This window comes from Devosia sp., assembly GCF_041917035.1.
Taxonomy (GTDB): domain Bacteria; phylum Pseudomonadota; class Alphaproteobacteria; order Rhizobiales; family Devosiaceae; genus Devosia_A.
Genome location: NZ_JAYRYM010000001.1, coordinates 1 through 57,671, shown reverse-complemented (window position 1 = coordinate 57,671; position 57,671 = coordinate 1). Strand labels below are relative to the sequence as shown.

Annotated in this window: 46 protein-coding genes (1 of these 46 running past the window's edge); 33 read left to right on the top strand and 13 right to left on the bottom strand. The window is 64.4% G+C overall.

Features of this window, described 5'->3' with window-relative positions; translation table 11 throughout:
• On the top strand, nucleotides 1-169 hold the 3' portion of the coding sequence (locus ACE3TU_RS00230; RefSeq protein WP_374618655.1) for a ThiF family adenylyltransferase. Its footprint begins 1,181 nt before the window's first position; the window shows 169 of its 1,350 coding nt (coding positions 1,182-1,350); the start codon falls outside the window, past its left edge; the stop codon is at nucleotides 167-169.
• A gap of 266 nt (nucleotides 170-435) precedes the next feature.
• Entirely contained in the window at nucleotides 436-1,437 is a 1,002-nt protein-coding gene (locus ACE3TU_RS00225) for a PIN domain-containing protein (protein ID WP_374618653.1), read from the top strand.
• Between the two features lie 29 nt (nucleotides 1,438-1,466).
• Here ACE3TU_RS00225 and ACE3TU_RS00220 read toward each other — a convergent pair whose 3' ends face one another.
• The 8 genes from ACE3TU_RS00220 to ACE3TU_RS00185 all read right to left on the bottom strand — a co-directional run bounded on the left by ACE3TU_RS00220 (nucleotide 1,467) and on the right by ACE3TU_RS00185 (nucleotide 16,524).
• Nucleotides 1,467-2,027 (bottom strand): phospholipase D-like domain-containing protein, encoded by a 561-nt coding sequence (locus ACE3TU_RS00220; protein WP_374618650.1) that lies wholly within the window; start codon nucleotides 2,025-2,027, stop codon nucleotides 1,467-1,469.
• On the bottom strand, nucleotides 2,024-4,252 hold the full coding sequence (locus tag ACE3TU_RS00215; RefSeq protein WP_374618647.1) for a hypothetical protein: 2,229 nt from the start codon (nucleotides 4,250-4,252) through the stop codon (nucleotides 2,024-2,026). Before ACE3TU_RS00215 ends, ACE3TU_RS00220 begins: the two co-directional genes overlap by 4 nt.
• Nucleotides 4,239-8,579, bottom strand: a complete 4,341-nt coding sequence (locus ACE3TU_RS00210) for a DEAD/DEAH box helicase family protein (RefSeq protein ID WP_374618644.1) — start codon at nucleotides 8,577-8,579, stop codon at nucleotides 4,239-4,241. Before ACE3TU_RS00210 ends, ACE3TU_RS00215 begins: the two co-directional genes overlap by 14 nt.
• Nucleotides 8,576-11,134 carry a hypothetical protein gene (locus ACE3TU_RS00205; protein WP_374618641.1) on the bottom strand — a complete coding sequence of 853 codons (2,559 nt, stop codon included), beginning with the start codon at nucleotides 11,132-11,134 and terminating at the stop codon, nucleotides 8,576-8,578. The genes ACE3TU_RS00210 and ACE3TU_RS00205 overlap by 4 nt, the downstream gene beginning before the upstream one ends.
• A 191-nt stretch (nucleotides 11,135-11,325) precedes the next feature.
• Nucleotides 11,326-12,930 (bottom strand): N-6 DNA methylase, encoded by a 1,605-nt coding sequence (locus ACE3TU_RS00200; RefSeq protein ID WP_374618638.1) that lies wholly within the window; start codon nucleotides 12,928-12,930, stop codon nucleotides 11,326-11,328.
• 186 nt (nucleotides 12,931-13,116) lie between these two features.
• Entirely contained in the window at nucleotides 13,117-14,559 is a 1,443-nt protein-coding gene (locus ACE3TU_RS00195; protein WP_374618636.1) for a helix-turn-helix domain-containing protein, read from the bottom strand.
• Nucleotides 14,560-14,563: 4 nt separating this feature from the next.
• Entirely contained in the window at nucleotides 14,564-15,433 is an 870-nt protein-coding gene (locus ACE3TU_RS00190) for a nucleotidyl transferase AbiEii/AbiGii toxin family protein (protein WP_374618633.1), read from the bottom strand.
• Nucleotides 15,421-16,524 (bottom strand): type IV toxin-antitoxin system AbiEi family antitoxin, encoded by a 1,104-nt coding sequence (locus tag ACE3TU_RS00185; protein ID WP_374618630.1) that lies wholly within the window; start codon nucleotides 16,522-16,524, stop codon nucleotides 15,421-15,423. Before ACE3TU_RS00185 ends, ACE3TU_RS00190 begins: the two co-directional genes overlap by 13 nt.
• Before the next feature lie 158 nt (nucleotides 16,525-16,682).
• Here ACE3TU_RS00185 and ACE3TU_RS00180 point away from each other — a divergent pair, with 158 nt between their 5' ends.
• Nucleotides 16,683-17,249, top strand: a complete 567-nt coding sequence (locus tag ACE3TU_RS00180) for a T4SS efffector SepA family protein (RefSeq protein ID WP_374618627.1) — start codon at nucleotides 16,683-16,685, stop codon at nucleotides 17,247-17,249.
• Between the two features lie 107 nt (nucleotides 17,250-17,356).
• On the opposite strand, the gene ACE3TU_RS00175 is transcribed toward ACE3TU_RS00180, so the two are convergent.
• Entirely contained in the window at nucleotides 17,357-19,108 is a 1,752-nt protein-coding gene (locus ACE3TU_RS00175; RefSeq protein WP_374618624.1) for a phospholipase D-like domain-containing protein, read from the bottom strand.
• Nucleotides 19,109-19,297: 189 nt separating this feature from the next.
• Here ACE3TU_RS00175 and ACE3TU_RS00170 point away from each other — a divergent pair, with 189 nt between their 5' ends.
• Together ACE3TU_RS00170 and ACE3TU_RS00165 are read left to right on the top strand one after the other, a co-directional pair.
• A complete protein-coding gene (locus tag ACE3TU_RS00170; protein WP_374618622.1) occupies nucleotides 19,298-19,660 on the top strand; it encodes a hypothetical protein in 363 nt (120 codons plus the stop codon).
• Between the two features lies 1 nt (nucleotide 19,661).
• Nucleotides 19,662-20,228 (top strand): type II toxin-antitoxin system VapC family toxin, encoded by a 567-nt coding sequence (locus tag ACE3TU_RS00165; protein WP_374618619.1) that lies wholly within the window; start codon nucleotides 19,662-19,664, stop codon nucleotides 20,226-20,228.
• Between the two features lie 45 nt (nucleotides 20,229-20,273).
• On the opposite strand, the gene dinB is transcribed toward ACE3TU_RS00165, so the two are convergent.
• The gene (gene dinB, locus ACE3TU_RS00160) at nucleotides 20,274-21,395 is read right to left on the bottom strand and encodes a DNA polymerase IV (RefSeq protein WP_374618805.1); all 1,122 of its coding nucleotides are present in this window, start codon (nucleotides 21,393-21,395) and stop codon (nucleotides 20,274-20,276) included.
• 161 nt (nucleotides 21,396-21,556) lie between these two features.
• Here dinB and ACE3TU_RS00155 point away from each other — a divergent pair, with 161 nt between their 5' ends.
• The 7 genes from ACE3TU_RS00155 to ACE3TU_RS00125 all read left to right on the top strand — a co-directional run bounded on the left by ACE3TU_RS00155 (nucleotide 21,557) and on the right by ACE3TU_RS00125 (nucleotide 29,400).
• Entirely contained in the window at nucleotides 21,557-22,318 is a 762-nt protein-coding gene (locus ACE3TU_RS00155) for an ImuA family protein (RefSeq protein ID WP_374618617.1), read from the top strand.
• Nucleotides 22,233-23,753 (top strand): DNA polymerase Y family protein, encoded by a 1,521-nt coding sequence (locus ACE3TU_RS00150; protein WP_374618802.1) that lies wholly within the window; start codon nucleotides 22,233-22,235, stop codon nucleotides 23,751-23,753. The genes ACE3TU_RS00155 and ACE3TU_RS00150 overlap by 86 nt, the downstream gene beginning before the upstream one ends.
• On the top strand, nucleotides 23,750-27,016 hold the full coding sequence (locus tag ACE3TU_RS00145) for an error-prone DNA polymerase (RefSeq protein ID WP_374618614.1): 3,267 nt from the start codon (nucleotides 23,750-23,752) through the stop codon (nucleotides 27,014-27,016). Before ACE3TU_RS00150 ends, ACE3TU_RS00145 begins: the two co-directional genes overlap by 4 nt.
• A 61-nt stretch (nucleotides 27,017-27,077) precedes the next feature.
• The gene (locus ACE3TU_RS00140; protein WP_374618611.1) at nucleotides 27,078-27,419 is read left to right on the top strand and encodes a hypothetical protein; all 342 of its coding nucleotides are present in this window, start codon (nucleotides 27,078-27,080) and stop codon (nucleotides 27,417-27,419) included.
• A 2-nt stretch (nucleotides 27,420-27,421) separates the two neighbouring features.
• The gene (locus ACE3TU_RS00135) at nucleotides 27,422-27,922 is read left to right on the top strand and encodes a hypothetical protein (RefSeq protein ID WP_374618608.1); all 501 of its coding nucleotides are present in this window, start codon (nucleotides 27,422-27,424) and stop codon (nucleotides 27,920-27,922) included.
• A 21-nt stretch (nucleotides 27,923-27,943) separates the two neighbouring features.
• Complete coding sequence (locus tag ACE3TU_RS00130) at nucleotides 27,944-28,648, top strand: hypothetical protein (protein ID WP_374618605.1); 705 nt, start codon at nucleotides 27,944-27,946, stop codon at nucleotides 28,646-28,648.
• Nucleotides 28,645-29,400 (top strand): hypothetical protein, encoded by a 756-nt coding sequence (locus tag ACE3TU_RS00125; protein ID WP_374618602.1) that lies wholly within the window; start codon nucleotides 28,645-28,647, stop codon nucleotides 29,398-29,400. The genes ACE3TU_RS00130 and ACE3TU_RS00125 overlap by 4 nt, the downstream gene beginning before the upstream one ends.
• A 21-nt stretch (nucleotides 29,401-29,421) precedes the next feature.
• Here the strand turns inward: ACE3TU_RS00125 and ACE3TU_RS00120 are convergent, their stop codons facing one another.
• Both ACE3TU_RS00120 and ACE3TU_RS00115 read right to left on the bottom strand, forming a co-directional pair.
• Nucleotides 29,422-29,571, bottom strand: coding sequence for a hypothetical protein (locus ACE3TU_RS00120; protein WP_374618599.1), 150 nt, complete (start codon nucleotides 29,569-29,571; stop codon nucleotides 29,422-29,424).
• 114 nt (nucleotides 29,572-29,685) lie between these two features.
• On the bottom strand, nucleotides 29,686-30,117 hold the full coding sequence (locus tag ACE3TU_RS00115) for a DUF5990 family protein (RefSeq protein WP_374618596.1): 432 nt from the start codon (nucleotides 30,115-30,117) through the stop codon (nucleotides 29,686-29,688).
• 228 nt (nucleotides 30,118-30,345) lie between these two features.
• Between ACE3TU_RS00115 and ACE3TU_RS00110 the strand changes: the two genes are divergently transcribed.
• From ACE3TU_RS00110 to ACE3TU_RS00060, 11 genes are all read left to right on the top strand, one after another.
• On the top strand, nucleotides 30,346-30,618 hold the full coding sequence (locus tag ACE3TU_RS00110) for a hypothetical protein (protein ID WP_374618594.1): 273 nt from the start codon (nucleotides 30,346-30,348) through the stop codon (nucleotides 30,616-30,618).
• A 192-nt stretch (nucleotides 30,619-30,810) separates the two neighbouring features.
• Nucleotides 30,811-31,764, top strand: a complete 954-nt coding sequence (locus ACE3TU_RS00105) for a DUF3991 and toprim domain-containing protein (protein ID WP_374618799.1) — start codon at nucleotides 30,811-30,813, stop codon at nucleotides 31,762-31,764.
• 139 nt (nucleotides 31,765-31,903) lie between these two features.
• Nucleotides 31,904-32,503, top strand: a complete 600-nt coding sequence (locus ACE3TU_RS00100; protein WP_374618591.1) for a DUF1419 domain-containing protein — start codon at nucleotides 31,904-31,906, stop codon at nucleotides 32,501-32,503.
• Between the two features lie 11 nt (nucleotides 32,504-32,514).
• Nucleotides 32,515-32,913, top strand: coding sequence for a DUF3085 domain-containing protein (locus ACE3TU_RS00095; protein WP_374618588.1), 399 nt, complete (start codon nucleotides 32,515-32,517; stop codon nucleotides 32,911-32,913).
• Between the two features lie 84 nt (nucleotides 32,914-32,997).
• A complete protein-coding gene (locus tag ACE3TU_RS00090; protein WP_374618585.1) occupies nucleotides 32,998-38,106 on the top strand; it encodes an N-6 DNA methylase in 5,109 nt (1,702 codons plus the stop codon).
• Between the two features lie 301 nt (nucleotides 38,107-38,407).
• The gene (locus ACE3TU_RS00085; protein ID WP_374618583.1) at nucleotides 38,408-40,111 is read left to right on the top strand and encodes a ParB N-terminal domain-containing protein; all 1,704 of its coding nucleotides are present in this window, start codon (nucleotides 38,408-38,410) and stop codon (nucleotides 40,109-40,111) included.
• Nucleotides 40,112-40,196: 85 nt separating this feature from the next.
• Nucleotides 40,197-40,673: a hypothetical protein gene (locus ACE3TU_RS00080; RefSeq protein WP_374618580.1), complete on the top strand. Its 477-nt coding sequence runs from the start codon at nucleotides 40,197-40,199 to the stop codon at nucleotides 40,671-40,673.
• Nucleotides 40,670-41,545, top strand: a complete 876-nt coding sequence (locus ACE3TU_RS00075) for a hypothetical protein (protein ID WP_374618577.1) — start codon at nucleotides 40,670-40,672, stop codon at nucleotides 41,543-41,545. Before ACE3TU_RS00080 ends, ACE3TU_RS00075 begins: the two co-directional genes overlap by 4 nt.
• Nucleotides 41,542-41,877, top strand: coding sequence for a hypothetical protein (locus ACE3TU_RS00070; protein ID WP_374618574.1), 336 nt, complete (start codon nucleotides 41,542-41,544; stop codon nucleotides 41,875-41,877). Before ACE3TU_RS00075 ends, ACE3TU_RS00070 begins: the two co-directional genes overlap by 4 nt.
• Nucleotides 41,878-42,338: 461 nt before the next feature.
• Nucleotides 42,339-42,926, top strand: a complete 588-nt coding sequence (locus tag ACE3TU_RS00065; RefSeq protein ID WP_374618572.1) for a hypothetical protein — start codon at nucleotides 42,339-42,341, stop codon at nucleotides 42,924-42,926.
• Between the two features lie 74 nt (nucleotides 42,927-43,000).
• On the top strand, nucleotides 43,001-43,396 hold the full coding sequence (locus tag ACE3TU_RS00060) for a GFA family protein (RefSeq protein ID WP_374618569.1): 396 nt from the start codon (nucleotides 43,001-43,003) through the stop codon (nucleotides 43,394-43,396).
• Nucleotides 43,397-43,986: 590 nt separating this feature from the next.
• Here ACE3TU_RS00060 and ACE3TU_RS00055 read toward each other — a convergent pair.
• Nucleotides 43,987-44,514: a hypothetical protein gene (locus tag ACE3TU_RS00055; RefSeq protein WP_374618566.1), complete on the bottom strand. Its 528-nt coding sequence runs from the start codon at nucleotides 44,512-44,514 to the stop codon at nucleotides 43,987-43,989.
• 341 nt (nucleotides 44,515-44,855) lie between these two features.
• Here ACE3TU_RS00055 and ACE3TU_RS00050 point away from each other — a divergent pair, with 341 nt between their 5' ends.
• The 10 genes from ACE3TU_RS00050 to ACE3TU_RS00005 all read left to right on the top strand — a co-directional run bounded on the left by ACE3TU_RS00050 (nucleotide 44,856) and on the right by ACE3TU_RS00005 (nucleotide 57,361).
• A complete protein-coding gene (locus ACE3TU_RS00050) occupies nucleotides 44,856-45,791 on the top strand; it encodes an ArdC family protein (RefSeq protein WP_374618564.1) in 936 nt (311 codons plus the stop codon).
• Nucleotides 45,792-46,077: 286 nt separating this feature from the next.
• Nucleotides 46,078-48,129: a hydantoinase/oxoprolinase family protein gene (locus ACE3TU_RS00045; RefSeq protein WP_374618561.1), complete on the top strand. Its 2,052-nt coding sequence runs from the start codon at nucleotides 46,078-46,080 to the stop codon at nucleotides 48,127-48,129.
• On the top strand, nucleotides 48,126-49,781 hold the full coding sequence (locus tag ACE3TU_RS00040) for a hydantoinase B/oxoprolinase family protein (RefSeq protein ID WP_374618558.1): 1,656 nt from the start codon (nucleotides 48,126-48,128) through the stop codon (nucleotides 49,779-49,781). Before ACE3TU_RS00045 ends, ACE3TU_RS00040 begins: the two co-directional genes overlap by 4 nt.
• A gap of 2 nt (nucleotides 49,782-49,783) precedes the next feature.
• Nucleotides 49,784-50,614 carry a TIM barrel protein gene (locus tag ACE3TU_RS00035; protein WP_374618555.1) on the top strand — a complete coding sequence of 277 codons (831 nt, stop codon included), beginning with the start codon at nucleotides 49,784-49,786 and terminating at the stop codon, nucleotides 50,612-50,614.
• 14 nt (nucleotides 50,615-50,628) lie between these two features.
• A complete protein-coding gene (locus tag ACE3TU_RS00030; RefSeq protein ID WP_374618553.1) occupies nucleotides 50,629-52,188 on the top strand; it encodes an ABC transporter substrate-binding protein in 1,560 nt (519 codons plus the stop codon).
• Nucleotides 52,189-52,245: 57 nt separating this feature from the next.
• Entirely contained in the window at nucleotides 52,246-53,193 is a 948-nt protein-coding gene (locus ACE3TU_RS00025; protein WP_374618550.1) for an ABC transporter permease, read from the top strand.
• On the top strand, nucleotides 53,190-54,041 hold the full coding sequence (locus ACE3TU_RS00020; RefSeq protein ID WP_374618548.1) for an ABC transporter permease: 852 nt from the start codon (nucleotides 53,190-53,192) through the stop codon (nucleotides 54,039-54,041). The genes ACE3TU_RS00025 and ACE3TU_RS00020 overlap by 4 nt, the downstream gene beginning before the upstream one ends.
• Nucleotides 54,038-55,747, top strand: a complete 1,710-nt coding sequence (locus tag ACE3TU_RS00015; RefSeq protein ID WP_374618545.1) for an ABC transporter ATP-binding protein — start codon at nucleotides 54,038-54,040, stop codon at nucleotides 55,745-55,747. Before ACE3TU_RS00020 ends, ACE3TU_RS00015 begins: the two co-directional genes overlap by 4 nt.
• A gap of 81 nt (nucleotides 55,748-55,828) precedes the next feature.
• Entirely contained in the window at nucleotides 55,829-56,869 is a 1,041-nt protein-coding gene (locus ACE3TU_RS00010; RefSeq protein ID WP_374618542.1) for a LacI family DNA-binding transcriptional regulator, read from the top strand.
• A 69-nt stretch (nucleotides 56,870-56,938) separates the two neighbouring features.
• Nucleotides 56,939-57,361 carry a Rid family hydrolase gene (locus tag ACE3TU_RS00005; protein ID WP_374618539.1) on the top strand — a complete coding sequence of 141 codons (423 nt, stop codon included), beginning with the start codon at nucleotides 56,939-56,941 and terminating at the stop codon, nucleotides 57,359-57,361.
• Nucleotides 57,362-57,671: the final 310 nt, after the last annotated feature.

Below are 57,671 nucleotides of genomic sequence, written 5' to 3'. Positions count from 1 at the left end.
GCTCTTGAGGTCCAATCATCGCGCGGCGGTAACCAACTATTGGACGGTCGACCCCTGGCGAGCCCCCATTGGCCGCCTCCGGCGGCTGCGACCGCGGGTGCCGGACTGCGAATTCTGCGCAGATGATGACGCTCGCCGTCTGGTTCACTCGCTCTGGAGCGGTGCGTAACGACGCACACGTCGCCAGCTGCGCGGTCACGTTCGGTCTCGTGTCGTTTCGACCCATCGGTAATACAGACCGCATGGCTGGCGCAGTAGGGCGTCCAATCCCATAGACGACTTGGAGTTGCCCGAGGCGACAGGAAGAGGACGACGCCGTGCGTGAATGCACTGTAGGTTGCCGCTCCGGATATCTCTGTTCGCTAATCGGAGCATTGGTAGCTAGCGATGGCAAAACCCGTTAGAAATCCGACTGAGCCGTTGCGAACACGCCACGTGTTCCTCGACACAGAGGTCTATCGTCGGGCCGCGTTCAACATCTCGAACACTCCTTTCGCGCTGCTCGCCAAGCAGATCGAGGACGGGCGCGTCGTCCTGCATACAACCGACATCACACTGACCGAAATTCACCGACAGCTAAAGGAAACCGCAGTCGCCATGGCCGCGGAGGCCAAGCGGCTGGTCCGGGATTTTAACCGGATCGCGCAGCTCACTGGTGAGGACAACGTCACAGTCAGGGATGTCGACGGTTCAGCTCTCGGCGAGAAGGCCTGGGCAGGCTTCGTTGACGTGCTGGTCAAACGCTTCCGCAGCCATTCCGTGCTGGCGCTAGAGGTTCCAGCTCGGATCGTGTTCGATCGCTACTTCGACGGCCGCCCGCCATTTGATCATCGCGGCAGTAAGGAATTCCCGGACGCCTTCATCGTCGAGGCGCTCGCCCGCTACTGCAATAGCAATGAGATATCGATGTACGTGGTGAGCGGCGATGCAGCTCTTCGCAAGGCTGCAGGAGAGCACGATACGCTTCTCCCCCTGGAGACACTAGAGGATGTCCTGGCCGCCGCGACCGCAGAAGGCGGAGGGGATCTCGAAGCGATAGCCGACGAGATCTTCGCAGCGCCCGGTTTCGATGAACAACTGATTGAAGCTATCGAGAGCGACTTGGATTTGGTGGAATTCGTCTACTACGGCTCCTTGTCCGACGTCTCCGTACTGGGGGCCAAGCTCGATGAAATTGTCAGCGTAGACGGGTACGACGTCGCGGCCATCGATGACACCAAGATCGGACTCATCCTCCACGCAAACTCGATCCTCGCCGCGCGGCTGCGTTATGTCGACGAGGCCGAACTGCGAGATAAGGACGACGACATTACTCCGACCGAACTCGAAACCTGGGTCCACACGCATGCCCGGCTGAAGATCTATGTGTCGATTGACCTACGCACGCTGCGTTTCATGGAGACTGAACTCCTGACTCGCGACGTCATCGTTGAATAGCATCGTCCTTCCGAGCGCGCGCCGCGGTCTCATGGCACGGCAGAGACTGGTCCCGCCATATTGGAGACGGCGTCGACTAGAACCTTGACCGCGTGCACGGCGGGTCCCTCGACCAACATGCCGCATTCGAGATTGGCGGCTTTGGAGCGTCTCAGCAGGTTTGCCGATCCGACATATGCCGCCACCCCATCTGCGAGCACAATCTTGGCGTGAAAGGTTTCCTGCGACAGGTCGCCACCGCCATAGTCGATGATGCGAGTTACCGCCCTCTTCAGGCGGCGCCCCGCCTCGGCGCAACTGACAAGCTGCGATGCGTCCCGTACGACCAAAACTCGTTCAATGGCTTTCGTCGTTTCGAAAAGTTCGGCGGCCCAGTCGGCCCCGATCCTGTCGACATAAGGGATCATCACGGTAAAACGCTGGCGCGCCAGCGACGCGAGATGGCTGAAGGCATCGGTTGTGGGCGTCAGCGTCACGTAATCGCTGGCGATGTCAGCGGCGAGAGCATCGGCCAGCCGGCTCGGCGCGGGCGGCATCGTCACTACCAGCCGCGCCGTTGCCCGCGGCGAGATCAACACCTCGTTTGTCATTTGGCGACCATCGCCTCAAAGAAGCCCACGAGGTCGGGAGCCGATTTCGGTTCCCATTCCGGACCTTTGCCGCCCTTGAGCACGGCTCGCGATAGCAACAGGTTGGAAGCGATGCAGCTCACCTCCGACACCATGACGCAGGCCGGGCAGGCACCACCTCGTGCATCGCACAGGCTGCCCGATCCGCAACGCAGCGTGCGTGGATCGATCGCGCGGCGGAGGAACTCATCCGCATGGTTGCGCCACATGGCGGAGATATTGCCAAGGTCCGGCGTCATTCCCTTGCGGTAAATCACGAACGCAAGGTCGGCCGGGAAGATGTGCTCGCCGATACCGTCGCGGTCCACGCCGGAGGAGTCGGCAAGCGAGTGCATCATCTGATGCGAGAGTGTATGCAGCAGGAGATAGACATACGCCGGCACCGTACGTGGGTAGCCCCCGGTTCCCTCGCGATCCTTGAATACCTCGAGGAACGGGCCGAAATCCTCGTACCGTTCCAGGTAAGCGCGCCCCAGTCCCTCGTCAGGCACATCGGTGATCTGGTTGGCCTTCAGCCACCGAAGCACCCTCGCTTCGTCGAGCTTGAAATAGAGCGCCTCGTTCTGCTGCTGGGTCACATAGATCGGGCGCTTGGTTCCCTGGACGGGAAGCTGATCGAATGCCTTGAGACGAACGGGCATGTCGATCGCAGTACCCTGATGCTCACGCTTGTAGACCGGCGTCGCCGAAACCCGCGTGTATCCAAAACTGAACTCGCAGATCGGCAAATTCCGCACCAGGACTAAGCGCTCCACGCCCAGATGGTCGAGCAGATTGCCGATGTTCGCCTGATAGCGAGCCTTGCGCTGAGGATCGTTGACAACGTCAGTGAGCGTAATGTCCGGTTCCATGACATCGACCGCCGCGTGCCGCGCCATGGCTTGCTCGATATGCTCACGCACGAACGCATCGTGCTGGATGGTGAGCCGGATTGGGTCGTAGCGCCGTGTCCATTCTCCGCGCTGGCTGATCGCCCTGAGCACCGCTTCGCTTCCCAGTCTGCCGCGCTCGACGATGCCCTCAGAGAACCAGCCCTCACGCAACTCATAAGCGCTATCGCGGTATGAACGGGCGCGCTCCGGCCGGTTACTCTCATCGGCGCGACGCGCCATATCGAGGAAGCTCTGGTAGTCCTCCCAATCGCCGGCGTGTGTGGAATTGGCTTGGACAGCCTGACGAACCTCGTCATCGCTCGGTTCGGAGAAAGGAATGTTGTGAATCGCGGCGAGTTTCGCGACAAGTTCCCCCACCCGTGACGGCGTCATCAGTTCGACGACGGCGCTATCCTCGAACTCGATGAAGCTGGTGCGTTGCGGATAGAAGGTCGAGTTCGCCCGGTATGACACCGGCAACATGTTGACTTCGATCCACTGGAAAGGTCGCCCTCCGGCGTTCTGCTCAGTCTGAAGACGTGCCAGTACATCCGGTTCGGCCTTCTTGAGCACGCGGGTGTCGCCGCACCCTTCGCAGACATATCTCCATTCGGAGAACACCGGAGCCTCGTTGCGCAGCTTGAAGCTGGTCGATCCGCACGTGCACATCCTGATCTGTCGCGTGTCGCCGGTCTGAGGGTCAAAGTTGAAGTTGTAAGGACTCAGAGGCTGAATCTCGCCTGACCAGTGCACGTAAACGACATCGACCTGCGTCCAACGGGCATCGTGGCCATTGCACTTCCTCGGCAGCGGTTGCCTGGCCTGATCCGAAATACTTTCGTATTCACGGGTCGAGCCGCAGATGCCGCAGCGGTAGACGAGCGGATAAGGCACGTAGCCGACGCGGTCCGGCCCGGTCATCTGAAAATCGTTCCGCTCGATACGGACTTCGCCGGTCTTGGAGTCGCGAAAGGGTGCGTCAAGGACGAGCTCAGGCAAGGCTTCCGGCACTGCCTTTATCGCTCTGTCACGCCAGTTCGTCGCGAAGTCGCTGAGGTTCTCGAACACCAGATCGATGGTCGTGCGGTTCAACTGCTTGGTGATGTCGTTCGCCAGCGGCACCGAGCGACATATTCCCTTCCCGCCCTCCCAGGTCATGAGTACGCCCGGCGCGTAGGAGCTAGCAATCTGGACCCGCGATCTCGACATCGTGGGTGGCTCGAGCGTATCCGGTTCCCGCTTCGCTCCCCCGAACGCGGCCGGCCTGCGGTTCGAGGTGCGCCAGTCCCCGCCCGCGCCCTTACCGCCGCTCATCGCTGCCTCCATCGGCGTCCATTTCCGAGGCACTCCCGCGCTGCGTCCTGATTGCCCGCATGACCTTTGCTAGATCCTGCCTGTCGACGTCTGTCGATCTCCCTCGCGCCAGCGGATCGCGACCGGCAGCTACGATATACCCGGCTTCATCGACATCCCGCAGCGACGTCATTGGCGGCCGGAAGGCGGGAAGATCCTCCCAGTAATCGCGCAGGCTCGCAGCCGTGCCGCGGCTAGCTATGTCGCGGACGAACGTATCCACCTGCTTTTCCACCAAGGCGCGGTAGAACTCCTCGTAGTGCGGAGCGCCAAGCCTTGAGGCTCCCTTGCCAGCGAATCCGCTAGCGCGCAGCATGAATCCGCCCAAAGCTTCACAGAGCGCCACGTGATTGCGCCGCGCCATTGTTCCGAGACGGCTGATCTGATCCATGTGGGCGACTTCCGCTTTACGAGCGTCGTTCTGATCTAAGAATTCGTGGGCCTCGCGCAGCATTGCCCAAGTCTGAACGTAGGACGCCATCGCCCGTTTGATGGCATTCTCGGCCCACCGCTCAACCGCCGGCGGCGCAATCATCCTCTCCAGGAAGCGATGAAAGATGTCATGGGTCTCAATCACGTAGCGGTCGCGACGATTCTGAGGCGTGGGCAACAGCATTACGAAACCGACATGGGTGCGGCCCACCCGGCTCGAGGCCTGGATATACTCTGCGATGTCCGACGGTAGGCCAGCGAAGAACATGCTGTTGAAGCGGTCCACGTCGACGCCATGACTGATGGCGGATGTCGCCACGATGTTGCGAAGGGTGGACGTGATATCGGGATAGTCCGCCCCCTGAAACGACGTTTCGGCGACCTCCATCACAGCCTGGATGTCCTTCATGTCGATCCCGCCGGAGATCAGCCGGCTCTCGAAAAAGGCGTGAGCCCTGCCGATGCGTCTGTGTTCGTGCCCAACGGCCGCGCTGAGGGCATCAATTATCTGATCGCCACCCTTTTTGTTGGTGACATAGGCGAGGGCGATACGGTGAAGGTCGACAAGCGCCATGATGTCCGCGACACGACCCTGCGTCACGGCTCGATCTATTGCAGCGCGATGCCAGTCTCCGACCAGTCCGGGCGAAACCGAGCTGCGGATCGCGGCGACCGTGGCACCGCACTTCGCCGGGTCTTGCAGCCCGTCCCAGAGCGCAGTGATGATCCCATGGAAGGCCGCGAGCACTCCGACGCTGGTAACCGTGTGAGTGGCATCGTTGGTCATAAGGGACACGTAGAGCCGCATCCATGGTGCGGTCTGCTCCGGCGCCTGCGCGAACGGGAGGGAGTTGGCGAGGGCGGTTCGCATGGCGTTCGCCGGCGGTGGCGGAGCTGGCTCAGCGAAAAACGAATGGTAGAGGTCTGGTCCCGGATAGGGGAAGCGCAGCGGAACACGCTGGTAGAGTGTCTCCAGCTGGCGCTCAGGAGCCGAAATCGTAGCGGTTGCCGCTATAACTTTCGGCATCCGCGCTGCCCCCCACCCATCGCCCTTCCAGCACCGGGCTACCTGAAGCCGGTCCCCGGCCATATCCGCCACGTCCTCCAGTACGGTCTGGAGGAGCGTGTCGAACAGCCCGCTGAACGTGCCGAGACTCTCCTCGAGCAGATGCGCTTCGTCTTGGATGACCAGCGCAGGGAAGGGGTCGTGGAATACCCGTGCCCCGCTGGCATAGGAGGGAAACACATTCGAGCAATCGTCCTCGGACGCTTCCCGGCGGACGTCCTCCTCGCGCCGTGGCGTGTCGAAATTGCCCCATTTGTCTACCCGACGAGCCAGGCCAAACATGCCAAGCACCTTGCTGATCGTCGCCGTGTGCTGGCCAAGCATAGCGAGCTTGTCGACCGTGCCGAGTACGACGGCCGGAGCCCGGGCGTAAATGGCATCGTCGGTTAGCAGGAAAGGCAGTGGATGCCGCCCGCCATGTTCCTTGTTCCAATCGCACCCATCATTGAAGCAGACGATGACAGCCCGCTTGCCCAGAGGTCCTTCGCCCTCGGCGCGCCGGAGGCCGGTTGGCTGTCCGCAGACCGGGCACTCCGGGATCTTGTCATAGGCCTCCCGCGCGTCGAGATATCGGCGACCCTGCGCTCGCATCTCCTCGTCGCCTGTATCGCCGTCAAGCCCGCTATCGTCTGGAAAGTTGGAATCATCGGCCAGGGGGATGTCCGCCCGGAACGCCCGATAGTGGTTCGGGGTATTCTGATTGCCGACCCAGAATCCCATCTCGAAGGGCCACTCCCCGGCATGGTTCCTGCGCCGCACCATCTCCGCCCGCACCATCAGCTTGAGCAGCCGCTGAGCCTGCTGGAGGGTGAGCAGGCGCAGCGGGTAGCGGATCATCGCGGTGATGCCACGGTTCTTGCCGCGCAGGCGGTCAAGGAACATCGCAAAGAGCAGCGTGCCGTAGAATGCCTCCGACTTGCCGCCGCCCGTCGGGAAGTAAAGGAGGCTGACGCCGTCCTCGTCGAGCATCTCATCGTGATATTCGCGCCAATCTGCCATCCGCGAGGCGAACACGGGGATGTGGGATAGGACGAATGCCATCTGAAACAGGCGCCAGCCGCGTTTGGGATCGGACGCGTCGCGAAGCGCGAACGCCTCGTTGGTCATGATCCAGGCACGCCATGGCGCCGCGCGACGCTCTAGTTCGGCACGGCTGCCCCCCTCGTGACCCGGGAGCGTGTCGAACGCCTGCTTGGAGGCTATCAACAGCTCCACGCCGCGCTCGATGTATCGTGCTTCTGCCCGCTGGGCTGCGAGGTCTTTTCGCAGCCGGGCGGATTCGATTTCCGCATCGGCGCGGTCGAGCCCTGCTCCTACTGTCGCCTTGAGCCGAACCTCCTGTTCATCGATCCACTTCGCATAGGCGCGCGGCAGTTCGAGGAGCCTCCGCGCGTCGAAGCCCGGATCCTTTAGAACCGCGAACTGAAAGGGCAGATCGATCTGGCGAGCGACGATACGCGGCTGCGTAAAGCGTGGCGCGATCGTGGTGGCGAGCGTCAGTTTGCCGCTTTCTCGGTCAGCGCGAATCCCGCAATTGAGGCCGATCGCCGGATAGTCGAGATGGTCGCGGAACCGATAGGATGGTTCCACACGGTCAAGCCGCAATGGCCTGTGCGCCGCCTGAGGCAACGTCACCGAAAGCCCCGCCCCGAATACGGTGTTGCATCGTCCCTGCGCGTCTCTGGGCGTCAACTCGGCAGACTGGTTGTCGAGCATCACCCGCAACGACAGGCGCCTAGGGTCGAGGAAGTCCGCTTGGCGCTCGACCTTCAGCGCGACCCGCGAAAGGTCCGGCACGACCCGCGCGCGGTCGACTGGACGGGCGGCCAGTGCCGCCATCGCCGCCGTCCACCGCGCTTCGTCCAGTGTATCGTGGGGCTGTATCGTTGCATCGCGCCACGCTTCACTGACGCCATGTCCAGTCACCCAAGCCTCGAGCTGATCGGCGACTGCCTGCGTCAGGCGGCTGTTATAGCCGCTGATGGTCGTGCTCAGCGAGTCCTGATCGGCATCGCTGGCAAAGTCCAGGACCGGCAGGTCAAGCTCGATCCGACGCCATTTGCCTGGCACCGGGGCCGGGTCTACGAGGTTTAACGGGATTGCTCGCCCCTCGCGGATCAAGCGGGCAATTGGTGCCGGCTGCGCCGCGTTGTCCTCAGGGGTGTTTGGATCGGCAATGGCCGCGTCAACGGCTGCCGGCGCGACCTGGGGCTCCGCTTCACCGGACAACAGCTTGATGCCGTGAGCGGCGTAGGCTTTCGTCCGGATCTCGGCGAGGATCTGCGCGCGCTGCGCCCGCACCTTGGAGCGCTTCGCCTCATCCAGGTTTTTCCAGTCCGGCCGGTCAACGCCGGCCGCCTGCAGCGCCGGCACGCGCTGTGCGCGTATTGTGTCGTCGATCTGCTGCTGGGTGCTCTTGCGCAGCTTGAAGTCGAAGTCGAGTTCGCCTCCCCCCGCGACGAGGTCCGACCACAACGGGATCACGCGCACGTAGATCGAAAAGCGCGGCGCTACCCGGATCGTTGCGCCGCTGCCGGCGCGCACCACTAGATCAATGCCGACAGACGCGATCCGGATGTCGGAGGTTTCGTCTACGACGCCGCCGACGTCAAAACGGGGCAGTAGCTGGCCCGCGAAAAGGCCACGACGAGGTGAGCTGCCCAGGATTGCCCGTCCGCGCTCGTCGCTGCCGCTGACACGTCCGACAAGCGCGTTGACCAGAGCATCGCAGACGGCTTCCTTGAGCTCAACGTCGATCTCGCCCAGCTGCTTGTCCGATAGTCCCTTCACTGCGCCTCCAAGCTGCGCGTCTTCGCGACGGTTGCCACGTGCTCCTCGGCCATCAGCCGCAGGGCACGGATGTCATCACCACGCTCGCGATTCGTGGCGAGCGCAGCGTGCGGATCGGTCAGAATACCCCGGAAGGCGTCGTGAAAGACGTTCCCCGAGCGTATCCGGTGCGAGCGTTGCGCCACCACGGCCCAGAGCCAGAAACTCTCGGCGAGTTTTGTGCCGATGCCGAGCGCGGCCGTGAAGCGCATGAACGTCTCTCGATCGTGCGGCGCATGCGGCACGACGTCGTGAAGGGGTTTGTCGAGTTCTTCGTCGAGGTCGACCCAATAGCGGGCCGTCTCGATCGAAGTGCGGGGTTCACCCATCTGAGATACGACAGCCCGCAAGCGCTCGTTGACGGAATCGCCAGGCACTTGAGCGAAGCGGCGGGCGACCTGAAGATGGTACTCCCGAATCTCTGCCGCCGCCGTCGCGCGGACATTGACCAAGGTGCGTGCCCGCTCGACGAAACCTGGTCCGATGACACAGACCTCTTCGCCTTCGCGCACCTGCGCGGCCGGCCGTTCGATGAAGGAAGTCGTCGCGGCCTTGTCGTTGCGCAGGACGATGCCTGTCGACTGGCGTGCGATAATACGCTGGCCGTTATGCATCGAAAGCTCGACCAGGCGCCGCTCGCCCCGACCCCCTCCGCTCAGGTCGACAACAAGGCCCGCGGGGAATTCGATGTCATCGGGGGGCATTTCGGTGTCGAGCTTCACTGCGTGACGCCCGATTTCGGCAACGCGGGCGGCAGCACGTTTCGCAAATGCCCGCAGTCGGGCGGCGAGCGGAGCGACATCTATTGCTTCTGCCAAACGCTCGGCATCCCTCGCTGCGAAGGCTAATGTGTCGGCATCGGCCAGCATGACGATCTGATCGGGCAGCCATTGTTCGCTCAGGGTCGCGAGAATTGCCGATCGAGTCGGTGCGACGATGATGGCCCGCTTGAACTGGTTGCGCAGTGCGCTGGGCATTGCCGCGATAATGTTCAGTACGCGCGCCCCTCCGAACCGGATCAGGCCGAGGTCCAGCCGTTCCGCGAGCTTCGGATAAGACGGCCCCAGTCGGTCCGCCGCGAATTCCGCAATCATATCCGAACGAAACACGAAGGCTGACCTCGAGCTGGATCGAAGTGCAGGCTGGACGAACTCCTCCAGTAGCGACGACATCGGCGTGGCCCGCTCCAGCAGACGCATGACGCTGGTCGTTTCGGCAGCAACATGCGTATCAGCGTCTGCTTGGCTGGCGAGACTGCGGGGATCGGACAGGGCCGCCACGTCAGCCGCCACGCGGTAAGTCGCCAACTGGTCGTTTGCCGTCGCGGTCGACGTCTCGTGTTCGAGGAACCTGCTGAGTTCGGTGATCGATCCTGGTAGGCACGCCGACCGCCGCACCGTACCGATCATGTTTCTTACCGTCTCCGCACCGGCGGGGTCGCCCATCTCGGATAGTCTGTGCGCCAGTCCGCGGAGCCGCTCGATGTTGCGGTCAACGTCACCAAAAAAGCCATCGACATCGATACGTTCGGCACCCTCGAAGCCGCGCTCTTGCCGCCTGCTGTCTTGGATGATGCCGGCGGTTGGCGAGTAGACAACGTGACCCAAGGCGGGGATCACCTTACCTTTGCGTCCGGCCTGCTTGGCTCCCAACAGCTGGAAGCGCGCTGTCTGGTAGGTCCATGGATCATCGGCGAGCACGAGAATGCCTGCCTGCGGATGAACCTCGCGCATGCAGCCGATCATCTCGGTGGTCCGCTTCAGCCAGTTCCACCCCAACCGGTCCCGCGCGTTGCGCGAGAGGTCAAGGATCAGGAGGTCCGGCGCGGACTTGATGCTTCGCAACTCGACCCCAAGCCGGTCCGCCGCTCGGATCGTAAAGAGATAATAGGGGGCGATCGCTGGGTCGTCCGCGGCGCCCGACCGCTTGTGCGCTGCAATGTCGGTCTTGCTTCGCGTGCGCCACAGCAACTCGCTGTTGGAAGGTCTGTCGCCACGAGGCGGACCGTGAGGCACGATCTCATCGAGGATTGGATGCTCGAATTCTGGGTAGTCGCGGCCATCCGAGGCGCGACCTGTCAGCTTGCGGACACGCGCCAGGACCTGATGATAGTCCTTAGCGGGATCGTTCTCTCCGCTCTGATAGCGCTTCAGATGGTCGAAATGCACTTCACCCAGGCCATGCCGGTCGACCTGCACTGCCCGCGCCTGCGCATGGGTGCTTCGCGCGTAAGGGAAGACGATTGCATGCACCTCGTCGGCCCGCTTGCGGCAGGCGGTGCGTTCATTCGCAATTATTACCTCGTCCTGATCGGCACTGGCGACGGCGCCTATCGCCAGCAAAGCCACGATCGCAGACGGCGACATCCGCATCGGTGGCCATGGCATGACTACCTGCGCGGACCCATCGCTTGCCACCTCTGCAGCAGATCGCACCAACCTCAGATAGGCAAGCGTGAGCGCTGCCGGCTCGCTCGACCCCAGGCGATGCAGAGGCTGTGTTGCAAGCGCATCCATATATCCTTGGACGTTTCGCGGGGGGCGCTTGGCGGGGGCAGCGACCTCCACGGCCTCGGCCACCCGACGCGAAGCACGATCCGCCAATTTCGAGGTTAGCCCGGCGCGCTTTTCGAGCTGGATTTGCCGTTGTCGCGTCCGATCCTGCAGCTCAGTTCCTGGCGCGCGATCGAAGGGCCGATGACGCGCCATCAGGCTTCGACCATCTTGGCGTGGACGCGATAGGCCGCAAGCGCTGCGGCCTCCGCGTCGCCATCCGCGTCACGAAGCGCCTCTCGAAAAACCGCCGGCAAAGGGAGGTCGAGCTTGCGCAGCAGCGTGACCGAAACGGCGGCGGTTCCCGACACCCGTCGGTATCGTTGATCAACCGCACTCGTGTTCAGCAGAGCGACGGCGAGGGCAAGCTGCTCGGGGTTCTCGGATGTGAGAACGATCGTGTGGTTCTCGGTGACGAAGCCGCCCCAGCGGGCGACTACGGCAGGATCGACCATCGCCGCTATCAGCCGACGTGGCTGTTTGTCGTTCGTGGTACGCTGCATGACCGCCGCCGCCGAGCGGATCACAGCTGCGCTGTCCTCGGCGAACGTCACGAAGTCTGTTTGAATGCCCTTCTTACCGGAGGGCCGGCAGAGTGCCCCCGACCGAACATTCTTCGCCCATATCAACGGAAAACCCCGCCGCCCTCCGAGCTTCGAAACCAGCCGGGTTTGCTCGCGATTCCAGACAAAATATCCCGTCTTGGCGCCGACGCCATAGTCGGCGAGGGTTGCACCGCCGACGGTCTGGGGATCGATCGCAGGAAGTGGCCAAGCGTCGCCCGACTTGGGCGGTAGGGCCTGCTCGACGATCGGCGTCGCCGAGCATGTCACTCCGACGATCGGAAAGCGCACCTTGGCATCGGCGCGATGCGCCTTTCCCTTGCGCACGATCAGCACACTAATGTCCTGAGCGACGTCCAGGAAAACACCATCCCGACCGGCAATCGAACCGATCGTCAGAACTTCGCCGCGCGACCGAATGAAACTTCGCATGCGGTCGTAGAGAGGACCGGCGCGAAAGCTCGAGGGAATGACGAGGGCGACGACACCGCCAGGCTTCGCATGCCGAAAGCAAAGCTCTGCAAAGAGCGCGTACTTGTTGATGTGGCCGCTGTGGGCCACACGTCGCCAAGCCCTTCCGCGCACCTCCTCGATCGACATACGTCCATAGGGCGGGTTAGCAATCACCAGCCCGTAGGCGGCCGGAATCTTCGCCTTGAGGGCATCGTCGACGACGATGATGTCACGGGGCAGGGCCGCGCCAAGGCGATCCGCGATCAGCCGCCGGGAGAGCGTCGCCAGGCCCGCGTCGATCTCGATGCCGTTCAGGCGATAGGCTACGTCCTTGGCGGCGAGGCCCGCAGTCGCCATTCGGCCCGCAATCGTCGAGAGGAAGGCGGCTCCCCCGGCCGCAGGATCAAGAACGTCGTCCTGGGCGAAATTGAAACCGGCCTCGATGGCGAGGTCCACAACGGCGTCCGCAACGGCCGGTGGCGTGAAATATGTGGCCTGCGACCGCCGCACCTTGCTCGGTAGCATAAGGGTATAGAGCGTGCCGATCCAATAGTGTCGTTCGTCGACCGGCAACGCGTGAAGCGCACGACGGAAGCCCTCGACCCGGCTATCCGACCCGAGCTCATCAAGCAGGCCGAGGCAGGCGTCGGCCCGAGCCTGCGGCGTGGCTGCGGAAATAGCCAGTTCTCTCGCGATAATGCGAGCGCGGGCGAGCAACGTCGTTTTGCTCCCGTTCAGCTCCACGCAGCCCCCATTTCCACCAGCCGCGGCTCGCCAGCCCACGGATCATCTTGCGATTTTGCATCGAATAAGACTATGCCCGAAAGCAAACGTCTAGACCGCAAGTGCTTGTTCCCATCTTCTCGTCCGCGGCGAACTTGCGAAAGTCTCCTTTTCCAAGCCACGAAAACAAATGAAGTCCGGCGACAATCAGTCGTCGAACAGTCTCATCGAACGCATCTCGAGCCTCTTGAACTCGTTTTGCACGGCGTCCGGCGTGAGCCAGCTCTCGGGCTGAAACCAGCCCTGTGTCGCGAACAGGTTCATGAACGGAAGCGCCACCCGACGAAGCGCTCCGAAGTAATCATCGCGGAGCTCGGCCCATTGCAGCGGTATGGTCCGCGCGAAGCGATCGTCGCGGTATGGGGTCGAAGCGACGACGCGGAAATTGTCCCACATCAACATGCGATCGCTGAGCCCGCGCCAATCCATCCGGACGATTACTTGGGCCACTCCTGGCAGCTCCTGACCCATGAGACGGGCATGGGCCAGCAGCGAATGAATGGCGACGAGTATCCACAAGGGGGTCAGATGCTTGGGCGGAGATGGCTGGCCTTCTCTTGACCAGTTGTCGCGCAACGACTCCACGCTCACCGCGATGCCGCACTCATAGATCCGCCAGTAGTCGAAGGCACTCGAGATCAAGCCCGTGTTTTCCACGCGCATGCCTTCAAGGTACGTGGTCTCCCTCCCGCCCAACGTCGACATGCGAACCTGAGGCGCGCGTTCCGGCACCGAAAGAGGAAGGAACGAACCCCAGCCGTAGTACGCATATTGGTGCATCGCCACCGAGACGCGATCATTCAGCGTTCGCGGGCTTTCGATGCTGATTGGATCGCCATCCGCATCGACCAGGGCGTACCCCATGGCTGAATAGTTTTCGCCCGCCTGCAATATCTGTGCATGGTATTTTGCGTCGGTCCGCTCCGTGAGGCTGCGAGTCTGTGCGGTGAAATCGGCGGCCGTCTCAGTGACCGCCGCGACGAGCAGTTCGAGAACTCGCGAATCCGGCTGCGACCGCCCGCCGATCGACTGACGGAGGATGCTTCCCAAGAGATCGGCGCGATGCGACAGGCAACGCTCCAGAAGCGTGTTCCAATCATCGGAGCTACGGATCGGCACGCTCTCGGGGCCGGCCGCCCTCACGTAGACCGTGCCCTGCGAGATGCCGACAGGTCTGCCATTGGCGCCCTGTGGCCCATCCGCGATCGCCACAACGGGCCGTGCTCCGTGTGAGGGGACAACGACAACCGGATAGGTCACGCCTTCAAACTCGGCGCCCTGCAGGAGAACCTGCAGGCGCGGTTCGAGGTACCTCTTCACGATCGCCGAAATTGCATCCTGGCCGAACGAGGAAGGGGGCAGATCGGTGGCGCCGAGGGGCCTGCGCGTCTTGTCGTCGATACCGAAGACGAGATAACCCCCGCCGTGATTGGCAAGCGCCGCAATATGGCGCGCGAGCTTCGCTCTGTGCTCAGGATCTGTCGTGTCCATCCAGGCCTTGAACTCGACACCGAGATTTTCGTTTGCCCCGGCAATGAGGTCGGACAAATCTGAAACGGTGACCTTGTCGCGCTCGGGTGCAGCCGACATTTCCTTAGCCCCGAAACCTCAGTGCGCGCAGCCAGGCGTCGATTTGTCCGAAAGCATCCTGCTGCCATTGGTCGGGCGTGCGATCGCCTAGAATATCGGTCTGTTCGACGAACTGCCTGACGCAAGTCGGCCCGTAGCCGTCGACGGTGTCGAATTTCTCTGCAATGAAGCCGAAGCCTCGCGCGCCGCTGGCGTGTTCCAACAGTGGCCGACATGCCAGAGCGAGCGCCTCGCTGCCCTCGGGATAATTTCGAACGCAGTAGTAGATGTCGTATGCGTCCTTCTGCTTGTGCCGACCGTTGAGGGCATGCCCTTTCATGGCGAGCAAGGCTGGGATCGAGCAGACGGCGATCTCCACGCGGTTTGTGCCGCCCCCTGGCATCGGACCGGCAATCGCGACCATCTGGTAAAAGCGCAATGCTAGATCGGCGCCGTCGGCCCGCTGCACGGCGAAGTCGCTGATCAGGGGCGGCACGTTCTTGACGATTTCCGCGTCCCGCGGCATCAGAAAATCGACGATGATGTCGATCGGACCGCCGTCATCGGCCGCTGGAACCTGCCGCACAAGCTGAAATCGCCTTAGTTCGGCACGCTGCTCGTATCCGTGTTCTCTAAGCGCTTCGATCAGCGTCGTGTATTCACCGTCTCCCAGCGCCTCCGCGTCGAGACTGAGATCGACATCGAGCGTCCCGACATGGGGCATATCCTCGCTGCCGAGCAGGAGCCACGGCACGGCGCCCCCGACGACCGCGAACTTACCGCGGAAGCTGCCCAGTATCTGGCCAACTTCAATCAGCACAGCCTTGACGGCCGAGGTGGTACGATCATCGTAATCAGTCGCCGATTGCGGCTCTGCGGGAGTTACGGGCGCCATGCGAGCTTCTCCCGACGCAGGTGCTCAGCAGCTTCGCGTCCCCGTTCGCCGGCGGCTGCCAGGTCGAGATAGGTTTGCACCGGACTCGTGCAGACAACTCCCGGCACAGGCTCGACGGCATCGCGGAGGATGCCTGCATCCTTCGGTAAAGTGACAACGACATTTTCCCCCTTTGACGCCGATGACAGCTTTATCGCCTCCTGCAGTCGCACGAGGCCATCATCGTCGGCATAGAGGAATTGCGTGCTGGTTCGCCCGTAAGGTGACAACCACTGGGCGGCCGAGAAAGACCCGAGTATCGCCCATCCACCTTCCGGCTGCGCACCAAGGACTCCGCGCACCGCGGTGTCGAAGCCGCTCCCGTGAAGCGCCGAATAAAATCGCAGCCGCCGACCGACGGGCGACTCGTAGGCCTCGCGCCACGCGTCCAGCAACGCGTCGGGGTCGGTCAACGTCACTCCCTCGGACGACGTTCTTGCCCATTCCCGGTCGATTAGTGCGCTTCGCACATTGCTGATGTGGCCAAGGCTTACCGCTGACGCTTCGGCAAGGTCCGCTACGCGCCATGGTTTGTCTGGATCTCGCAACAGCACCCGGAGCACCTGCGCAGACTTGGGCTTGAAGAGGGATTTGAGTTCGCGTCGCTCCGCGCTCGGCTTGCTGTCGACCTGCCGCTCGATGAAAACACTGTCGAAAATAATGCGGGCATTGCCAACAAGGTCCAGGAAACCGACCTTGTAGTCGTTGCAAAGCGCCTGAGCCTCCGGGGAGAGGTATGGAGCGACGAAGATCGGCACCGCTTCTCTATCGAAATGCGCAGTGTAGTTACGCAGTTGAAGCAAGCCTAAGCGAACGTGCCGGGGCTGACCGTTCGACTTGACCTGGCAGACCAACGTGTGTCGGCGGCCGCCGACAGCGACGTGGGCCAAGAAATCGGCCCCGCGACCGGGGCCGTCAGCACGCTCGAGTTCGACATCCTCGACCACAAGAGCCGGGACCCTTTGCAGGAGTCCCGTTAGGGCCTCCGCAGCGTCCTTCTCCATGGTTTTCAGTTCTTCGACCGTGTTCAGCATTTGCTGAAAATATGTCATCTACTGAAATTCGGCAACCCCTTTCACTCTCCGCTGCCTTTTCAACGACTGCTGAAACCAGCCTTCCGGGTGAAAGGCAGAAATATGTTACATATCCCCTTGTATCCTTGGTCCGGATATGTAACATATTGCCTATCGAAGGAAGATAGGAGATTCTCATGATGCCGGTTGTGCGAATAAGCGATGCCACATTTTCCGATCTCAAGCTCATGGCGAGCTGGTTCGGCACCAAGACGCCCGCTGAGACGCTTGATCGCGTCATAAGGGAGACAATGGACCAGCTCGGACTCGAGCGTGACGATGAGCCCGCCGATGCGGTGGTCACGAGCGGCGGCGCAATGCAGTTCGATGTCGCGCCCGGTCTGGCGTTCACCAAGCCGTTGTCGGCGACCATCAACGGGAAGGCTGTGCCAAGCCCGCGGTGGTCGTCCGTCCTTCTGACAACGATCGCCCAACTGAAGGCCAAGGGATTGGACGGCGAGAAGCTCGTTCGCGAGTTGGGGATACCAGCCAAGGCCGTTCAGTTCGAGGATGAGGGATTCAAGTATCATCCGCACCTGGGCATTTCGGTGCAGGGCCAGTCGGCTTCCGACGCGTGGAAGGAGGTGGAACGCCTTGCCAAGAAGTGGCACATTCCGGTGACGGTCGAATTTTGGTGGCGCCAGAATCCGAAGGCCCAGTATCCCGGCCGGACGGGCATTCTCAAGGCAGGCAGTCAGCCCTGATCACAGCGAGCGGCGACGAGGCCAACCGCGCCGCTCGATGCCTCGGGGAGCGCATGCGTAGGCAACCCTCCCATCCGCTGGAGGGACCAGACGGACGGGCCAGATGCCTATCGGAAGAGCTCGCGCTTGCGATGCTTTTGCCGCCCGGGCAGGAAATGATCCTTCTGCCAGCTATCGTCCGGCGTGAGCAGCGCGGCCTCCCTCGCACTACCGCCGCCGGAGCCCGCCACTTTCAGCGCGGTCGTCCTGAAATAAAGGTGGCGGTGCAACCGAATGAACTCGTTGACCAGCACCGGCGTCACTTCGGCCGCCCACTCGCCCGAGAGCAGCAGCATGTTCTCGTCATTGTCGGTCACCGAGGCCGACGAGAAATTGGCCGATCCCGAGAAGACGCGCGGTTTTGGTCCGAACGGGTCGATCATCATCATCTTGGTATGGATGTAGAAGATGTTTCCCTGCCGTCGGTGACGTTCTTCGCGCAAGAACCAGCGGTCGAGGGCCTCGCCCTCCAAACCCGCCTTTATGCTCTTTTCCACCAGCAAGGCGCCCATCGCGACGATGTTGTCGCGGTCCTTCTCGATCGCCATCATGATCGCCTTGGCCTTGTCGGTCCGACCTGAATTCTCGGCGACGACGAAACGCAGGATGTTACTGTCCCCGGTGAAGGCCGCACCGATCTCTTCCGAGATGCCAAAGGCCGCCGTCAGGAACCCAGCCTTTTCGGCCTGCGCCATCTGGCCGGAGTACCAGCCCAGGATTCCCTCTGCGCGAGGCGAGAAGATCGGACGAACTTCGCTGGCGGCGAGAGGGTTCGGATCGGGAAACTCGCGCGTGTTGAAACCGCTGAGATCCGCTGGCGACGGGTCGCCCGCCAGCGTCTCCCAGTAGTGGGCGTAGGAGCGCGCCAGGCCCTCGTCCTCGATCACGTGAGCCAGGTTCGATTGTCCGAGAAACCCGGATGGAGTGAAGTTGGTCGATCCGGTCCAGACCGCGACCGGATGCCCGTTTTCCTCGAGCACCATGAACTTGTTGTGCGGGATGCCTGCCCACCATGTTCGAGGATAGAGCGTCAAGCCCTTTCTGCCCATCGAGGGCAGCGTGCTGCCGAGGCGCTTCTTGAGGTTCTCATCCAGCATCGCGGTCCAGTTACCGAGGCTGGTCTCATCCTGGTAGATATCGCCATTGCTGCGGCGATCGCCGGTGTTGACGCAGATCTTGACCTTCGCGCCCCGCAACGCGGCCTCCCCAAGCGCGGCCAGGAAAGGAAAATATGTGAACTCATAGGCGGCGACCTTCAGTTCGAACCCCGGGCCACTCGCGCGCCCGATAAAATCGAGCGCCGCTTCCAGGAGGCCACGACTAAGCCATTTGACCTTCGCATTGCCCGGATCGCGCTGTTCGTCGTCGCTGGGATAGGTGTTGCCGAACTGCCGGGCGAAGGCCTGTCCCGGCACGGTGCCGCGGTTGAAATACACATGGTGGCGTGCGCCCGGCGCGTTGAGCGTCGCAACGGTCATCTCGATGTCGGCGCCAGGCACTAGTTCGGCGGGCGCGCCATAGAGAGGGCGGATGACATAGTCAGCCGCCTCACCGCCGGGTTCGGCGTTGTAGTCCGACCACTGGAAATCCTGGATCGGATGCTCGTTGGTCGGCTTGAGCATGCCGGGCTCAGGATTGGGATAGGTCTCCTCGAACACCTTGAAGCCATTCATCCAAACGATGTTGCCGCTCGGTTTGCGCTTGCCCAGAGCAAACCCAAGCAGGCCTCGTCGCGCCTCTTCGGTTGCGTCCATTCCGAACAGTACAGTGTGAGTGCCCGGTATTGCGTGAACGCTGATGCCGTTCTTTTCTTTTCGCATGCACTTCCCCCAGAACTGCAAGAGTCGAACGGCCCATCTGGAGCCGGCAAGTAAAGCGTACACGACGATTATGTCAGCTGATAGGGAAGGACGTGTTTGTCGTGGCGATGCGACCGAACCTGCCTTGAATTCAGCGCCCCAGATGCTATGTTGGACAGAAGTCAAAAACGTTCAACACGAGAGAGCAAAATGGCGAAGACCAGCAAGCCCACGATTGCCCGCGCCGGCACAAGCGGCTCTCCGATCAAGAGCCGTAAGACGAAGCTCGGCCGCGTGGCGAAGACGGGGAGGTTCGTCCTCATCGATCCGGCGCGCCGCAAGGCCGTACTGTCCGCCGCCGAGAAGTCCGGACTGCTCGGCGAAAAGAGCGCGCGCATCGGCGGGCGCATCAGCCCGGCGCTGCTGGAGCAAGCCAAGAAGCAGACGGGGATCAGCACCGATACCGATCTCATCGAATTCGCGCTTGCCAATGTGGCGCTCGAGGACGAGTTCAGCAAAGCCTTCGACAAGGTGCGTGGAACGGTCGATCCGTCTCTGAAGCTCGGCTTCTGAGGTGGCCGCCTTCGATTTCGATGCCGCGGTTCGATGGGGGCGGCTCGATCCCGGTCGCACCCTGTCGCGGCGGAACGATGCAGACCTGCCCTTTATCGGAGATCACCCTGGCGCCGGGCACGGCCTGCTGCTCGACACCTGCGTCTATATCGATGGTTTGCAAGGCCATTCACCCGATTCCGTTGCAGAGCTCCTGAGTCTCCGAGTGGCCAACCACTCGACGATCGCGATCCAGGAGCTGATGCACACGGTTGGCGTACTCGATCCCGCCGATCCGCGGACCAAGGGCGTCGTCAAGCAGATCGGTGTTCTTGTCGATGCCATGCCGGCACATCGCACCTTCACTCCCGATGCCGACGTGCTGGCGCGGGCCGCGCTGCTTTCGGGCATGCTGTGCCGGCTGCAGGGTTATCAGAAGGACGCGCGGCTGCGCGCCCTTCACGATTGTGTCCTGTTCCTGCAGGCGCAAAAGCTCGGCTTCGCGGTCCTTACCGCCAATGTTGGCGATTTCGACTATCTGCTGCAGCTCGTCCCCGCCGGTCGAGTGCTCTTCTACCGTCGGGCCTGAAATCGTCGGTTCCCTCAAGAGGAGGGGCCACTCTCAGACGGATAGCTACAGCGACAGCGAAAGCTGCGGTTTTTCTACGTTCGATCCAACGAGCAGCGACGACAGCGTCACGCCCAGCAGACGAATGCCTTTCGGGATGGGGAAGGTTGCTTCGAGCAATCCGTCCGCGAGCTCGCGCAGCTCGTCCTCGCTGCGGATCGGCGCATGCACGGTTCTGCTGCGGGTGATGATCTGGAAGTCCGCATATTTCACCTTCAAGGTCACAGTCCGACCCGAGAAGCCGCGCTCCTCGCAATAGCGCCAAACCTTGGCGGCCAGTGTCACCAACTCCGCTTTTGCCAAGTCGAACTCGAACAGGTCCGCGGCGAACGTGTCCTCGGCGCCGACCGACTTGCGCGGCCGGTCGGGCTGAACCGGACGATCATCTATGCCGCGCGAAATGGCGTAATACCAGGCGCCCGCCTTGCCGAAATGCTCCTGCAGGAAAGGCAAGGTCTGGCCACGCAGATCCGCGCCGCTCTCGATCCCGAGCCCCTGCATCTTGGCCGCCGTCGCTGGACCGATGCCGTGAAACTTCTTGACCGGCAGTCGCGCCACAAAATCTGCTCCAATGGCCGGCGTGATGACCGCCTGGCCATTGGGCTTGTTCAAGTCGCTCGCCATCTTGGCGAGGAACTTGCAGTAGGAGATGCCCGCCGAGGCGTTGAGCCCGGTTACTTCCTTGATCCGGGCTCGGATCGCGGTTGCGATCTCGGTGGCGACGCGGATGTGCTGCTTGTTCTCGGTGACGTCGAGATAGGCCTCGTCGAGCGACAGCGGTTCGATGAGATCGGTGTGCTCGGCGAAAATCTCGCGGATCTGTGCCGACACCGCCCGATAGACCTCGAATCGGGGCTTGACGAAGATGAGGTCGGGGCAGCGGCGCCTGGCGGTCACTGAGGGAAGCGCCGAGCGCACGCCGAATGCACGGGCCTCGTAGCTTGCCGCCGCGACGACGCCGCGGGCCGCCGAGCCACCGACCGCCACCGGCTTGCCACGCAGCTCGGGATTATCGCGCTGTTCCACCGAGGCATAGAAGGCGTCCATGTCGACGTGAATGATCTTGCGCACCCGGGCTTGCGCCGGATCCGCGCCATCATCTGCCCGACGTGTCGCGCTGCCTTTCATGACCACATTTCGCTTGTAGATATCCGCACGCAGCATCCCAGATTTTGCCTTGTGCCGACAGGGTTGGACGGCACTCTGCCGGGGAACGATTCGCCCGGATTGACTCTTACCCGATAGAGAACAAAAATAGAACATATCAAAACTGGGAGAAGTGCGCGGGCATGGCCATGTCCTCGAGCAGCCTTGCATTGTCCGAACTTCGGGACCGTATCGCGCGGCTCGAGGGCGGCTCTGCACGCCGGCGCGAGGTCCTGCCCTTCGGCGTCCGCGAGATCGACAGGGTGCTGCCGGGAGGCGGGTTGGCCCTCGGGGCGCTGCATGAAGTCGCCGGCGGCGCCAATGGCGCCGTCGATGGCGCCGCGGCTGCCCTTTGGGCCGCCGGCATCGCCGCCCGGACGCGTGGGCGTGTCCTGTGGTGCGTTACGCGGCAGGACCTCTTTGCCCCATCCCTGGCCCACGCCGGTCTACCGCCCGGCCGGGTGATCTTTGTTGAGGCCGGCGACGAGGCTGCGGTCCTCGCCTGTTTCGAGGAAGGTCTCCGCCATGGCGGCCTCGGCGCCGTGGTGGCAGAGGTCGCGCGCCTGCCGATGACGAGCTCGCGCCGCCTGCAGCTTGCCGCCGAGGTCTCCGGCACGCTCGGCATCGCTATTCGCCGGTGGCGGCGCCAGACCGAAGCCACCGATTTTGGACAACCGACCGCCGCGGTCAGCCGCTGGCGGGTTTCAGCTCTCTCCTCCCGACCTTTGCCGGTTCCCGGCGTCGGCCGCCCTCGCTGGCGGCTCGAATTGCTGCGCATCAGGGCAGGCGAGAGCGCAGACTTTGAAGTGGAAGCCCCAGATGCCAAGGGTCGTCTCGCTCTATCTGCCGACCTGGCCCACCGATCGGCTGCGCCGCAAGCTCGGCGCCTCGGCGCCATCCGCTGATACGCCGATCGTTTTGTTCGGTCGGCAGGGCCGCCGCCGCGAGGTCCTCGCCCTCGATGCTGCAGGACGACAGGCGGGCTTGCGCATCGGCATGCCGGCAAGCAAGGCACAGGTCCTCGTTCCCGGTCTCGTCAACCTCGAGCTCGATCCGGCCGAAGACGGGGCTGCGCTCGACCGGCTTGCTCTCTGGGCGCTGCGTTATGCACCGATCGTTGCCGCCGATCCGCCGGATGGCCTCATCATCGACACCGGCGGCGCCGATCATCTGCACGGGGGTGAGGCGGCGATGCTCACCAGCCTGGTCGACCGGATGGAAGCGTCCGGCATCGCCGCCCGGGCGGCGGTAGCCGATGCCTGGGGCACCGCCCATGCCGCGGCGCGGTTCCTCGCACGACCGATCGCAATCATCCCGCCCGGGCAGGCCGCGCCCGCCATGCGGGATCTATCGATCCGCGCGCTGCGCTTGCCTGCACCGATCGTCGAGGGCCTTCATGTTCTCGGCTTCGAGCGGATCGGCGACATCGAGGACACGCCGAAGGCGCCGCTCACGCATCGCTTCGGCCCCGAGCTCATGCGCCGCCTCGACCAGGTGATGGGCCGCGCTCCCGAGCCCTTCGAGCCCGTCCGGTCGCCCGAGCTGATCGAGGTTCGCCGCGCCTTCGGCGAGCCGATCGGCGCTGCCGAAACCATCGCGCGCTACACCGCCAGGCTCGTCGACCAGCTCTGCGCCGCGCTTGAACATCAGGGGCTTGGCGCGCGGCGGCTCGACCTTCTATTTCATCGGGTCGACAACCGCATCGAGGCTATCCGCGTCGGCACGGCGTCGCCGGTGCGCGAGGGGCGCCGCCTGACCCGGCTCCTCACCGACCGCATCGAGACCGTGGATCCCGGGTTCGGCATCGAGCTGATGTCGTTAACCGCGACGCTGGCCGAGCCGCTGCGTGACCGGCAGACCATCTCCTCGCTTATCGAGCCGGAAGACCCGGACATCTCCGATCTCATCGACGTCATCGCCAATCGCTTGGGATCCAGCCGGCTCTATCGTTTCGCTCCGGTCGAAAGCGATTTGCCTGAGCGCTCGGTCAAACGCGTCGCGCTGACCGCGCCGGACGATGGCGCCAGTTGGCGAGGCGAGTGGCCGCGGCCGTCGCGTCTGCTCACGCCGCCCGAGCCGATCGACACCATGGCGCTGCTTCCGGACAATCCTCCGGTCTGGTTCACTTGGCGCGGAGTCCGCCGCCGCGTTGTCCGCGCCGACGGTCCCGAGCGCATCTTCGGCGAGTGGTGGCTGCATCAGGCCGAGGCGACATCGGTGCGGGATTACTTCCGGGTCGAGGACGAGGGCGGCGAGCGCTTCTGGATCTATCGCGCCGGCGACGGCGAGGATCCGGCGACGGGCTCGCACAAATGGTTCCTGCACGGGATCTTCGCATGAGCGGGCCGCGCTATGCCGAGCTGCAGGTCACCTCGCACTTCTCGTTCCTGCGCGGTGCGAGCTCCTGTGATGAGCTGTTCGCGCAGGCGGCGCTGCTCGGCATCAAGGCGCTCGCCGTCGTCGATCGTAACAGCCTCGCCGGCGTCGTGCGCGCACACGAGGCCGCCAAGGCGACCGGCGTGCGCCTGATCGTCGGCTGCCGCCTCGATCTCGCCGACGGCATGTCGCTGCTCGTCTATCCGACGGATCGGCCGGCCTATAGCCGCCTGTGCCGCTTGCTGTCGCTCGGCAAGTCGCGCGGCGGCAAGGGCCTTTGCCATCTCGAATGGGCCGATGTCATCGCCTATGGCGAAGGCCTGATCGCCGTCCTCTTGCCCGACGTCGCCGACGATACCTGCGCCATGCAGTTGCGCCGTCTGCGGGATGCGTTCGGGAGGAATGCCTATGTCGCGCTCACCTTGCGCCGGCGCCCCAATGACCAGTTGCGTATCCACGAGTTGGCGAACCTGGCGACACAGATGGGTGTCGCCACAGTGGTTACGAACGATGTTCTGTTCCATCACCCGGAACGCCGCATCCTGCAGGACGTCGTCACCTGCATCCGCCACAACATCACCATCGATGATGCCGGCTTCCGGCGCGAGCGCCATGCCGACCGGCACCTGAAGCCGCCCGAGGAAATGCATCGGCTGTTCAGCCGCTATCCGGAGGCCCTGGCGCGAACGGTCTCGATCGCCGAGCAATGCCGCTTCTCGCTCGACGAACTCGCCTATCAATATCCGGAAGAAAAGACCATGCCGGGCCTCACCGCCCAGCAGGCGCTCGAGAAGCTCACCTGGGAAGGGGCGGCGCGCCGCTATCCCGAAGGCGTGCCGGACAAGGTGGTGGGCCTCCTCAAGCACGAGCTCGGCCTGATCGAGACGCTGCGCTACGCGCCCTATTTCCTGACCGTGAACGCCATCGTGGCCTTCGCGCGGTCGAAGGACATTCTCTGTCAGGGCAGGGGGTCGGCCGCCAACTCGGCGGTCTGCTATGTGCTGGGCATCACCAGCATCGATCCGGACCGCAACAATCTGCTGTTCGAGCGCTTCGTCAGCCAGGAGCGCAAGGAGCCGCCCGACATCGATGTCGACTTCGAGCATGAGCGGCGCGAGATCGTCATGCAGTGGGTCTACGAGACCTATGGCCGCGATCACAGCGCGCTCTGCTCGACCGTGGTGCGCTATCACACCAAGGGCGCCGTCAGGGACATCGGCAAAGCGCTCGGCCTGCCCGAAGACGTCACCAAGCTGCTCTCCTCGCAGGTCTGGGGTCACGGCGAAGGCATCGACGAGACCCGCGCCCGCGAGCTCAATCTCAACCTCGCCGATCGGCGCCTGACCCTAACGCTCGAGCTGGCCCGACAGCTCGAAGGCACGCCGCGGCACCTATCGCAACATCCGGGTGGATTCGTCCTCACCCACGACCGGCTCGACGAGCTGGTGCCGATCGAGCCTGCGCGCATGGTCGATCGCCAGGTCATCGAATGGGACAAGGACGATATCGACATCCTGAAATTCATGAAGGTGGATGTCTTGGCTTTGGGGATGCTCACCGCGATGAAGCGGAGCTTCGACCTCTTGGCCGAGCACAAGGGCGTCACCCTCGACCTCGCCACCATCCCCGCCGAGGATCCGGCGACCTATGCGATGATCCGCAAGGCCGACACCATCGGGGTCTTCCAGATCGAGAGCCGGGCGCAGATGTCGATGCTGCCGCGCATCAAGCCGCGAACCTTCTACGATCTGGTCGTCGAGGTCGCGATCGTCCGACCCGGGCCGATCCAGGGCGACATGGTGCATCCCTACCTGCGCCGGCGGGAGGGCAGGGAGCCGGTCGAGTTCCCGACTCCCGAGCTCGAGCGTGTGCTCGGCAAGACGCTGGGTGTACCGTTGTTCCAGGAGCAGGCCATGCAGGTAGCCATGGTCTGCGCCGGCTTTTCCGCCGGCGAAGCCGACCAGCTGCGCCGCGCCATGGCGACGTTCAAGCACACCGGCGGCGTCAGCAAGTTCCGCGACAAGCTGATCGGCGGCATGATCGCCAACGGCTACACGCCGGACTTCGCCGCCAACACCTTCAAGCAGCTCGAGGGTTTTGGCAGCTATGGCTTTCCGGAGTCGCACGCTGCCAGCTTTGCGCTGATCGCCTATGCCTCGTCGTGGATGAAGTGCCACCATCCCGATGTCTTCTGTGCGGCGCTGCTCAACTCGCAGCCGATGGGCTTCTACCTGCCGGCGCAGATCGTGCGCGACGCGGTCGGTCACGGTGTCCAGATCCGTCCTGTCTGCATCAATATGAGCCGCTGGGATTGCACGCTCGAGCCCGTGGGCGAGGACGGCCGTTTCGCGGTGCGCCTCGGCATGCGCCTGGTGAAGGGTTTGGCCAATGACGATGCCGCCGCCATCATCGCGGCACGCGGGGACGAACCTTTTGCATCCGCAGGCGATCTCTGGCACCGCGCCGGCGTGCCCGCCGCCTCGCTGGTGCAACTCGCCGAGGCCGACGCCTTCCGTCCCTCACTCGGCCTGGCGCGCCGTGAGGCGCTCTGGTCATTGAAGGGTCTCCATGACGACCCACTGCCGCTGTTTGCCGCCGCATCGGAGCGCGAGCGGCGCACCATTGTCGAGCGGATCGAGCCCTCCGTTTCGTTGCGTCCCATGGTGGCCGGCCGCGAAGTCGTCGAAGACTATGGTCATGTCGGGCTCACGCTGCGCGAACACCCGGTCACCTTCCTGCGGGCCGGCCTCAGCCGGCGCCGCATCGTCACCTGTGCCCAGGCCATGGCGGCGCGTGACGGCCGTTGGCTCGAGGCTGCGGGCCTCGTCCTCGTCCGGCAGCGGCCCGGCTCGGCCAAGGGCGTGATGTTCGTCACCATGGAAGACGAGACCGGTGCCGCCAACATCGTGGTCTGGGTGAAAGTTTTCGAGAAATTCCGGCGCACAATGCTGTCGGCTTCGATGCTCGCCGTGCGTGGGCGCATCCAGCGGGAGGGCGACGTCGTCCACCTCGTCGCCAATACCGTCACCGATCTCTCGGCCGAGCTCGCCAGCGTTGGCAATCGCGATTCCGCCTTTCCATTGCCGCACGGCCGAGGGGACGAGGCCCATCACGGCGGTCCTGGGATCGACCCGCGCAGCCTGCCCAAAGGTTTCCGGCCGCACGACATGGTCGATCCCACGTTGAAGGTCGAACCGATCAGGGTAAAGACGCGCGACTTCAGATGAACTAGATAGGCGCTCGCGAAGAGTCGGCGACAGTGCCGCCACAGTATTGCTGGAGGTTAGCGTGGCCATCACAGCCAAGGACGTTGCGGAACTACATGCCTACGCCGAGGGCGTCATGGGCCGGGCCGAGCACCATGCCGGCCAGGTAAAAGGCATCGCGCTCGCCATCCTTGGCGGCATCATCTGGCGCGGCGAACCCGATTCCATAAGGATCCGCAGCTTCGCCGGCAGCCCGGCCAACATGCTGTGGGCCAGGATCGGTGCCAATACCTATGTGTTCGCCTACAACCACGACAACGAGAAGATCGAGATCAGGGACCGCACGCAGACCGGCGCCGTGCTGCACAGTTTCGACAACAGCACGCCCGCCGCCGACATCGAGTCCGCCTTCAGGGCATTGTGACGATGCTGGCCGCGCGCGCGCAACTCGACTTCATCAACAGTCTCGTCGCCCGGTTTCAGCGGCGGGACAGCGTGATGCAACCGCTCATCGTGTTCCAATCGCAGTACATCGCCATCATAGCGCTGCTCAGGTCGGTCGGCCATGTCTTCGAAAAGGTCGACTGCGACACTTCCGAGCGCGAGGTGTGGGGCAATAGAAAATGGGCAGAATGGAAACGCGTGCCGATCTTTCGGAGCTTCATCGAACCCAGACGCAACGACCTGCTCAAGGAGTTCAAGGGCGGTCTCGAGCTCCGCGACATCGGCTTCAGCTCGCCGGCAATCGTCGCTGACCCGTCGATGCCTGGTATGACGTCAATCGTGACGACCCTGGAAGCGGCAGATCTCCGCGACGCGAATGGCCGTTTCATTCTGCCGCAGATTCACGAAGCGGTCGCGTTCTGGGATCGCTGTCTGGCTGAGGCCGAGGCTGCTTTCGGCGAAGACCGCCGTTCGGCGAGCTAGAGCGGGAGAGCAGTGGGGGCCATGCCAGAGAAGCAGACTGATCAGCCGCCATCGTTGCAGCAGCGGCTCGCCGCCATCGAGAAGCTCGAGGCCGAGCTGGTCGAAAAGGCCCACGCCATCCTGCCCAAGGGCGCCATCAACATCGTCGACTTCTTCATCTTGGGCGCCACACAGCGCACGCTCTCCCAGTCGACTGCCTTCCGCACCCTCATCGCAGCACGAAACTTCCCATCGGCGACGGTCCTCCTGCGCACCCAGATCGACACCGCGATGCGCATCAATGGCCTGAGGATGATGGCTAATCTCGAAACGGATGTGCAGCGCATCTTCAAGGGTGAGCGTACCTTCGATCGGCTGATGTCCACTCCCGCCGCCGGCGGCGGCAAGCCTGAACGTCTCACCGACGCCTTTCTGAAGAAGAAGCTCGCCGAGGAGCATCCCTGGATCGAGCCGCTTTACGAGCAGACCTCGGACTTCGTCCATCTCAGCTTCCGCCACCTCTTTACGGCCATCACGGAAACCGACGCCGCAACGCAGATCGCGACCATGGCGATCAGTGGCACCGATCCCAAGCAGGACGAGAGCGTCTACTACGAGGTCTGCGATGCCTTCTTCCGTGTTTCGCGCCTGACCTCGATGACGATCCTCGGCGTGTTGATGGCGAGGCATCAGCCCGACAAGGTCAAGGCGGCCGCGGCCGCCGCGGCGACCGGCGGGGCGGAATGACGTGTTCGCAGCGCATCCTCATCGACCTCGATCGTCCGGAGGACTGGCCGGCCGATCTCGTTGACGTGCTCGAGACCTGCCACGATGCGCTGCGCTCCCGCGAGGTCGGACCGCTGAGCGATCGCTTTGATGCCGCGATCTACGCTATCGTCGATGCCCTCGAGCCCTACAGCATTGTGGGCTGGCACTGCACGCGACTGGCCGAACACGAAATTGAGGACATCCGGAGCCGAGGCATGGCTCTCCTCGATGTGGATCTCGTTTCCCGGCGCGTCGATGCCGCGATCCAACACCGCCTCATCTCGGTCGAACACGGTAAACGTCTCAAGACCGCCAACCAGGCCGGCGAACGCTATCGTGCTGGCATGCTCTGGTTCTGCTTTTTTCCGCCGGCAATCGCCGGCGAAGGCGGCATCGGTGACCTCCTTCGCTACTGGGGCGGCGAGGCCGTCTACAACTCCCATGACCGGCAACCCGAGATGGGCAAGGTGATCGCCGGCATCGGCCGCCCGGCCATCGTAGAAGCGGAAATTCCCCTCGCATGGTGTGGCGGCGATCGAGGTCTGCGCTTGGCCATGAATATCGGCCAGCGCTTCGTCGTCGCCCGCGGAACTCGCAGTCCGAAAGCGATGCACGTCGAGGACAATATCAAACGGCCGCTCCCACCCGAGCTGATCCGGCGAGTGCATGTCTTCCCGGCGCCGGAATTCCTGAGGCTCTCAGGCTGCGCGAGCTGGTCGTCGCCGCTCTAGTCGGAGCCTGGCCGCACCGTTTCAACCGCGAGCGAGCCTTCCGGCAGCGGCGAGCGCATCGCCCGGCACCGCGTTGTTCGAGACATAGGCACTCAGCAATTGCACGGTCAGCGTGGTGAGATCAGGCTTCTCCGCCTCGGGCATCGGGCTTCCCTCGTTCATTGTCGACATCGACTGCTCCGCTCTGCCTCCCGGCACGTCGGAAAACAGAGACGAGATCATCCGGAAAGTCAAAGCCTCGGTCCCATGGTGTGCGTTTGGGCTTGAACGCGCACCCGGTCGCCCTCAACGCTCGACCATGCGCCGTCCCGTCGGTCGCACCGTGGCGCAGGCGGGCGTGCCGTCCTTGTCGGTGCCGATGACGGTTGTTTCGATGACGGCCCCCTCATTGGCCGCGCGATCGAGCAGCTCGGGTGCAATGTCGTGGATGTCGATCTTCATCCGGCGGGACCAGGGCGAGAAGGGATCACCTGCCGATTGGCCGATACGCACATAGACAAATCTCCGCACCGGGCCTTCGCGGCGTACCTGATCGCCGAAGAACTTGGGGCCAGGACCGACCCGGATGGGAAAATCGAATACGAGCGCCTCGCTTTCGCGCGAACGTTTCGGATCGAGCGGCGAGTCATCCCCTGCCTGAAGACTATGCAGCACGCCAATGACCGGGTTCTCGATGACGATCCGCAGATCGAGGACGGTTTGATCTGTCTTTGCCACGCGACTATGGACCTCAGAAGCTGCCGTCACCTTGGGCCGCATACCACCCGGTTGCCGAGAGTCAAACGATAGCTGCGCGTCCCGGCTTGAGGTATCTAGCGAGGTGGGCGTCCTCCTCGCGGAGCCGGGCTGTCGGCAAAGCCGAAGCCCCGCGAGAGGGTCTTCGCCCTGACGGGCGTCCATCCCTGACGCAGAAGGTGGAGCAACCGGCGAGCAAGGGGAAACATCATGCTTGCGGCAATCGGCACATGGGTGGAGCGAAGGCGGTCGATCCGCCGCCGCTGGCAAGCTGACGCCCGTGCCCTCGCCGAAGCCGACATGCACAACGCCTACTACGAAGCCCAAAGGCGCGCCGCGAGGGCCCGGGTTCGCAACGATAGAGCTGCGTTCTACCACTGGGCCAAGGTGGCCGCCGAAGTCGCCCGGATCGCGCCGCTTGCGGGGATGGACATCGACGTCGTGCGTGCCGTGGTTGCGGAGGAGGAGCGCCACCGACCCTGACGGTGATGTGCTGTGCCGCTTGCGCGCTGCGCCCGGCAAGGGAAGCTCCCGCCGCGGGCGCAACCCGTCACTAACGCCGGGTTGCAGACCGCGCCCTTGCCCGCCTTGCTCTTCGCGGCCTTCGGGTCCTGCCCATGCGTGTGCGAGGTGGAATCGAATAGAAGGGGAGCGCGTCAGGCCGCGCGAGGAAGAATGGAAAAAGCGGAACTGGAAGAGCTGAAGGACAAGGTGCCCTGTGCTGCGGTGCTGGAGCGTGCCGGGTTTGCGCTCGACCTCAAGGAGAGCACGCGCAAGGCGATGAAGTATCGGCGCGACGCATCGATCATCATCGTCATCCATGAGGGCAAGGGCTGGTTCGATCCACTCGGCGACGGCAAAGGTGACGTGTTTCGCCTGGTCGAGCATCTCGAGGGCGTGCCGTTCATCGACGCCATGAACGATGTCGCGGGCCTCGTCGGTTTCGTGCCGTCGGAGCCGGTCTGGCAGCGCGAGTCCCGCGAACGCGAGCCGGACCTGTCGATCCCGGAACGCTGGCAGGCCCGGCGCAAGCCGTGGCGCGGATCGGCGACCTGGCGCTATCTCGCCGAAGCCCGCCGTCTCCCCGAGCGCATCATCAGGGCCGCAATCAGCGCCAATGTTCTGCGCGAAGGCCCACGCGGCTCGATGTGGGCGGCGCATCTTGATGAGGGTGGCGCCGTCACGGGCTGGGAAGAGCGCGGGCCGGACTGGCGCGGCTTTGCTACCGGCGGCGCCAAGGTGCTGTTCCGGCTCGGCACTCCCGATGCGCAGCGCCTCTGTGTGACCGAAGCGGCGATCGATGCCATGAGCCTCGCCGCGCTCGAAGATCTTCGCGCCGACACGCTCTATCTCAGCACCGGCGGCGGCTGGTCGCCGGCGACCGACGCGGCGATCCGCGCGCGTGCCTCCAAGACTCAGGTCAAGCTCGTCGCCGCCACCGACAACAACACCCAAGGCGACGTCTATGCCGGCCGGCTCCTAGCGATCGCCGAGGAGTCCGGATGCAGCGCCGAGCGGCTGCGTCCGGCTGCGGACGACTGGAACGCCGATCTGAAAATGAGGACGGAGGGAGGAGAAAAGCCGGAGGCAAACCGAGTGCCGCATGCCCGCCGGTCGCCTCAAGGGTGAAGCTTCGCCCGGCTGCGCCGGCCCTTGACCCGCCCGGACGGAGAGGCGGCCGCGCGGGAGGGGTCCGGAAGGGCCGAAGAAAAGGTGATCCATAGGGGATGAACCGCGCTCCGGCCCGCAAATGGCCAGGAGCCTCCCTATGACCCAGTCTTCCATCCGCAAGATCTATTTCGGCGTTGCCGATCGCCGGCAGATGTTCCGCCTCTTCGACCGCCACGCCCAGCGGCCCAATCGCTGGGAGCATGACGACAGCGCACTGTTCGCCGGTGAGTGGTTCGAGATCGCCAGCGCCGAGCACGACTACATGCTCGACCTGCTGCCGCCGCTCTGGATGCGCGGCGAGATGTTCGCCATGCGCGAGTTCCTCACCGAGAGCGTCACCAGCGTGTTCTACACGCTCAGGATCGACGGCAGGACGCGCTACTTCCACGCCTATTGCGACCTCTTGCACTCGCGCTCGCCGGTCGAGATGCGCGACGCCATTGTCGCGCGCGAATCCTGGCCGGTGAAGGCGATGACGCGGGTCGAGCGCCTCGAGCATGTCTGGAGCGCCACCCACGATGAATATCGTGGCTATGCCGGTGAGCGCTTCCTGCCCGACCATCGCGGCAAGCGCACCATCCTCGTCTATGGCATGGGCACGACCGAGCTGAAGCTGCTCGACGACCTCAGCGACGACGAGATCGCGGCCAAGCTCCCGGTGCATCTGAGGCACCTGCCCATCCGCGCAGCGGCGTGAGGGAGGCGATCATGTTCACTTTCCCGATCGTGGCGGTCCGCAAGGTCATCGAGCGCGGCATCGAGGATGCCGCGGCCAATGGCGGCTTCCGCAACCCCTATTACGGCACCCGGCCCGGCGAGGGCGAAAAGCCCGGCCTCTGGCTGGTCGGCGACGAGGGCGTCTACATCATGTCCAATGGCAAGCTCGCCGAGGGTATGCGCGCGCTCGTCATCTATGCCGAGCAGTGCCACCCCAAGGGCGACATCGACTGGTGGGACTACAAGCGCCGTCACTTCGGCGCCGATGACGGCATCGAGTTCGTCGAGGCCGAACGGCTGCTGCCGCTCTTCGACCACAACCTCCGGACGACGCATCTCAACATTGTGCTCACCGAGACCGAAATCGCGCTCTCGCTGATCACCCGCTGACTTCTCCAACCCCGCGACATCGATCGCCTGGCCGACCCGCTCGGCCGGGGGATCGCGTGCGCCCCTCACACAAGGATTTCTCCCATGTCCAACGACGATCCCTTCACCCTCGACCTGTTCAATACTACGACGTTGTCGTCCGGCCTCGGTATCGGCGTCACCGCCTTTGGCAGCGACTTCGGCTTCGGCGAGCACGATGCCGGGCAGCCCTCGACGCGCGCCGTGCCGGAGCCAAAGCCGGTCACCCAGCCCGTCCGGTCACCGCGCCGCGCGGCCAAGACCGAGGCCGGTGCCAACTTCGTCCTCGACTCCGATCGTGGTCTGGCCCGGGGCTGGAAGAGCCGGGCCCGCGACAACCTCGATGCGATCCGGCTCGCCGCCGAGATCGAGACCGAGGACCGGCCGGCGACGCCGGAGGAACAGGCGCTGCTTATCCGCTTCACCGGCTTCGGCGCCTCCGAGCTCGCCAATGCCGTTTTCCGCCGTCCCGGCGAAGAGGGCTTTCGCGCCGGCTGGGGCGAAATGGGCGCCGAGCTCGAGGAGGCAGTGTCGGGCGCGGACTACGCATCGCTTGCCCGCTGCACGCAATATGCGCACTTCACGCCGGAGTTCATCGTGCGGGCGATGTGGGCGGGCCTCATGCGTCTCGGCTGGCGTGGGGGCAAGGTGCTCGAACCCGGCATCGGCACGGGATTGTTTCCCGCGCTGATGCCAACAGCACTGCGCGACCAGGTGCATGTCACCGGCGTGGAGATCGATCCGGTGACGGCGCGGATCGCGCGCCTGCTGCAGCCACGGGCCCGCATCCTCAATGTCGACTTCGCGCGCGCCGACCTTCCGGCAAACTTCGACCTCGTCATCGGCAATCCGCCGTTCTCGGACCGGACCGTGCGCTCGGACCGCGCCTATCGTTCGATGAGCCTCCGCCTCCACGACTACTTCATCGCGCGCTCGATCGACGTGTTGAAACCGGGTGGTCTCGCGGCGTTCGTCACCAGCTCGGGCACGATGGACAAGGCGGATCGCTCGGCACGCGAGCATATCGGCAGTACCGCCGATCTTGTCGCCGCCATCCGCCTGCCCGAAGGCAGCTTCCGGGCCGACGCCGGCACCGATGTCGTCGTCGACATTCTCTTCTTCCGCAAGCGCCGGCACGGCGAGGTCGAGGGCGGCGTCGCTTGGCTCGACACCGACGAGGTTCGGGCTGCCAAGGTCGATGATGCGGCAATCCGGGTGAACCGCTGGTTCACCCGCCATCCCGATCTCGTGCTCGGCACGCACGCCATGACGTCGGGGCCCTTCGGCGAGACCTACACTTGCCTGCCCCATCCAGACGTCGATCTCGCGCAGGCGCTGCGTGATGCCGTCTCGCTTCTTCCGGAAGCCATCTATGACGGCGACCCCGAGCCGGTCGACTCCGACGCCGCAAATGCCAGGGACGGCTTCGATGATCTCGCTACCGACGGCCCCGGAATCCGTGAAGGCAGCTTCTTCATAGGCAAGAACACTGCGCTGATGCAGATCGTCGATGGGGCGCCGGTCACCATCACCGTGCGCAAGAGCCGCAATGCCGACGGTATCCCGGACAAGCATGCGCATATCATCCGCAAGCTGATCCCGATCCGCGACGCGGTGCGCGAGGTGCTGAAGGCCCAGGAGCTCGACCGGCCGTGGAAGCCGGCCCAGGTCAAGCTGCGCATCGCCTGGTCCAACTTCGTGAGGTCCTTTGGGCCGATCAACACTACGGTGGTTTCGACCAGCGAGGACCCGGAAAGCGGCGAGATCCGCGAGACGCATCGCCGCCCGAACCTCGCCCCCTTCCTCGACGATCCCGATTGTTGGCTGGTGGCGTCGATCGAGGATTACGACCTCGATACCGACACGGCGCGGCCTGGCCCGATCTTCACCGAGCGCGTGATCGCACCGCCTTCTGCGCCGATCATCAATTCCCCGGCCGATGCTCTCGCCGTGGTGCTGAACGAGCGCGGCCATGTCGATGTCGACCACATCGCCGAGCTGCTGCATGTCGATCCTGAGATCGTCATCGCCGATCTGGGCGCCGCCATCTTCCGCGACCCGGAGACCGGCGCGTGGCAGACCGATGACGCCTATCTCTCCGGCCAGGTCCGCGACAAGCTCAAGGCTGCCGAGGCCGCCGCTGCGCTCGACCCGGCCTTCGAGCGGAACGTCCGTGCGCTCGTCGGCGTGCAGCCCGCCGATCTCGGTCCGTCCGACATCACCGCGCGTCTCGGCGCGCCTTGGATTCCGGCGGCGGACGTCGTCGCCTTCGTCAAGGAGACGATGGGTGCCGAGATCCGTATCCATCACATGCCGGAACTGGCGTCGTGGACGGTCGATGCTCGGCAGCTCGGCTACATGGCGGCCGGCACCTCCGAATGGGGCACCGGTCGCCGGCACGCCGGGGAGCTCATCGCCGACGCTCTCAACAGCCGCGTGCCGCAGATCTTCGACATCATCAAGGACGGCGATAGCGAACGGCGTGTCCTCAATGTTGTCGATACCGAGGCTGCCAAGGAAAAGCTCACCAAGATCAAAACGGCATTCCAGACCTGGATCTGGTCCGATCCCGATCGCACCGACCGGCTGGCGCGGGTCTACAATGACCGGTTCAACAACATCGCCCCGCGAACGTTCAACGGAGACCATCTCGTTCTTCCGGGCGCCTCTGGCGCCTTTTCTCTTTATCGGCACCAGAAGCGGGGCATCTGGCGCATCATCTCGGCCGGCTCGACCTATCTCGCCCACGCCGTGGGCGCCAGCAAGACCATGACCATGGCCGCGGCCGTCATGGAGCAGAAGCGGCTCGGCCTCATCGCCAAAGCCATGATGGTCGTCCCGGGCCACTGCCTGGCGCAGGCGGCGCGTGAGTTCCTGGCGCTCTATCCGACCGCCCGCATCCTCGTCGCCGACGAGACCAATTTTACCAAGGACAAGCGCCATCGCTTCCTCAGCCGGGCGGCCACGGCGACCTGGGACGCCATTATCATGACGCATTCAGCTTTCCGCTTCATCAGCGTGCCCTCGGCGTTCGAGCAGCAGATGATCCAGGACGAGCTCGAGCTCTACGAGGTCCTGCTGACCAAGGTCGAGAGCGGCGACCGCGTCTCGCGCAAACGTCTCGAGCGCTTGAAGGAAGGCCTCAAGGAACGGCTGGAGGCGCTCGCCACCCGCAAGGATGATCTGCTGACGATCTCCGAGATCGGCATCGACCAGATCATCGTGGATGAGGCGCAAGAGTTCAGAAAACTCTCCTTCGCCACCAACATGTCGACGCTCAAGGGGATCGATCCGAACGGCTCGCAGCGCGCCTGGGACCTCTACGTGAAGTCGCGCTTCATCGAAACCAGGAATCCCGGCCGCGCGCTCGTGCTGGCCTCCGGCACGCCGATCACCAATACCCTGGGCGAGATGTTCTCGGTCCAGCGTTACCTCGGCTACGCAGCGCTATTGGAGCGCGGCCTGCACGAGTTCGACGCCTGGGCCTCTACGTTTGGCGACGTGACCACCGAGCTCGAATTGCAGCCCAACGGCAAATACAAGCCGGTCACCCGCTTCGCGACCTTCGTCAACGTGCCCGAGCTCATCGCCATGTTCCGTTCTTTCGCGGACGTGGTCATGCCCGAGGATTTGCGCGCCTATGTGAAGGTGCCGGCGCTCGCGACCGGCACGCGCCAGATCAGGACGTCGAAACCCTCGGCGGCGTTCAAGCGCTACCAGGTCCTCCTCGATCAGCGCATCAAGGCGATCGAGCAGCGCGAGGGGCCGCCGGAGCCCGGCGACGACATCCTGCTCTCCGTCATCACCGACGGCCGCCACGCCGCGATCGACCTGCGCCTCGTTGATCCCGACAATGACAATGAGCCGGACAACAAGCTCAACGATCTCGTCGCCAATGCGCTTCGCATCTGGCGGGAGACGACCGACAGCGCCTATGTCCGCCCCGACGGCAAGCCGTTCGAGTTGACCGGCGCCGCGCAGATGATCTTCTCCGATCTTGGCACGATCAATGTCGAAAAGACGCGCGGCTTTTCGGCCTATCGCTGGATCCGCGACGAGCTCGTGGGCATGGGCGTCCCCGCGTCCGAGATCGCTTTCATGCAGGACTTCAAGAAGTCGGAGGCCAAGCAGCGCCTGTTCGGTGACGTCCGCGCCGGCAAGGTCCGCTTCCTGATCGGCTCGTCGGAGACGATGGGCACCGGCGTCAACGCCCAGCTGCGGCTCAGGGCCCTTCACCATCTCGATGTGCCGTGGCTCCCCTCGCAGATCGAGCAGCGCGAGGGCCGTATTCTGCGGCAGGGCAACCAGCACGATGTCGTCGATATCTTCGCCTATGCCACCGAGGGCTCGATGGACGCCCAGATGTGGCAGAACAATGAGCGCAAGGCTCGCTTCATCGCCGCGGCGCTGTCGGGCGACACGTCGGTTCGCCGGCTCGAAGACCTCGGTGAGGGACAGGCCAACCAGTTCGCCATGGCCAAGGCGATCGCTTCGGGCGATCCGCGCCTCATGAAGAAGGCCGGACTCGAAGCAGACATCGCACGCCTCGAACGGCTGCGGTCCGCGCACCAGGACGATCAGTTCGCCATCGGCCGGCAGATCCGGGATGCCGAGCGCGATATCGAATATTCGACGCGCCGGATCGGCGAGATCGGCCAGGACCGCGCGCGCCTGGTGCCCACCACGGGCGAGGCATTCCGAATGACGGTCGGCGAGGCGGTGTTCACCGAGCGCAAGCTCGCCGGCCGGGCCCTGATGACCGAGATCCTCACCCTGGTGCAGCTGCAGCAGTCGGGCGACGCCGTCATCGCTTCGATCGGCGGCTTCGATGTCGAATATTCCGGCGAACGCTTCGGCCAGGACGGCTATCGCTATGCGACCATGCTGGTGCGCACCGGCTTGAAGACGGAAATCGAGTCGCCCGTCACCACAACGCCGCTCGGCGCAATCGCCAAGCTCGAACATGTGCTGGCCAACCTCGCCGAAGAGCAGCACCGCGCCCGTTACCGGCTCGCCGAGGCCGAGCGCCGGCTTGCTGCCTATCGCTCGCGCGAGGGCGGCGCTTTCGCCTTCTCGGACGAGCTCAGCGACAAGCGCAGGCAGCTCTCCGAGATCGAGGAGTCGCTCTCGCTGGACATCGACGGCATTCGTCCCACTGAAGTGCAAGCGGCATAACGCCAGCGCCCAGGCTCCCGCCGCCCCAGGGGCTTTCCAGAAGGAAGGGGGAGAATGAAAGGCAAAGAGGACCGTTCGCAGATCGGGCGGTCCGCCGACGCTGGCGCTCAATCGCGCCCGTCGCGATCCCGGCCCGTCATCCTGCGCAGGGCTGAAGAAGCCCCGCTTGGCCAGCCGGGCAGGGATGCTCGGCCGCAATTGCACCGGCCCGCCCGCTCCGCGGGCCGGAGGGGGTCTTCGGAAGGAAGACGAGAAAGGACCGGCGAAGGGCCACGTCCGCAATCCTCAAAGGAGCATCTCCATGGAAATCAAGCTGATCGATCCGCGTGCGCTCGTCGATAATCCCGACAAGGCGCGGCGGACCAAATCCAGCCCGCAGTCCGACGCACTGCTGCTGGCCACCATCCGCGGAGTCGGCATCGTGCAGCCGCCGGTCGTGGTGCCGCAGACCGACGGCGGCAATGGCTTTGTCATCCAGCATGGTCATCGCCGCGTGAAGCAGGCGATCGCCGCCGGTCTCGAAGAAATCGCCATCATCGTCGACGAGGCCTCGGCCGATGGCGGCGCCATGCGCTCGATGATCGAGAACACCGCGCGCGAAAATCTCAACCCAGTCGACCAGTGGCGCGCCATCGAACGCCTCGTCGCTCTGGGCTGGACCGAGGAGGCGATCGGTATCGCGCTCGCACAGCCGGTGCGCCAGATCAAGAAGCTGCGCCTGCTGGCCAATGTGCTGCCGGCCATGCTCGATCACATGGCCAAGGGCGACATGCCCGACGAGCGGCAGCTGCGCACAATCGCCGGCGCCTCGCTCGATGAGCAGAAGGAGGTCTGGAAGGCGCACAGGCCGACCAAGGGGGACCCGCAGGTCGATTGGTGGCGCGTCGCGCAGGGTCTGGCCAAGACACGCATGTATGCGCGCGATGCCAGCTTTGGCGACGACCTCGCTCAGGCCTATGGCATCGCCTGGGCCGAGGACCTCTTCGCACCGGCCGACCAGGACAGCCGCTACACCACCGATGCCGACGCCTTCCTCGGCGCCCAGCAGGAGTGGATGACCCAGAACCTGCCCAAGAAGGGCGTCATCGCCGAGGTCAGCAATTATGGCGAGGTGAAGCTGCCGCCCAAGGCCGAGCGTGTCTATGGCACGCCCAAGAAGTCCGACCACACCGCGATGTATCTCGATCGCGAGGGTAAGGTGAAGACGGTCCACTTCCGCATGCCGGAGGCCAAGAAGAAGGCCAAGGGCTCGGCAGCTGACGGTGGTGAAGACGAGGCGATTGTCGTCTCCAAGTCCCGTCCGGCCGTCACCCGCAAGGGCGTCGAGATGATCGGTGACCTGCGTACCGACGCGCTGCACGAAGCGCTTTCGCGGGCGCCGCTCGAGGACGAGACGCTGCTGGCGCTGCTCGTTCTCGCTTACGCCGGCCAGAATGTGCGGGTCGATTCCGGTGCCGGCGGCGATCATGGCTATGGGCGCCGTATGCCCCGTCATGCTGCCATGCTGTTCGATGCCGAGGGCAGGTTCGCTTTCGACACCGACACGCTGCGCATTGCCGCGCGCGGTGCGCTGATCGACGTGCTCTCCTGCCGCGAGGGCATGAGCAAGTCGGGCATCGTGGCGCTCGTTGCCGGTGCGGCGATCGGCGCCGACAGCTTCCTCGCCAATATGGGCACGGAGGACTTCCTCTCGTGCCTGTCCCGTCCGGCGCTTGAAGGCTCGTGCGTCGACACGCCGGTGCTGCCCCGTGCACGCGTCAAGGACACCCGCGCCGCGCTGGTCGAGCACTTCAAGGAGGGCCATTTCGTCCATCCGTCGGCGCTGTTCGCTCCGGATGCCGACAGCCTCACCGAATGGCTCGGCAAGAACGCCGTTCCGGAAGACGAGGACGACGGCACGCCTGCCGAGCAGGACGAGCTCGACGGCGATGTGCCGGTGGAATCGGCCCACGACTTCGTCGACGAAGACGAACTCTCGGAGGGTTATCGCGAGGCCGCCGAGTAAGTCGCACCTCACTTTCGAGCGCTCTGCCGCCGCCGGGTTCGCCCGGCGGCGGTTTCGTTTCCACCCTCAGCATCTGGAGGACAGCATGTCCGCTGACACGATTTTCGAGCACGCGCCCCTCGGCGCCATCGTCGCCTGGAGCGACGGCAATCTACGGCCGCCGGAGCGGCATCGCAGGAAACTCGACGCCTGGAAGACAAACAGCAGCCAGGGTCGCCTCATCCGCAAACAGGGTGTCCGGGATATCGGCACGCTCGACCCCCATGCCAGCTTCACCCTTCACGAGGCCGACTATGGCGCCGGTGGCGTTATCGCCATCCGCGTCCACCGGACCTTCTCGTTGGGCTCGACGCTGCGATTCACTGTCATTGAGCGGCCGACGGTCGGATCGGTGCGCGTCTTCGACCGGGCCGGCGACAATGCCGAGCTCGTACACCTGGCGCCGCACCGCGCGGCCGCCGAGCAGTGGCTGTCGGAGCACGGCTATCCGAATGCCGTTCTGGAAGACGTCACTGCCGATGACGCGGCCGCCGTTGCCGTCGAGGGGAGCACCGCGGCATGAACCAGCTTCTTCAAACCTCCCCTGCAGCTTTGGGCGCAGCAAGCTTCGGCAGCAGCGCGGACGGCATGCTCGTCGGCCTTGTGGGCGAGAATGCCTACGCCATGGCGCCCGGTGGTGAGGGAAAACACTATTTGGCCAGCGGCTGGCCCATGGCCAAGCCGATGGGGGAATGGACCCGTGCCGACTTCCAGGGCCATGGCGGTGAAATCGACGACGAGGCGGCTTTTCGCACGAAAGTGATGGAGCAAGCCCAGCACCAGGAGGAGCGGCGCCAGCTCGCCCGCCGCGAGATTCCCGGTGGCGCGCATACGCCCTGGGGATCGTCACATGGTGGCACGGTCTATGCCGAAGGTGTCACCGCGCACTCGACCGCGGGGCATGGGGGCTTCAAGCTGTCGGCGGAGCGGAACCGCAAGGTGCATCCAATGCTGCGCGCTGCCGGCGGATGTTACGAAGAGGATGAGTGCTGGGCCATCGTCGCCATCACCTTCCCGCACCTCTTCACTTCGCTCGAGCGCCGCCATGCCGAGCGCACCATCAAGGACTCCTGGCCGGACGCGTGGGAGGCGATCTTCGGGACCATTCTCGGTCCAGGTGAATCCCGCACCAAGGACCAGCGGACCTTCGAGACCGAGCACGCGGCAGACTGGATCGTCGTTTCAGCGATCACGTCCGACCAGCAGAAGGGCTTTGTCGAGTGCATCGCGACACCCGGCGGCAAGCGCGACGCCGGCATCTTGGAGCGGCGCTTCCTCGTTCCGACGGACGAGTACCACATCGGCCGGTTCGGCTTCGTCATCGACCCCGACCGACACTCTATCTATGCCGGCCCGTCGAGTTTCGCCGGCTGGCAGGGCAGGGGGTCACCATGACCCTTGCCCCTCAGCTGCGCCGCGAGCTTTCTCGCATGGAGGAAGCCCGCCGGCAAACCCAGCGGCAACTGGAGCTGCTCGACCGGCAGATCACCCGTTGCATGACCGCACTGATCCCCGGCCTCCTCCCTCGACGCAACCACTATCGCCGCGGCAAGGCGCCTGACCCGAGTGTGTTCCTTGCGACCTATCGCGCCCAGCTTGCGGCCCTGACCGCCGAGCGCCAGCCGGAAATCGACGCCCTATCGCGCAAGCTGGCGCGGCAGGAGCGGGCGATCGCCAGGTTTGTCGAGTGTCACGGCGAAGCGACAGGGATGGATGAGCGGATCTAGTGATGCCGCCGTGAAGTTGCGACAGGCCGGCCTGGCCCGTGACCTTCCCCGGAATCGGGGCAGGGTAGAACCATCGCTGTGGTCCTGGTGGTGGCAGCGCAACTGCTCCGTGCGAGGACTGGCAGTTGGTCATCATCACCTGGCCTTCCGTTCCCATGTCGAGATCGAGGCCCGTGCCGGTCCTCCCTCGGGTTTCAGGCGGTCCTGAACCGGCGGCCGGTCGCTTCAAGGCCGCGTGCCGCGCCGCGGGGCGGCCGGATCGCACCTAGCTCGCCATGGCAGGCCCGCGTCCTACGCGAGGGCTAAAGAAGCCCTGCTTGGCCGCACACCTGCCACGCTCGCCTCGGTCCGCCCGGACCCTGAAGCGCCCGTCATTCCGCCGGTTCTGTCGGTCCGCGCCCGAGGGAGGGCCGGCACGGGGCCGGTTCGAGCTTCGGGAACCCAGAAAGAAAGGACATGCCATGACCAAGAAAGCTGCCAATCCTCGCTCCGGTGCTCGGGTCGTCCCGCTCCGCAAGGCCACCACGCTGCAGATGGTCCGGCTCGCCTGCCCCGATGCCGGGCAATGCTCCCTCATCTCCGAAAGCTTCGGCCTGCCGGTCCTCGACAGCGATGGCATCCGCGACCTGCACGAAAAGCTCATCGTCGACACCGCCGCGACCCTCGACGAGGGACTGGGAGAACGAGCCATGCAGATCCACATGCAGCGCATCGTCGGGGCATTCGTTGCTTCTGCGTACGGCGCCGGTCAGTTCTACAGCCGGGCGGTCTCGGAAGCCCGTGACGCGACCGCCAAGTCGGCCTGCGACGACCGTGACGAAGATGTCGGTGGCCCGGTCGGATTTGACAGCACGGCGCAACGCAAACGTGAGTTCGCCGCCGACATGGCGCTCCAGGCTCACGCGCTGCGCATGGCTGCCGAAGGGGCCGTGGCCGCCTACGAGCACGTCGTCGGCGAGGCCTGGAAGCCGTTCGAGCGCCCCATCGAAAATCCCGGCCAGACCGTCGACCGCAAGGCCGCCGAACTGCAAATGGCGGCCCTCGGATGAGTGCCGCGGGCGGGGCTCCGCGCCCCGCCCATTCAACTGCGTGATGCCATTGCAAATCGAGGCAGCGAAGGACGATGATGGTTCGGATGATGCCAATCTCTCGATCCGCCCGATGCGCGTGTGGACAGGTGCAACTGCATTGCAGCGGTCAACCGGCAAAGGTCTCGGTGTGCCATTGCCTCGAGTGCCAGAGGCGCACGGGGTCAGCTTTCGGCGTCGCCGTGTTCTTTGTCCGCACACAGGTTCGGATTTCAGGGGACACGCGCGTCTACACCCGCGGCAGCGACAGCGGCTTTCCGGTCACGCACCACTTCTGCCCCGAGTGCGGAACAACGGCGTTCTGGTATCCGTCGCGGAAGCCGGAGATGGTGGCGGTTGCGCTCGGCTGCTTCGCCGATCCCCAGTTCCCACGCCCAGACCAGCAGGTCTACGAACACCATCGACACGCCTGGGTCGTCGCGACGCTTTAGCCATAGGCCGCTGTCGAGAATCCCCGCGTGGTGTGAATCGGCACCACCACGGCAGGGCGATCGAACGACACATGGGCTCCTTCCCGCGACCAATCCCGCTCTTCCCCCGATGGCTTTCCTGGTGCGGCGGCGGATCTTCCACGATCAACCCGCAAGGGGTCCGCTAGCAAGCTGCGGCCGCTTGTCTTCGCCTACGCGGTGATCGCGACCGCCCCCGCACACTGACGGAGCCATCGAGCGGGAATTGGCCCGCTCCAAGATGGAGCCCTCAGATGTCCCACGATCTCACCCTCGCCCAGAAGGCCGCCTGGCACCTCGCCCGCACTCTTATGGCCCCCGTGGTTCTGTTCTAGGTCGACGACGAATTTGGCATCCTGCCCGCCGACGAGCTCGACGATGCCGACGTCGAAATCCTCTTCGAATACGATCCCTACAGCGGCGGCCGGTCGGTTCACTGAACCGGCTCTTCTCCGCCTGGAGCGGGCGGCATCCCGGTGCCGCCTCTCGACGCCCGATAGGGCCGTTCCAGCGTCTTCGGCAACCGTTGCGGAACCGTGTTGGCGCTGGCAAACCGCCGAGCCGCCTTGCGCTCAGTCTGCCTTCGGGTACGAGACACGCCGGCCCAGCGACCCCACGCGTGTCGCGACCGCGGCCATGACGGGATCGCTCAGGTCTCGCTCCACAATTTCCATCTTTTCGTTCGCGGCCAGGGCGAACTGCGGTCCGCCGGCCCTTTCGATGGCCGTCCGCAGGCTCGAAACGAATGCCTCCGGTCCTGCCGGTGTCGAGAATGCAACGGGGTGAATCGGCCTCACCATGTCATCGACTTCGATGATGGCGTGATAGGTACCCGACCGCGCGTAGTCCTCCCCGCGCACTCGCTCAACGGGAAAGCGCCCTCCACGAGGCAACGTGATCGTGCCGGTGCGGAAATCGACTTCCACCCCGCACTGCTTGAATGAGTTTCCGCCCGACACCGCTCGCTCGCGATACGCTCGCATCGCGCCGATCAGCAATTTCGTCCCGAACCAGGCAGCAGCGGCGCCTACCAGCCAAACCCACCATGGCTGGCTGAGATAGATTGCAGCGATGTCGTCCCAGGTGAAGCTCGTTGTCATGGGCCGCGTGCCGTCCGGTTTCTCGACCAGGAACGTACACGGAACGGGGGAATCCGGCAAAGCTCTCTCTCGGTCGATCCCATAACAGCGGCCGATCAGCCCGCTGAACGCCCCTCTTCTCGACCGCATACGACGGCGCTCTGCGCCGCCTTCGTCTTTCGGGAAGCCGATCGCAGCCCCGTCCACCCCGCGGTCCTGGCGGAGCCAGGCAGTCCGCGCAACGGCGCTGCCGTCCTCCGCTTCGCTGCGGCCCTTCCGGGTGCGCGGCCCGCCATCCTGCTCCGCCCCAGCGGACCCCGTGACGGGGGCCGCGATCGGCGCGGCCTCCCGGATGGAGGTTCATGAAAGTGAGCAGGAAAGCAGGACAAGCACCGCGCATCGATATCCATGCGCGCATCACCGATCGCATCGTTGCCGATCTCGAAAAGGGGGTCCGTCCGTGGATGCAGCCATGGCGTTCGAGCCATGCCATTGGCCGCGTGACCCGGCCACTGCGCCACAACGCGCTGCCCTATAGCGGCATGAACGTGCTGCTGCTGTGGTCCGAGGCAATCGCACGCGGGTTCGCCAACCCGATGTGGATGACCTTCAAGCAGGCGCTCGAACTCGGCGGCGCGGTCCGCAGGGGCGAGACGGGCTCTACCGTCGTCTTTGGCAGCCGGTTCACCCGGACCGAAACAGATGCTGCCGGCGAAGAGTTCGACCGCGAGATTCCGTTCCTCAAGGCCTATTCGGTCTTCAACATCGCGCAGATCGACGGCCTGCCCGACCACTACTATGGGCAGAAGCAGGAACCCGTCCGCGATCCGGCTGCGCGGATCGAACATGCCGACCGCTTTTTTGCCAATACCGGCGCGGTGATCCGGCACGGTGGTGACCGCGCCTATTTCTCGCCGGCGACCGATCACATCCAGATGCCGCCCTTCGAGACGTTCCTCGATGCGGCATCCTATGTGGCGACCCTCAGCCATGAGGCGACGCACTGGACGTCGGCGTCGCATCGGGTGAACCGCGACCTCAGCCGCTACAGCAAGGATCGTAGCGAACGCGCGCGCGAGGAGCTCGTGGCCGAGCTCGGAAGCTGCTTCCTCTGTGCAGATCTCGGCATCGTGCCGGAGCTCGAGCCCAGGGCCGACCATGCCAGCTACCTCGATAGCTGGCTGAAGGTGCTCGCCGACGACAAGCGGGCGATCTTTTCGGCCGCTGTGCACGCGCAGCGGGCCGTTGCCTATCTGCACGAGTTGCAGCCGTCATCTACGACTGCGGAGGCGTCATGATCTTGCCCACTCCAGACCTCGACCGGGGTGGTGCTCTGCCATGCGCATTCCGGCGGGGCATCCGCCGGAAGACTGAGGGGGCGGCCAAGGGAGGCGCCATCATCGCCAACTGGTAACGGCACGCCCTTGACACCAAATCCAATCGTTTGTACCAGAATACAAACGATTGGATCATCGATGACAGTGCGAGATTCACACGCATTCATCTCATCGGCCGGAACAGGGCTCTCCTTCGAGGGCGCCCGATCCGATCGTCCGGTTTTCGCTCTATGGTGGTTTGCCTGACATGGCTCTGCGTATTGGTGTCGACTCTGGCGGCACATTCACCGACATCTGTCTCATCGACGATCAGGCTGGCCGCCTTCAGATATGGAAGGTGCCCTCGACGCCGCGCGATCCATCCGAGGGAATTGCCGAGGCCATCGCGCAGGGGCTCGCGCAGGTCGGAGGCAGGGCGGCCGACGTCGCCTATTTCGGCCACGGCACTACGGTGGGCACCAATGCCCTGATCCAGCATCGCGGGGCCACGACTGCGCTGGTGACCAGCGATGGTTTCCGCGACCTGCTCGAGATCGGCCGGCAGAAGCGGCCGGACCTTTACGACATGAATGTCGACAAGCCCGAGCCGCTGGTGCCGCGCGACCGCCGTCTGGGCATCGCCGAACGCATGCTGCACGATGGCCGGGTGGAGACGCCGCTCGATGAGGAGGCCGTCCGCCGGGCGGCGCGCGAATTCCGCGAAGCCGGCGTCAAGGCAGTCGCGATCTGCTTCCTCTACGGCTTTGCCTACTCCGAACACGAGGCGCGGGCGCGGGAGATATTCAAGGAAGAATTTCCCGAGGCCTTCGTGTCGACCTCGCATGGCGTGGCCCCGGAATTCCGCGAGTACGAGCGGATGTCGAGCACGGTGGTCAATGCCTATCTCGGGCCGGTGATGTATGGCTACATCGAGCGGCTCAAGCACCGGCTCGATGGCTTCGGCATCCGGGCGGTTCCGCATATCACCCAATCCAACGGTGGCGTGCTCGGGCTGGAGGCTGCGGCGGAATATCCGGTGCGGACAGTGCTTTCCGGCCCCAGCACAGGTGTCGTCGCCGCGCAGGCCATCGGCCGGCTGGCGGGCATGAACAACCTCATCACCTTCGATATGGGTGGCACCAGCACCGACACGGCGCTGATCACCGACGGCATCTGCCGCCTGACCAACGAGGCGATCGTCGAAGGCTATCCGATCAAGGCGCCGATGCTCGATATCCATACGGTGGGTGCGGGCGGAGGGTCGATCGCGCATGTCGACAGCGGCGGGCTGCTCAAAGTCGGGCCGCGTAGCGCCGGTGCCGATCCCGGTCCGGCCTGCTATGGCCGTGGCAACTACGAGCCCACCGTGACCGACGCCAACTTGGTGCTCGGCAACCTCAACCAGACCCATCTGCTCGCCGGCCGCATGCCGATCGAGCACGGCCTGGCGGTCAAGGCGATCGAGGGCGTCGCCGGTAAGCTCGGCATGCCAGCGATGCGCACGGCCGAGGGCATCCTCTCCGTCGTCATCGCCAACATGGCCAAGGCCATCCGGGTGATCAGCGTGCAGCGCGGGTACGATCCGCGTGACTACACGCTCATTGCCTTCGGCGGCGCGGGCCCCCTGCATGCGGCGCGTCTGGCGCGCGAGCTCGACATGGCGCAGGTCCTGATCCCGCTGACGCCGGGAGCGCTGTGTGCGACCGGCCTGCTCTACACCGATCTCAGGGTCGATTTCTCGGTCACCAACCTGATGCAGCTTGCGCCGGACGCCGCCGCCGCCGCGTCGGTCACCGTCGAAGGGCTGGAGGCGCGCGCCCAGGCCTGGTTTGAGGGCGAGGGCATCGCGCCAGCGGCCCGGCAGATCCGCCGCACCGTCGACATGCGCTATCGCGGGCAGAACCACGAGATCGCGGTGGCGCTGCCTGAAGGCAAGCTCGACGCGGCTGCACTGGCGGTGATCGCAAAGAGCTTCGCCGATGCGCATGACCGCGCCTATGGCTTCGCCTCCGGCGGGGCGATCGAGCTTGTGACCTTCCGTCTCGAAGCCGTCGGCCTCGTCGACAAGGTCGAGCCGACCGCCGAGCCCGAGGCCGGCACCGACGCCTCCGCCGCGATTGTCGGCTCGCGCCGCATCTGGTCGGACGAAACGGACGGCTTCCTCGATTGCCCGCTGTACGACCGCGACCGGCTGAAACCCGGCAATAGCTTCGTTGGCCCCGCCATCGTCGAGCAAATGGACACCACCACGGTGGTTCCGACGGGCGCTTCAGTCCGTGTGGATCCCTATCGCAACCTCATCATGGATGTCTCCCGATGACCGCTCATACCCCGATCAGGTCCGCGAGCGGTCTCGATCCGATCACGGTCGAGGTGCTGGGTAGCGCCTTTTCCTCGATTGCCGACGAGATGGGCGAGGCGCTGGTGCGCGCCAGCCACTCGGCCAACATCAAGGAGCGCCGGGACTGTTCCTGCGCCTTGTTCGATCGCGACGGCAACACATTGTGCCAGGCCGCGCACACGCCCATCCACCTAGGCAGCTTCATCGGCATCGTCCCCCGCATCGTCCAGCGACACAGCATCGCGGACTTGCGCCCCGGTGATGTGTTCATCGGCAACGACGCCTACGAGGGGGGCGGCACGCACCTGCCGGACATCGTGCTCGCCGAACCGATCTTCTTCGAGAACGAACTGATTGGCTGGGCCATCAACACCGCGCACCATTCCGATTTCGAGGATCGCGGCCACGCCCATATCTATCAGGAAGGCCTTCGCATCCCGCCCGTCCGGCTCTATCGCGCCGGCGAGCTGCAGGCGGATGTGCGCGAATTGATCCTGCTCAACTGCCAGGTGCCGGACGAGCGTCTGTCCGACCTGATGGCGCAGATGGCGGCCAACCGCCTCGGCGTTCGCCGCATGCAGGCGCTGTGCACCAAGTATGGCGTCGACAAGGTCGTGGCCGCCGGCGTCGCCCTGCAGGACTATGCCGAGCAGCGTATGCGCGCCGGCATCGCGCAGATTCCCGATGGCAGCTACAGCTTCGAGGATTGGTTCGATCATCCCGAGATGACCGAGGCGATAAAGCTTTCGGTCACGGTGACGGTCTCCGGCGATACCGTCGCGCTCGACTTCGATAGCCCGGCGCAGATGCGGGGGCCCAACAACGTCACCTGGACGGCGCTGGTCGCCACGGTCTGGTTCGCGCTCAAGACCGTGGTCGATCCGACGGTGCCGCCCAATGCCGGCCTTGGCCGGCCGATCACCATCCGGGCGCGGAAGGGCACCGTGCTTCATTGCCAGCTGCCCGCGGCCGTGGATGGCCGACTCGGCGTATGCCAGCGCGTCGTCGATATCATCTATGGCGCCATGGCGCAGGCGCTGCCGGGGCGCATCAAGGCGGCGGGCAACGGCGCCTGCGGCGCGGCCCAGTTCATCGGCACGCGCCCATCGGACGGTTCCACCTGGATCTACTCGGAATCGATCGGTGGCGGCGATGGCGCCGGGTCCGAAAAGGACGGCATGGATGGCGTGCATGTCTATCTCACCAACACCTCCAACCTCCCGGTCGAGGCGCTGGAGCGCGAGTATCCGCTGACGCTGCTCCGCTATGAGCTGGTCGACGACTCCGGTGGGGCGGGCAAGTTCCGCGGCGGCATGGGGTTGCGTCGGGTCTATCGCGCCGAGAGCAACTGCCGCATCCGCTTCGAGACCACGCGCCAGCTATCGGCGCCCTGGGGGCTCGAGGGTGGACTTGAGGGTGGAAAGAGCACGTTCGAATTCAGCCGTCCGTCCAAGGAGCCGGGCATTTCGTGGATGGTTCCGGGCGACACCGCCCGGATCGTTACCCCCGGTGGCGGCGGCTATGGCTCTCCCGGCGAACGCGATCGCGAGCAACTCGCCGAGGATGTCCGCGAGGCCCGCATTTCCTCCGCCATGGCGGCCGGCGCCTACGGGCTCGGGGACAAGGCGTAAACATGCGGTTCAGCGCCTGCATAGAGTGGCTTTTCCACGAAAGTGGCCCCGACTATGCGGCGCGGATTCGTTCGGCCGCCTCGGCCGGCCTCGATGCGGTCGAGTTCTGGGGCTGGCGCCGCCACGACCTGGACACTCTCGGCGCGGCCGCGAAGGACACCGGAACCTCCATTGCGGCCATCTGCGCCGAGCCGGTCGGCTCCCTGCAGCTCGGCAACGATGCCGATCATGACGCTTTCATCGAGGGCATCGAGGCCTCGTGTGTCGCCGCGCTCCGGCTGGGCGCCGCTGCGCTGATCGTTCAGTCGGGAACGCGTGTTCCCGAACTCGCGGACGAGCGGCAGCACGCAAATGTCGTCGCGGCCCTCTCGCGCGCCGGACGTATCGCTGCGGACGATGGCCTCGTCCTTCTGCTCGAACCGATCAACGACCGCGTGACGCGGCCCGGCGGTCTCGTGTGCACGACGACCGCCGGACTCGATCTCGTGGACGCGACCGGCTTGCCGTCGGTGCGCCTGCTCTATGATTGCTATCATTCGGCCGTGATGGGGCAGGGCTTCCCCGATGTCATCGGCGAACGCTGGCCGCTCGTCGGGCACATCCACGCCGCCGATTGTCCGGGCCGCAACGAGCCCGGCACGGGCGAACTCGACTGGGCTGCTGCCCTCTCCGGGCCGATCGGCCGGCAATATCGCGGTCTCATCGGGCTCGAATACAAGCCGACGCGCGTCAGCGCAGCGTCCGTTGCCATGGCCCTGTCGGCCTTCGGCGCGACGTCGGATTCATCACGTTCACAGGGGATAGCCCCGCCACGATCCCGTGGCTGGGCCTGAACAGGGAGAGAACAATGACTACTAGTGCATTGGGTATGTTGCAAAGGGGCAGGGCGCGACTGCGAAACGTCGCGGCGAGCCTGATCTTCGGGGTTTCGCTGCTGGCCGGCGCAGGCGCCGCCCTCGCCCAGGCGCCCGCCGATATGGCATCCGAGCAGGTCTTGCGGCTCGGCTTGCCCTACGAGCCGCCCCGCATCTCGGCCTTCGGCGACCTTGGCGCCGCCGGCTTTTTCACCTTCACGTTGATCCATCGCGGCCTTGCTGCCTTCAACGCCGAGGGCAAGGTGGTCGATGCACTCGCCGAGAGCATCGACACCGCCGACCAGCAGACCTTCACGGTAAAGCTCCGCGAAGGCCTCAAGTTCTCCGACGGCTCGCCGCTGACCGCCGAGAACGTCAAGTCGTCGCTGCTGCACTGGGCCAATCCCGATGTGGCTTCGCACGCCTATGCCGGCCTCAAGGACATTGACACCATCGAGATCGCCGATGAGCGCACCCTCACGGTCAAGCTCAAGCGGGTGAACGCCTCCTTTGTCGAGTATCTGGCCGATCCGGCCGCCGCCATCGTACCCGATGCGGCGATGCAGGATGCCAACGCCTCCGCCCAGATCGGCGCGGGTCCCTTCGTGCTGACGAACTGGGACAAGGGCATTTCGATGACCTTCGAGAAGAACCCCAACTACTACGACGCCGCCAATGTCCATCTCACCCGCCTCGACGGCACGCTCTATGCCGACGCCACGGCGCGCCTCAACGCGCTCTACAGCGGCGATGTCGATTTCATCGACGTGGTCCCGTGGGAGTCGTTCGACCAGATTGCCGGCACGCCGGGGCTGGTGATGGACGAAGCCAGCGCGAACTTCCAGTATGTGATGTTCAACGTCGCCGTGCAGCCCTTCGACAATCCGCTGGTGCGCGAGGCCGTGGCCTACGCCATCAACCGCGACAACTCGATCAAGGCAGCCTTTTACGGTCACGGCCGTACGCTCTACGGTCCGCTGAACGGCACGGAGGACACCAACCTGTGGACCTATGATCCGGAGAAGTCCAAGGCGCTGCTGGCCGAGGCCGGCCTTGCCGACGGCTTCAGCGCCAAGTTCCTGACCATCGGTGGCCATTTCTACCAGGATATCGCCCTGTCGCTGCAGGCCGATCTCAAGGCCGTGGGCATCAATATCGAACTCGATGCGCCCGACGTGGCGACCCGCAACCAGCGGACCATCGAGGGCGACTACGAGATCACCATGAACGGCGCCTTCATGACCGTCAGCGATCCGCTCGGCTATCTCTCCAGTCTCGTGTCCGGTCCGCCGAGCATGAGCCGCAGCGTCGGTTACGACAATCCGACCCTGAACCAGGCGCTCGAGGACGGGTTCCGTTCGGCCGATCCGGCCGTCCGCAAGGCCAAGCTCGATGAGGCCCTCGCCATCCTCAAGACTGACGTTCCGGTTGCCTTTTTCAACACCCGCAACGCCGGTTATGCTTACGCCGACCGGCTCAAGGGCTTCGCCGCCCTCGACAATGTCGCCCCGTACTCGGCCTATACGCTCGAGCACGCCTATCTCGCGCAATAAGTCTGATCTCCGGCGGCGTCCTTCGCGATGCCGCCGGGTTCTCACGGAGACCCTCACATGGCGGCACTGATTGCAAAGCGCATCGCGGTAGGGGCTTTTCTGGTCCTCGTCGTGCTGACGATCACCTTCCTTGCTATCCGGGCGGTTCCCGGCGACCCGGCCATGTTGCTGCTCGGGGGCGAAACCGGCACCACGAGCGCCGCGCAACTCGCCAACATGCGGGCCACGCTCGGCCTCGATCAGCCGCTTCATGTACAATACCTGAACTTCGTCGGCGGCTTTCTGGCCGGAGATCTCGGCCAGTCCTTCCGTAACGACACACCGGTGATGGAGCTCGTGCTTCGCCGGCTCCCCAATTCCCTCGAGCTCATTGCGTTGAGTTCGATCCTCGCCGTCGCCATCGGCATCGCCATGGGATCATGGGCAGCGCGGCGCGGCGGTGCGGCCGATACCTTCGTCGCTGCCGTGACCAGTCTAGGCGTCGCGACGCCTGGCTTCGTCCTCGGCGCGGCGCTGGTCACCATCTTTGCGCTGCAACTGAGATGGTTGCCGGCCGGCGGCCTGCGCCCGTGGAGCAATCCGGTCGCCCACATTTCCGGAATGATCCTGCCCGCGATCGCGCTGTCGCTCGCCTTCCTCGCGGTCGTTGCCCGCATGACACGCTCGTCCGTCGTCGAGACGATGGGGCAGGACTGGGTGCGGACCGCGCGGGCTATCGGCCTTTCCGACGGGCAAGTCTATCGCAAACATGTGCTGCGCAACGCACTGACGCCCGTCGTCAGCGTGATCGGCCTCCAGATCAGCGGCCTGTTCGGCGCCACCGTGGTGGTGGAGCGCGTGTTCAACTATCCCGGTCTCAGCACATTGCTGATCGATGCCGTGCAATCGCGCGACTATCCAGTCGTGCAGGGCGTCGTGATCCTGGTGTCGGTCGTCTTCATCGTCGCCAACATCGTCGTCGACGTCGTCTATGGTCTGCTCGATCCGCGTGCGAGGGCTGCATGAGCATGCTGACCTCTTCCCGCCTGCGTCGGGCCTTCGGCCCTGTCGAACTGGTCGCGCTGGCCGTTGTGGTGGCGCTGGTGCTCGGGGCCGCACTCGGCCCTTGGCTGATCTCCACCGACCCGGTGGCGCAGGATATCGGCAACATGCTGTTGCCGCCCGGTGCACCCAGCTATCTGCTAGGCACCGACGAGCTTGGCCGCGATGTCCTTGCGCGGCTCATCCACGGCGCGCGCGTCGAGCTCCTCGTCGCTCTGGGAGCAACCTGCCTTGCGATGGTGATCGGGGTGACGCTGGGCCTGCTCGGCGGCTATCTGGGCGGTGTCGCCGAAATGGTCTCGATGCGCCTCGTCGATGTGATCCAGTCATTTCCTCCCTTCATCGTCGCGCTGCTCTTCATCACCATTTACGGCCCCGGCCAGCTGACCCTGATCGTGCTCCTGGGCGTGATGCTGTCGCCGGCCTTCGCGCGTCTTGTCTATGGGCAGACGCTGACGGTCAAGCGCGTCGAATATGTGCAGGCCGCCGTGGCTTTCGGCGCCAACCTGCCGACGCGGCTGTTCCAGGTCGTGCTGCCCAATGTGGCCGTACCGATCATCGTGCAGTTCCCCATCACGATGGCGGTCGCCATCCTGACCGAGTCCGGCCTCAGTTATCTCGGCATCGGTATCGTGCCGCCGACGCCGTCATGGGGCGGCATGGTGGCGTCAGGACAGCGTTTCGTCTCGCAGGACCCTTGGCTGATCGTCATCCCCGGCATCGCGGTGGTGGTGACCGTTCTGGCTTTCGGCCTCCTCGGCAACGCCCTGCAATATTGGCTCGATGTTCGCGCCGCAGGAGACCGGCGATGAACGCGATCAAAGTGGATACGAGAGAAATGGGTGGCGCCTCAGCAGTTGTCGCGCCCGGACTGCAGATCCGCAATCTCAAGGTCGAGTTTCCGTCGGCCGATGGCTGGACCGAAGTCGTGCACGGCATCGACATCGATCTCTATCCCGGCGAAACGCTGGCCGTCGTCGGCGAATCGGGCTCCGGTAAGTCGGTGACGGCAATGTCAGTGCTGGGGCTGTTGCCGCCTAAGGCGCGGGTCTCGGGGTCTCTGCTGCTCGATGGCGAAAACCTGCTAGCGGTATCGCCGCAGCGCCTGCGCCAGATTCGTGGCGGCGTCGTTGGAATGATCTTCCAGGAGCCGATGACGGCGCTCAACCCGGTCTATTCGGTCGGCAACCAGATTGTAGCGGCCATCCGCGCGCACCGCCGCATGGGACGCCAAGAGGCGCGGGCACGCGCCATCGAACTGCTGCGTCAGGTGCATATGCCCGCGCCGGAGGAAAAGTTCACGCGCTATCCGCACCAGTTGTCGGGCGGTCAGCGCCAGCGCGCCATGATTGCCATGGCAATTGCCGCGGAGCCGAGGATCCTGATCGCCGACGAGCCTACGACGGCGCTCGACGTGACGGTGCAGGCCGAGATTCTGGACCTTCTGCGCGAGCTGCAGGCCCGGCTCGGCATGTCGATCATGATCATCACGCACGATATGGGGGTGGTTGCCGACATGGCGTCCCGCGTGGTCGTGATGCAGCACGGCAATGTGGTCGAGGCCGCCCCGGTTACCGAACTGTTCGCCGCGCCCGCGAAAGACTACACGCGAACTCTGCTCGCCGCTGTCCCGAGAATGCACGAGAGGCTCAGCGTTGCGGCCGTCGACACGGTGGCGGCGCCCGTGCTCGACGTCAGGGATCTGCAGGTCCGCTACGGAGCGACGGCGCTCGGCGGTGGCTTTCTCGCCGTTAGTGGCGTCAGCTTCGACGTCAGGGCGGGCGAGGTCGTGGGACTCGTCGGCGAGTCGGGCTCGGGAAAATCGACCATTGGCCGTGCCGTGATCGGCCTCGCGCCGGCTTCGGCCACCACACTCGATGTCAACGGCAAGGACGTCAGGAGAGCGTCCGGGCAGGCGATGCGGCAACTGCGCCGCCATGTATCGATCGTGTTCCAGGACCCGGCATCGTCGCTCAATCCGCGCGCCACCATCGGCAGCAACATCACTTCCCCGTTGCGCTGGAACGGCGTTGAGCACGATCCTCGAAAGCTCGACGCGACGGGACGCGAATTGCTGGAGCGGGTGAATCTACCCGGCGACTGGATTCATCGTTTTCCGCACGAACTGTCGGGTGGGCAGCGGCAACGTGTGAGCATTGCGCGAGCGATCGCCATGCGACCCAGCCTGATGATCGCGGACGAGCCGACCTCGGCGCTCGACGTCACGGTGCAGGCAACCATCATCGGGCTGCTCAAGCAGTTGCAGCGGGACTTTGGCTTTGCCTGCCTCTTCATCAGTCACGACCTTTCGCTGGTGCAGCAGTTGTCGCAGCGGGTGGTTGTCCTGCGTGACGGCAAAGTGGTGGAGCAGGGATCGACCAGCACCGTCCTGAGCAACCCCGCCGAAGCCTACACGCGAGCCCTGCTCGCGGCGGCTCCGGTTCCGGACCCCGAGCTTCAACGGCAACGCCGCCTCGCCCGCCATGCCCTCCGTGCCGACGGCGGATTGACACGATGATGTCGAGTACGTGCCAAGATTGCTCTGGCATTGTATCGCGAGTGTCTGAACCGAAGCACTCCGAGCGGGCAGGTGAGCTAAATGAGCGGGCGTGACAAAAAGCAACAAGAGCGTAAGCGGCTGAAAATGGCCGACATCGCGCGTATCGCCGGCGTCGACGTGTCGACTATCAGCCGGGCCTTAGCGGATTCCCCTCGCGTGACTGCCGAGACGAAGGAGCGCATCCGCAAGGTCGTCGCGGAGACCGGCTATGTTGTCAATCACAATGCGCGGCAGCTGCGGGCGCAGCGGACGGGCCTTATCCTCGTGATGCTTCCCAATATCGCCAGTTCGAGCTTTGCCGAGGTTGTGCTGGGAGTGGAGGATGCCGTTCGCGAAGAGGGACTGAATGTGGTCGTGGGGAACACTCAGTACGATGCTGGACGAGAGCAGGTGCTCGCGAACCAACTGGTGACGGGCGCGGTTGACGGTTTGATCCTAATCACTGGCCGCGTACCGCCGGTCGTAACTGAGATGGCGGACTTTGATCGGAGGATTGTCGCGGTATCCCGCCCTGTGGAAGGTCACGACATCCCCTTCGTCAGCATCGACAATCTGGCGGCCGGCCGCACCATCGCCGAACACATAGTGTCCTTGGGACACAAGAAGATTGCCCACCTGGCAGGGCCGCTCGAAAGTCCGGTATTCAGGGCGCGTCGCGACAGCTACCTGGCTGTGATGCAGCAGGTGGGCTTGTCGGACCTCGCCCGCACATTCGTCGCGCCTTCTTACGATCTGGAAGGGGGCCGGCTGGGCATGCAGGAGATGCTTGCAGATGGACAACATCCGACAGCCGTCATTTGCGGCAGCGATGAGATTGCCATCGGCGCCATGCAGGCGGCTAGGGCCGTAGGCATTGCTGTGCCTCAGGACATGGCATTCTCCGGCTTCGACGACGTGGCGATCAGCGAAGCCTATGAGCCGCCATTGACCACCATCCGCATCCCGCGTCGCAAGATAGGCGAACGCGGGGCACGCATGCTGCTTCAAAGCCTCGACATCCGGAAGCCGCGTCCGCGCAGCCGCACCGTCGACTACGAACTGATCGAACGGGCAAGCACCACCGGCACGACGGCTCGATAGGCAGCTGCGTTGCGGCAACAGAGTTCAGCGGCAAGGTCGCTGCACGCCCACTCAACTAAGGAGAAGAACGTGGTTGAAGTCACCAAGGTCCATTCCGGCGGCCTCTATGAAACCAAAGAGAGTTATTCGCGTCTCGTCATGGTCGACGACTGGATCTTCATGGCGAACACTGCCGGTCGCAATCTGACCACGCGGGAGATGTCGGACGACCCGATCGAGCAGGCTAGGCAGGCATTCAGCAATATCGAACGGGCCCTTGAGCAGGTTGGTGCAACTCTCGCAGACGTTGTTCGGTCGCACGTCCACATTCAGTACCAGCCCGATGCTCCCTCGGTGATGGCCTTCGTCGGTGAGAAGTTCAAGGGCATCGATCCGGCCTCGACTGTCACTTGCGGACCCTTGGGTGGGCCGGAATACAAGGTCGAGATTGAGATCACTGCACATAAGGGTGCTGGTGCCGCCACGCAGAACAGGATCCGATTCCAGCTCTAGACAAGACCTGATTTTGTGGACCTCGCGCCCTTGGGCGTGAGGTCCACACAGCGATAGGTTCCCTGTAGACACGCAGCCCCTCCGGCACGCCGAACGTAACCACCAGAAGCGCTGTTCCAATCGGCCCTCTAGCCACTTTGATGGTCCGAGTCCGGATCTAGGGCCGACAGTCTATCGTTACGTTATCCCTTCTTGAGGACATAGATGCCGAGATGCCCAACAGAGGATGCGTGAGGCAACACAGTGTTTGCCTTTGCTTGCGGTGGATCGTGAGACTAGAGCCGATGCGGTGCCACCTGTCTCATTCCCT

Bases quoted from the DNA above. Each gene is read 5' to 3' on its own strand.
- ACE3TU_RS00220 (WP_374618650.1), bottom strand. From the start codon at position 2,027: ATGACAAACGAGGTGTTGATCTCGCCGCGGGCAACGGCGCGGCTGGTA.
- ACE3TU_RS00060 (WP_374618569.1), top strand. From the start codon at position 43,001: ATGATGGTTCGGATGATGCCAATCTCTCGATCCGCCCGATGCGCGTGT.
- ACE3TU_RS00085 (WP_374618583.1), top strand. From the start codon at position 38,408: ATGGAAATCAAGCTGATCGATCCGCGTGCGCTCGTCGATAATCCCGAC.
- ACE3TU_RS00150 (WP_374618802.1), top strand. From the start codon at position 22,233: ATGCCAAGGGTCGTCTCGCTCTATCTGCCGACCTGGCCCACCGATCGG.
- ACE3TU_RS00045 (WP_374618561.1), top strand. From the start codon at position 46,078: ATGGCTCTGCGTATTGGTGTCGACTCTGGCGGCACATTCACCGACATC.
- ACE3TU_RS00195 (WP_374618636.1), bottom strand. From the start codon at position 14,559: ATGTCGGCTGCACCCGAGCGCGACAAGGTCACCGTTTCAGATTTGTCC.
- ACE3TU_RS00050 (WP_374618564.1), top strand. From the start codon at position 44,856: ATGAAAGTGAGCAGGAAAGCAGGACAAGCACCGCGCATCGATATCCAT.
- ACE3TU_RS00025 (WP_374618550.1), top strand. From the start codon at position 52,246: ATGGCGGCACTGATTGCAAAGCGCATCGCGGTAGGGGCTTTTCTGGTC.
- ACE3TU_RS00155 (WP_374618617.1), top strand. From the start codon at position 21,557: ATGGCCATGTCCTCGAGCAGCCTTGCATTGTCCGAACTTCGGGACCGT.
- ACE3TU_RS00065 (WP_374618572.1), top strand. From the start codon at position 42,339: ATGACCAAGAAAGCTGCCAATCCTCGCTCCGGTGCTCGGGTCGTCCCG.
- ACE3TU_RS00095 (WP_374618588.1), top strand. From the start codon at position 32,515: ATGTTCACTTTCCCGATCGTGGCGGTCCGCAAGGTCATCGAGCGCGGC.
- dinB (WP_374618805.1), bottom strand. From the start codon at position 21,395: ATGAAAGGCAGCGCGACACGTCGGGCAGATGATGGCGCGGATCCGGCG.
- ACE3TU_RS00135 (WP_374618608.1), top strand. From the start codon at position 27,422: ATGCTGGCCGCGCGCGCGCAACTCGACTTCATCAACAGTCTCGTCGCC.
- ACE3TU_RS00205 (WP_374618641.1), bottom strand. From the start codon at position 11,134: ATGGATGCGCTTGCAACACAGCCTCTGCATCGCCTGGGGTCGAGCGAG.
- ACE3TU_RS00030 (WP_374618553.1), top strand. From the start codon at position 50,629: ATGACTACTAGTGCATTGGGTATGTTGCAAAGGGGCAGGGCGCGACTG.
- ACE3TU_RS00170 (WP_374618622.1), top strand. From the start codon at position 19,298: ATGGCGAAGACCAGCAAGCCCACGATTGCCCGCGCCGGCACAAGCGGC.
- ACE3TU_RS00080 (WP_374618580.1), top strand. From the start codon at position 40,197: ATGTCCGCTGACACGATTTTCGAGCACGCGCCCCTCGGCGCCATCGTC.
- ACE3TU_RS00185 (WP_374618630.1), bottom strand. From the start codon at position 16,524: ATGACATATTTTCAGCAAATGCTGAACACGGTCGAAGAACTGAAAACC.
- ACE3TU_RS00070 (WP_374618574.1), top strand. From the start codon at position 41,542: ATGACCCTTGCCCCTCAGCTGCGCCGCGAGCTTTCTCGCATGGAGGAA.
- ACE3TU_RS00075 (WP_374618577.1), top strand. From the start codon at position 40,670: ATGAACCAGCTTCTTCAAACCTCCCCTGCAGCTTTGGGCGCAGCAAGC.
- ACE3TU_RS00105 (WP_374618799.1), top strand. From the start codon at position 30,811: ATGGAAAAAGCGGAACTGGAAGAGCTGAAGGACAAGGTGCCCTGTGCT.
- ACE3TU_RS00180 (WP_374618627.1), top strand. From the start codon at position 16,683: ATGATGCCGGTTGTGCGAATAAGCGATGCCACATTTTCCGATCTCAAG.
- ACE3TU_RS00110 (WP_374618594.1), top strand. From the start codon at position 30,346: ATGCTTGCGGCAATCGGCACATGGGTGGAGCGAAGGCGGTCGATCCGC.
- ACE3TU_RS00090 (WP_374618585.1), top strand. From the start codon at position 32,998: ATGTCCAACGACGATCCCTTCACCCTCGACCTGTTCAATACTACGACG.
- ACE3TU_RS00040 (WP_374618558.1), top strand. From the start codon at position 48,126: ATGACCGCTCATACCCCGATCAGGTCCGCGAGCGGTCTCGATCCGATC.
- ACE3TU_RS00010 (WP_374618542.1), top strand. From the start codon at position 55,829: ATGAGCGGGCGTGACAAAAAGCAACAAGAGCGTAAGCGGCTGAAAATG.
- ACE3TU_RS00035 (WP_374618555.1), top strand. From the start codon at position 49,784: ATGCGGTTCAGCGCCTGCATAGAGTGGCTTTTCCACGAAAGTGGCCCC.
- ACE3TU_RS00055 (WP_374618566.1), bottom strand. From the start codon at position 44,514: ATGACAACGAGCTTCACCTGGGACGACATCGCTGCAATCTATCTCAGC.
- ACE3TU_RS00175 (WP_374618624.1), bottom strand. From the start codon at position 19,108: ATGCGAAAAGAAAAGAACGGCATCAGCGTTCACGCAATACCGGGCACT.
- ACE3TU_RS00125 (WP_374618602.1), top strand. From the start codon at position 28,645: ATGACGTGTTCGCAGCGCATCCTCATCGACCTCGATCGTCCGGAGGAC.
- ACE3TU_RS00130 (WP_374618605.1), top strand. From the start codon at position 27,944: ATGCCAGAGAAGCAGACTGATCAGCCGCCATCGTTGCAGCAGCGGCTC.
- ACE3TU_RS00120 (WP_374618599.1), bottom strand. From the start codon at position 29,571: ATGTCGACAATGAACGAGGGAAGCCCGATGCCCGAGGCGGAGAAGCCT.
- ACE3TU_RS00020 (WP_374618548.1), top strand. From the start codon at position 53,190: ATGAGCATGCTGACCTCTTCCCGCCTGCGTCGGGCCTTCGGCCCTGTC.
- ACE3TU_RS00100 (WP_374618591.1), top strand. From the start codon at position 31,904: ATGACCCAGTCTTCCATCCGCAAGATCTATTTCGGCGTTGCCGATCGC.
- ACE3TU_RS00190 (WP_374618633.1), bottom strand. From the start codon at position 15,433: ATGGCGCCCGTAACTCCCGCAGAGCCGCAATCGGCGACTGATTACGAT.
- ACE3TU_RS00145 (WP_374618614.1), top strand. From the start codon at position 23,750: ATGAGCGGGCCGCGCTATGCCGAGCTGCAGGTCACCTCGCACTTCTCG.
- ACE3TU_RS00215 (WP_374618647.1), bottom strand. From the start codon at position 4,252: ATGAGCGGCGGTAAGGGCGCGGGCGGGGACTGGCGCACCTCGAACCGC.
- ACE3TU_RS00015 (WP_374618545.1), top strand. From the start codon at position 54,038: ATGAACGCGATCAAAGTGGATACGAGAGAAATGGGTGGCGCCTCAGCA.